Origin of the sequence: Citrobacter sp. wls706, from assembly GCF_005281305.1 — a bacterium.
Classification (GTDB): domain Bacteria; phylum Pseudomonadota; class Gammaproteobacteria; order Enterobacterales; family Enterobacteriaceae; genus Citrobacter; species Citrobacter werkmanii.
Genome location: NZ_SZXG01000032.1, coordinates 225906 through 283576, shown reverse-complemented (window position 1 = coordinate 283576; position 57671 = coordinate 225906). Strand labels below are relative to the sequence as shown.

General features: G+C 52.3%; 48 protein-coding genes and 2 pseudogenes (1 of these 50 only partly in view). 40 read left to right on the top strand and 10 right to left on the bottom strand.

Annotation, left to right across the window (positions count from 1 at the left end):
* Positions 1-1015, bottom strand: partial view of an L-fucose isomerase gene (gene fucI, locus FDW92_RS14610; protein WP_042310743.1) — the 5' portion only. The gene continues 761 nt to the left of window position 1, outside the view; 1015 of the gene's 1776 nt are visible here — the first part of the coding sequence; the start codon lies at positions 1013-1015; the stop codon falls past the left edge of the window.
* 465 nt (positions 1016-1480) lie between these two features.
* Between fucI and FDW92_RS14605 the strand changes: the two genes are divergently transcribed.
* From FDW92_RS14605 to fucO, 7 genes are all read left to right on the top strand, one after another.
* A complete protein-coding gene (locus FDW92_RS14605) occupies positions 1481-2980 on the top strand; it encodes a sugar ABC transporter ATP-binding protein (protein WP_042310742.1) in 1500 nt (499 codons plus the stop codon).
* A gap of 3 nt (positions 2981-2983) precedes the next feature.
* Positions 2984-3967 carry an ABC transporter permease gene (locus FDW92_RS14600; protein ID WP_042310741.1) on the top strand — a complete coding sequence of 328 codons (984 nt, stop codon included), beginning with the start codon at positions 2984-2986 and terminating at the stop codon, positions 3965-3967.
* Between the two features lie 73 nt (positions 3968-4040).
* Positions 4041-4991: a substrate-binding domain-containing protein gene (locus tag FDW92_RS14595; protein WP_003034057.1), complete on the top strand. Its 951-nt coding sequence runs from the start codon at positions 4041-4043 to the stop codon at positions 4989-4991.
* Between the two features lie 53 nt (positions 4992-5044).
* Positions 5045-6625: an FGGY-family carbohydrate kinase gene (locus FDW92_RS14590; RefSeq protein ID WP_042310740.1), complete on the top strand. Its 1581-nt coding sequence runs from the start codon at positions 5045-5047 to the stop codon at positions 6623-6625.
* A 66-nt stretch (positions 6626-6691) separates the two neighbouring features.
* A complete protein-coding gene (locus FDW92_RS14585) occupies positions 6692-7690 on the top strand; it encodes a LacI family DNA-binding transcriptional regulator (RefSeq protein ID WP_042310738.1) in 999 nt (332 codons plus the stop codon).
* Between the two features lie 142 nt (positions 7691-7832).
* Entirely contained in the window at positions 7833-8480 is a 648-nt protein-coding gene (gene fucA / locus FDW92_RS14580) for an L-fuculose-phosphate aldolase (RefSeq protein WP_003034062.1), read from the top strand.
* Between the two features lie 27 nt (positions 8481-8507).
* A complete protein-coding gene (fucO, locus tag FDW92_RS14575) occupies positions 8508-9656 on the top strand; it encodes a lactaldehyde reductase (protein WP_042310736.1) in 1149 nt (382 codons plus the stop codon).
* Positions 9657-9737: 81 nt separating this feature from the next.
* Here the strand turns inward: fucO and xni are convergent, their stop codons facing one another.
* The 5 genes from xni to queF all read right to left on the bottom strand — a co-directional run bounded on the left by xni (position 9738) and on the right by queF (position 16362).
* On the bottom strand, positions 9738-10493 hold the full coding sequence (gene xni / locus FDW92_RS14570) for a flap endonuclease Xni (protein ID WP_042310734.1): 756 nt from the start codon (positions 10491-10493) through the stop codon (positions 9738-9740).
* Positions 10494-10639: 146 nt separating this feature from the next.
* Positions 10640-12007 (bottom strand): L-serine ammonia-lyase, encoded by a 1368-nt coding sequence (locus FDW92_RS14565; protein ID WP_042310732.1) that lies wholly within the window; start codon positions 12005-12007, stop codon positions 10640-10642.
* Between the two features lie 53 nt (positions 12008-12060).
* The gene (locus FDW92_RS14560; protein WP_042310730.1) at positions 12061-13350 is read right to left on the bottom strand and encodes an HAAAP family serine/threonine permease; all 1290 of its coding nucleotides are present in this window, start codon (positions 13348-13350) and stop codon (positions 12061-12063) included.
* Between the two features lie 562 nt (positions 13351-13912).
* Entirely contained in the window at positions 13913-15277 is a 1365-nt protein-coding gene (gene ppnN, locus FDW92_RS14555) for a nucleotide 5'-monophosphate nucleosidase PpnN (protein WP_042310728.1), read from the bottom strand.
* 236 nt (positions 15278-15513) lie between these two features.
* Entirely contained in the window at positions 15514-16362 is an 849-nt protein-coding gene (gene queF / locus FDW92_RS14550; protein WP_042310726.1) for an NADPH-dependent 7-cyano-7-deazaguanine reductase QueF, read from the bottom strand.
* Between the two features lie 68 nt (positions 16363-16430).
* Here queF and syd point away from each other — a divergent pair, with 68 nt between their 5' ends.
* The 8 genes from syd to FDW92_RS14505 all read left to right on the top strand — a co-directional run bounded on the left by syd (position 16431) and on the right by FDW92_RS14505 (position 24819).
* Positions 16431-16976 (top strand): SecY-interacting protein, encoded by a 546-nt coding sequence (gene syd / locus FDW92_RS14545; protein WP_042310725.1) that lies wholly within the window; start codon positions 16431-16433, stop codon positions 16974-16976.
* 632 nt (positions 16977-17608) lie between these two features.
* A complete protein-coding gene (locus FDW92_RS14540) occupies positions 17609-17938 on the top strand; it encodes a YqcC family protein (protein WP_042310722.1) in 330 nt (109 codons plus the stop codon).
* Complete coding sequence (truC, locus tag FDW92_RS14535; protein ID WP_042310721.1) at positions 17938-18720, top strand: tRNA pseudouridine(65) synthase TruC; 783 nt, start codon at positions 17938-17940, stop codon at positions 18718-18720. Before FDW92_RS14540 ends, truC begins: the two co-directional genes overlap by 1 nt.
* 19 nt (positions 18721-18739) lie before the next feature.
* Complete coding sequence (locus FDW92_RS14530; protein ID WP_042310719.1) at positions 18740-19189, top strand: flavodoxin; 450 nt, start codon at positions 18740-18742, stop codon at positions 19187-19189.
* Between the two features lie 347 nt (positions 19190-19536).
* A complete protein-coding gene (gene gudP / locus FDW92_RS14520; RefSeq protein ID WP_137400652.1) occupies positions 19537-20895 on the top strand; it encodes a galactarate/glucarate/glycerate transporter GudP in 1359 nt (452 codons plus the stop codon).
* Entirely contained in the window at positions 20892-22232 is a 1341-nt protein-coding gene (locus FDW92_RS14515; RefSeq protein WP_042310715.1) for an enolase C-terminal domain-like protein, read from the top strand. Before gudP ends, FDW92_RS14515 begins: the two co-directional genes overlap by 4 nt.
* Positions 22233-22252: 20 nt before the next feature.
* Positions 22253-23593, top strand: a complete 1341-nt coding sequence (gene gudD / locus FDW92_RS14510; protein WP_042310713.1) for a glucarate dehydratase — start codon at positions 22253-22255, stop codon at positions 23591-23593.
* 83 nt (positions 23594-23676) lie between these two features.
* On the top strand, positions 23677-24819 hold the full coding sequence (locus FDW92_RS14505) for a glycerate kinase (RefSeq protein ID WP_042310711.1): 1143 nt from the start codon (positions 23677-23679) through the stop codon (positions 24817-24819).
* 43 nt (positions 24820-24862) lie between these two features.
* Here FDW92_RS14505 and barA read toward each other — a convergent pair.
* Positions 24863-27619 (bottom strand): annotated as a pseudogene (gene barA / locus FDW92_RS14500) (two-component sensor histidine kinase BarA).
* A 57-nt stretch (positions 27620-27676) separates the two neighbouring features.
* On the opposite strand from barA, the gene rlmD reads away from it, so the two are divergent.
* The 7 genes from rlmD to FDW92_RS14465 all read left to right on the top strand — a co-directional run bounded on the left by rlmD (position 27677) and on the right by FDW92_RS14465 (position 36788).
* Positions 27677-28975: a 23S rRNA (uracil(1939)-C(5))-methyltransferase RlmD gene (gene rlmD / locus FDW92_RS14495; protein ID WP_042310710.1), complete on the top strand. Its 1299-nt coding sequence runs from the start codon at positions 27677-27679 to the stop codon at positions 28973-28975.
* Positions 28976-29075: 100 nt separating this feature from the next.
* Positions 29076-31310, top strand: coding sequence for a GTP diphosphokinase (gene relA, locus FDW92_RS14490; protein WP_042310708.1), 2235 nt, complete (start codon positions 29076-29078; stop codon positions 31308-31310).
* 130 nt (positions 31311-31440) lie between these two features.
* A complete protein-coding gene (mazG, locus tag FDW92_RS14485; RefSeq protein ID WP_042311157.1) occupies positions 31441-32232 on the top strand; it encodes a nucleoside triphosphate pyrophosphohydrolase in 792 nt (263 codons plus the stop codon).
* Positions 32233-32456: 224 nt separating this feature from the next.
* A complete protein-coding gene (gene pyrG / locus FDW92_RS14480) occupies positions 32457-34094 on the top strand; it encodes a glutamine hydrolyzing CTP synthase (RefSeq protein WP_005130912.1) in 1638 nt (545 codons plus the stop codon).
* Positions 34095-34180: 86 nt separating this feature from the next.
* Entirely contained in the window at positions 34181-35479 is a 1299-nt protein-coding gene (gene eno / locus FDW92_RS14475; RefSeq protein WP_042310706.1) for a phosphopyruvate hydratase, read from the top strand.
* 196 nt (positions 35480-35675) lie between these two features.
* Positions 35676-35990 (top strand): hypothetical protein, encoded by a 315-nt coding sequence (locus FDW92_RS14470; RefSeq protein WP_042310704.1) that lies wholly within the window; start codon positions 35676-35678, stop codon positions 35988-35990.
* A gap of 12 nt (positions 35991-36002) precedes the next feature.
* Positions 36003-36788, top strand: a complete 786-nt coding sequence (locus FDW92_RS14465) for a DUF4225 domain-containing protein (protein WP_042310702.1) — start codon at positions 36003-36005, stop codon at positions 36786-36788.
* Positions 36789-37371: 583 nt separating this feature from the next.
* On the opposite strand, the gene FDW92_RS14455 is transcribed toward FDW92_RS14465, so the two are convergent.
* On the bottom strand, positions 37372-38196 hold the full coding sequence (locus FDW92_RS14455) for a MurR/RpiR family transcriptional regulator (protein ID WP_042310698.1): 825 nt from the start codon (positions 38194-38196) through the stop codon (positions 37372-37374).
* A gap of 165 nt (positions 38197-38361) precedes the next feature.
* Here FDW92_RS14455 and FDW92_RS14450 point away from each other — a divergent pair, with 165 nt between their 5' ends.
* From FDW92_RS14450 to queE, 3 genes are all read left to right on the top strand, one after another.
* A complete protein-coding gene (locus tag FDW92_RS14450; RefSeq protein ID WP_042311155.1) occupies positions 38362-39918 on the top strand; it encodes a maltose/glucose-specific PTS transporter subunit IIC in 1557 nt (518 codons plus the stop codon).
* Positions 39918-40607, top strand: a complete 690-nt coding sequence (locus FDW92_RS14445; protein WP_042310696.1) for an N-acetylmannosamine-6-phosphate 2-epimerase — start codon at positions 39918-39920, stop codon at positions 40605-40607. Before FDW92_RS14450 ends, FDW92_RS14445 begins: the two co-directional genes overlap by 1 nt.
* 71 nt (positions 40608-40678) lie before the next feature.
* Positions 40679-41350, top strand: a complete 672-nt coding sequence (queE, locus tag FDW92_RS14440; RefSeq protein WP_038633185.1) for a 7-carboxy-7-deazaguanine synthase QueE — start codon at positions 40679-40681, stop codon at positions 41348-41350.
* Between the two features lie 47 nt (positions 41351-41397).
* Here queE and queD read toward each other — a convergent pair whose 3' ends face one another.
* The gene (gene queD, locus FDW92_RS14435) at positions 41398-41760 is read right to left on the bottom strand and encodes a 6-carboxytetrahydropterin synthase QueD (RefSeq protein ID WP_006687049.1); all 363 of its coding nucleotides are present in this window, start codon (positions 41758-41760) and stop codon (positions 41398-41400) included.
* Between the two features lie 438 nt (positions 41761-42198).
* Between queD and cysJ the strand changes: the two genes are divergently transcribed.
* From cysJ to cysH, 3 genes are all read left to right on the top strand, one after another.
* The gene (gene cysJ, locus FDW92_RS14430) at positions 42199-43998 is read left to right on the top strand and encodes an NADPH-dependent assimilatory sulfite reductase flavoprotein subunit (protein WP_042310694.1); all 1800 of its coding nucleotides are present in this window, start codon (positions 42199-42201) and stop codon (positions 43996-43998) included.
* Positions 43998-45710, top strand: coding sequence for an assimilatory sulfite reductase (NADPH) hemoprotein subunit (gene cysI, locus FDW92_RS14425; protein WP_042310692.1), 1713 nt, complete (start codon positions 43998-44000; stop codon positions 45708-45710). Before cysJ ends, cysI begins: the two co-directional genes overlap by 1 nt.
* 76 nt (positions 45711-45786) lie before the next feature.
* A complete protein-coding gene (gene cysH / locus FDW92_RS14420; protein ID WP_042310691.1) occupies positions 45787-46521 on the top strand; it encodes a phosphoadenosine phosphosulfate reductase in 735 nt (244 codons plus the stop codon).
* 50 nt (positions 46522-46571) lie between these two features.
* Here cysH and FDW92_RS14415 read toward each other — a convergent pair whose 3' ends face one another.
* On the bottom strand, positions 46572-47609 hold the full coding sequence (locus tag FDW92_RS14415; RefSeq protein ID WP_042310689.1) for an aminopeptidase: 1038 nt from the start codon (positions 47607-47609) through the stop codon (positions 46572-46574).
* Between the two features lie 254 nt (positions 47610-47863).
* Here FDW92_RS14415 and cysD point away from each other — a divergent pair, with 254 nt between their 5' ends.
* The 12 genes and pseudogenes from cysD (at position 47864) to rpoS (ending at position 57630) form a co-directional block, all read left to right on the top strand.
* Positions 47864-48772, top strand: a complete 909-nt coding sequence (gene cysD / locus FDW92_RS14410; protein WP_003034152.1) for a sulfate adenylyltransferase subunit CysD — start codon at positions 47864-47866, stop codon at positions 48770-48772.
* Between the two features lie 9 nt (positions 48773-48781).
* Positions 48782-50209 (top strand): sulfate adenylyltransferase subunit CysN, encoded by a 1428-nt coding sequence (cysN, locus tag FDW92_RS14405; RefSeq protein WP_042310687.1) that lies wholly within the window; start codon positions 48782-48784, stop codon positions 50207-50209.
* On the top strand, positions 50209-50814 hold the full coding sequence (cysC, locus tag FDW92_RS14400; protein ID WP_042310685.1) for an adenylyl-sulfate kinase: 606 nt from the start codon (positions 50209-50211) through the stop codon (positions 50812-50814). The genes cysN and cysC overlap by 1 nt, the downstream gene beginning before the upstream one ends.
* Before the next feature lie 47 nt (positions 50815-50861).
* A complete protein-coding gene (locus FDW92_RS14395) occupies positions 50862-51185 on the top strand; it encodes a DUF3561 family protein (RefSeq protein WP_042310684.1) in 324 nt (107 codons plus the stop codon).
* Positions 51186-51399: 214 nt separating this feature from the next.
* Positions 51400-51711 carry a cell division protein FtsB gene (gene ftsB / locus FDW92_RS14390; protein ID WP_003034163.1) on the top strand — a complete coding sequence of 104 codons (312 nt, stop codon included), beginning with the start codon at positions 51400-51402 and terminating at the stop codon, positions 51709-51711.
* A gap of 18 nt (positions 51712-51729) precedes the next feature.
* Positions 51730-52440, top strand: a complete 711-nt coding sequence (gene ispD / locus FDW92_RS14385; protein ID WP_042310682.1) for a 2-C-methyl-D-erythritol 4-phosphate cytidylyltransferase — start codon at positions 51730-51732, stop codon at positions 52438-52440.
* Positions 52440-52919: a 2-C-methyl-D-erythritol 2,4-cyclodiphosphate synthase gene (gene ispF / locus FDW92_RS14380; RefSeq protein WP_042310680.1), complete on the top strand. Its 480-nt coding sequence runs from the start codon at positions 52440-52442 to the stop codon at positions 52917-52919. The genes ispD and ispF overlap by 1 nt, the downstream gene beginning before the upstream one ends.
* Positions 52916-53965, top strand: coding sequence for a tRNA pseudouridine(13) synthase TruD (gene truD, locus FDW92_RS14375; protein ID WP_042310679.1), 1050 nt, complete (start codon positions 52916-52918; stop codon positions 53963-53965). The genes ispF and truD overlap by 4 nt, the downstream gene beginning before the upstream one ends.
* Positions 53946-54707: a 5'/3'-nucleotidase SurE gene (gene surE, locus FDW92_RS14370; protein ID WP_042310677.1), complete on the top strand. Its 762-nt coding sequence runs from the start codon at positions 53946-53948 to the stop codon at positions 54705-54707. The genes truD and surE overlap by 20 nt, the downstream gene beginning before the upstream one ends.
* Positions 54701-55327 carry a protein-L-isoaspartate O-methyltransferase gene (locus tag FDW92_RS14365; RefSeq protein ID WP_042310675.1) on the top strand — a complete coding sequence of 209 codons (627 nt, stop codon included), beginning with the start codon at positions 54701-54703 and terminating at the stop codon, positions 55325-55327. Before surE ends, FDW92_RS14365 begins: the two co-directional genes overlap by 7 nt.
* Before the next feature lie 164 nt (positions 55328-55491).
* Complete coding sequence (gene nlpD / locus FDW92_RS14360; protein ID WP_227255159.1) at positions 55492-56574, top strand: murein hydrolase activator NlpD; 1083 nt, start codon at positions 55492-55494, stop codon at positions 56572-56574.
* A gap of 62 nt (positions 56575-56636) precedes the next feature.
* Positions 56637-57630: pseudogene (gene rpoS, locus FDW92_RS14355) on the top strand (RNA polymerase sigma factor RpoS).
* Positions 57631-57671: the final 41 nt, after the last annotated feature.

The following is a 57671-nucleotide window of genomic DNA, read 5'->3' as shown; positions in this document are numbered from 1 at the left end:
CGTTTTCAGTCGCGACAACGAACGGCTCACGCACGCCATTCCAGTCGAAGGAGCTATTCAGCAGTGCTTCGGCAGTGTCGCCGTTTGGATATTGATCCGTCCAGTGACGCTGGCCCTGGAATCCCGCGGCAATCGCGTTGTAACCCAGCGATTCTTCAACACGACCTTTGTCTGCTAGTTTCTGATTGCCTTGCATCATGTCGCGGATGCACATCGCCATCAGCAGGCTTTCTTTCAGTACTGCGCGGCTCTGTTCTTCGTTACGCTTATACTGTTGCGCGTTCTGATCTTCGCCGTAGCGGAAATGCTTGTCTGCCCACGCCAGTGCGATATCCAGTTCAGCTTCGTCATAAATTTTTTGATCAATGCGACGACGAAGTTCAGTCATATCAACAGGTTGAACCTTCATTCCCAGCCAGGATTCAAAGAAGTTATGATCGACAATAGAACCGGCGATGCCCATAGAAACGCCGCCTACGGATAAATAGCTTTTACCTTTCATACTGGCAACGGCTAAGCCCGCCCGGGTGAAGCGCAGCAGTTTTTCTTCGACATCGGCGGGGATGGTGGTGTCGCCGGCATCCTGTACGTCGTGACCGTAAATGGAGAACGCGGGCAGACCTTTTTGATTATGCGCAGCCAGCGCGGCAGCAAGATAAACGGCGCCAGGGCGTTCTGTGCCGTTAAAGCCCCAGATTGCTTTCGGACGCATCGGATCCATGTCGATGGTTTCGCTGCCGTAGCACCAGCAAGGGGTAACGGTAATCGTTACGCCAACATTTTGGCTGCTGAACTTTTCTTCACAGGCTGCGGATTCCGCCAGACCGGCAATACAGGTGTCGGCAATTACACATTCAATTTGTGCGCCACAGGCATGGCGAAGTTTTTCCGTAATAAGCGCGGCGGTGGCTTTCGCCATATTCATGGTTTGCTCTTCAAGCGACTCACGTACCCCCATACGACGACCATCAATAACCGGGCGGATACCAATCTTCGGTAAGCTATTTTTTCTCATTCGAGGTTCCTCATCTCACTTTGTGCCGTGCTGCAAAAGCGGATGTTGGACACCACTGTCGCAGTTGGCTGAATTACCCATTTTTGCTAACTCGAGTTAGCTTAGGTATTGGAGAGTTTTTTACACAACTTTTTTGTTATGGAACTGTGAGAGGCTTCACGAGAAGTGGTTAAAATTCGATCTGCGTCAAATAAACAAATACGCAGATTTTTAATAAAAACCTTTTAAATCATAAATATATAATAAATTGTCTGTTCAGCATCACAGTTTTAAACCAAATGATTTGGCTAATTTGAGTAGCTAAAATAGCTTTAAAAGGCACTTCGCTAACTCGAGTTAGCATGATTGATAAAACGCATATGAACTTGTAAGTAGTATTCGCATTAACGGTGACGATGGCTCTCTGGCAATCTTGTTTTCGCCTGATTCACTGACTGCAGTTTCTGTATATTGAGGAAAGCAGCAATGTCTGAAACATTTTTACAGATGAGTCATATTACGAAACGTTTTCCCGGCGTATTAGCGTTGAGTAATGTGGATTTTGCTTTACGCAAAGGTGAGGTTCATGCGCTGCTGGGTGAGAATGGCGCAGGAAAGTCTACGTTGATGAAGATCTTATCCGGTGTTTATCAGCCTGATGAAGGGGATATTATTTTTGAGGGGCAGCCGGTTACTTTCGCTAACCCGTTAAGTGCACAAAGTGCAGGTATCACGATTATTCATCAGGAATTTAACCTCTTCCCTGAACTCACCGTTGAAGAAAATATATTTATTGGCAGGGAGTTTTGCAAAAATAATCGCTGGCGTCTGGATGAAAAACAACAGCGACAGGCTGCTATCGATATTTTGCAAAAGTTAAACCTGAATATCGCGCCAGATACGCTGGTTGCCGATTTGACCGTTGCTCAACAACAAATGGTTGAGATAGCTAAAGCGATATCGGTCAATGCCAAGATTCTTATTATGGATGAACCTACGGCAGCACTTACGGAAACGGAAATCGACAGCTTATTTCAGGTAACCCGTTTATTGAAAGAACAGGGGACTGGCATTGTTTACATCTCGCACCGACTGGAGGAGCTGGCGCTGATAGCCGATCGCGCTACGGTAATGCGCGATGGGCAGTTTATTGCCACCGTGGATTATGATGCGGTCAAAATTAGCGACCTGATTGCCATGATGGTCGGGCGCGACCTCGGTAATATTTATCCTCGCCGTAAACCTTTGGCTCAACGTAAGCCCGTGTTGGAAGTGAGTAGGCTAACGCGCAATGGTGTATTGAACAATATCGATTTCACGCTTTACCAAGGAGAAATCCTGGGCTTCGCCGGCCTGATGGGCGCAGGGCGTACTGAGCTGGCACGGGCGATTTTTGGCGCGGATCCCATTGATGGTGGGACCCTCAAGCTGAACGGTAAAGTTACGGTGATTAAAGATATTCCTGATGCTATCCAACAGGGTATCAGCTATTTAACCGAGGACAGGAAAAAAGAGGGGCTGGCATTAGGACTGTCCGTTGAGCGCAATATTATGTTGGGCAATTACCCTGAGTATTCCGATCGTTTTGGCAATGTGGACAGCACACGTTGCCAGAAAACCAGCGAGGAACAGGTTAAAGCCCTACGCATTAAAACACCACATTTAGAGCAAGCTGCCTTGAATTTAAGTGGTGGTAATCAGCAGAAAATTATTATTGCCCGATGGGTGTGTAAAGACACCGATATTCTCATCTTTGATGAACCCACTCGCGGGATTGATGTGGGGGCCAAACTTGAAATTTATGAATTAATGAATCGGCTGGTGGCAAAAGGGAAATCAATTATCATGATCTCCTCTGAATTACCGGAAGTGCTGGGTATGTGCGATCGCATTTTAGTGATGCGTAATGGGCGTATTACCGGAGAGCTAGCTTCTGATGACGCCACACAAGAAAAAATCATGCAATATGCGACGTTAGAGGACTAACTTATGACTATCTCTGTAACCTCTTCAGACAGCAATAATAAGAAAATAAAAATTAACAAAGAACTTTTAATGCGCCTTGCGCCACTTTTAAGTCTGATTATTTTGGTGATATTTTTTAGTTTTGGTTCGCCATTTTTCTTTAACACTGAAAACATTATGACAATTGCCCTGCAAACCTCGGTGATTGGCATTATGGCGATTGGCGTTACCTTCGTCATTATCACTTCAGGGATCGACCTTTCTCTCGGTTCAGTCGTGGCATTTTCTGGTGTCGCGGTAGGTATCTGCGCCACGCTAGGTCTGCCTCTGCCTGTCTGTATTTTTGCGGGTGTACTGGCTGGAGGATTATGCGGCTATATCAATGGCCTGCTGGTCACCAAAATGACTATCCCGCCTTTTATCGCCACGCTGGGTCTGATGATGTCCGTCAGAGGTATCAATATGGTGATGACCGATGGCCGCGCGATTTACTTCGCTGATTACCCCACCTTCAAAATGCTGGCCCAGGGACGGTTGTTTGATGTGCTGCCCTATCCCGTTTTTTACCTGGTGGTGGTGGCGCTCATCGCCGCCTACATCCTGAAGAAAACGGTGATAGGCCGCTATGTTTACGCAGTGGGCAGTAATGAGGTGGCGGCACATCTTTCCGGGATTAAAGTGCAACGCGTCAAAATTTTTGTCTACGCCTTTTGTGGTCTGCTGACCGGGATTGCCGGGGTCATTCTGGCCTCTCGTTTGAACTCTGGTCAGCCGACGGTCGGCGTGGGTTATGAGCTGGAAGCCATCGCGGCGGTCGTTATTGGCGGTACCAGCCTGATGGGCGGGATTGGCACCATCGGCGGCACTATCATTGGCGCATTCATTATGAGCGTGTTGAAAAATGGTCTGAACCTGATGGGAGTTTCCCAGTTCTGGCAAATGGTGGCCATGGGTGTAGTGGTCATTGCAGCGGTTTATCTCGACACTTTACGCAAAAAAATTCGTTGATTTACGCTCCCGGAAGTCACGGGACATCATAACCCTGACGTTTAGGGTGACTCACTCAGAACGGAGTAAAACAATGAGAACCAGGAATTTTGTCTATGCGTTATCCCTGCTGGCCTGTATGACATCCAGCGTTTTGGCTAAAGATATGAATCTTCCCGTGGTCAGTAAAGGTTTCCAGCATGAATTCTGGCAAACCGTAAAAATGGGGACGGAAGCGGCAGCAAAAGAGTTGGGTGACAAAACCAGCTATGTGGGCCCGGCGGATGAAACTCAGATTGCCGAGCAGATTCAGTTAGTTGAAAACGCGATGGCGCAAAAACCCAATGGACTATTGCTGGCCGCGTTAGATGCCAATGCGCTGGCACCATTAGTTGAGACCGCAAATTCACGCGGCATTAAAGTTGTGACCTTTGACTCCGGTGTGAATTCTGATATTCCGGTCAGTTTTGTCGCCACGAATAACCGTAAAGCCGGGGCTGAAGCGGCAGACGCGTTGGCAGCAGAAGTGGGCAGCAAAGGAAAAGTGGGCATTATTGCGCACGTAGCAGGGACCTCCTCAGCGATTGAGCGTTCAGAAGGGTTTATTGCCCGCATGAAGGAAAAATATCCGGATATCCAGGTGCTACCGGTCCAGTACAGCGATGGCGATCCGCAAAAAGCGATGGATAAAACCATCGATATGATCCAGGCCAACCCGGATATTGCAGGGATTTATGGCACGAATGAAGGCTCAACACTCGGCGTAGCAAACGCAATTGATAGTCAAAACCTGAAAGGCAAAGTGAAGGTGATTGGTTTTGATAGCACCGAGGCCATTATTGCCTTCCTGAAGTCCGGGGTGATTCAGGGCTTTGTTGTGCAGGACGCCTACCAGATTGGCTATCAGGGTATCAAGACGCTGAATGCGGCGGTATCCGGTCAGTCTGTACCAAAAGAGATTGATATTCCGGTGAAATTCGTTAGTGCGAAGAACATTGATACCCCAGAAATTGACAAGCTGTTACACCCATTCGGTAAAAAATAAGAGCGTTGGGGCGAGGTACTCGCCCCACTATTAGCTAACGTCAGGGAGTTACTATGAGCAGTGGATATTTCCTCGGTGTGGATGTCGGCTCTGCCAGTGTCAGGGCGGGTGTGTTCGATGCCAGCGGCAAACGCCTGGCCTTTGCGACACGCCCTATCTCGCAGTTTCGACCCGGCCCCGCTCGGGTTGAGCAGTCATCTGCAGAAATCTGGCAGCAGGTTTGCGATGCGGTTAAGGGGGCGGTATCGTCATCCGGGATCTGCATTGAGGATATCCGTTCACTGGGATTCGATGCCACTTGTTCATTGGTGGCTCTCGACGAGCAAGGGCAGGGCCTGGCGGTTTCACCAGGCGAACCATCAGACCATAACATCATCATGTGGATGGACCATCGCGCGGTGCAGGAAGCTCAGCATATTAATGCTACGCAGGATCCGGCTCTGCGTTACGTTGGCGGTGAAGTCAGCGTCGAAATGGAGCTTCCCAAGGTGCTGTGGCTAAAAAAACACTTTCCTGCAACCTGGAACAGGGCGCATCGTTTTTACGATTTGGCTGACTACCTTGTCTGTAAAGCCACCGGGAGCGACGTGGCCGGTCTGTGTACGCTGACCTGTAAATGGAACTATCTGGCCCATGAACAACGCTTTAGCCACTCTCTGCTCGACGCCGTAGAGTTAACGGATTTAACGGGCAAAATTCCGTCGCATATTCTTCCGCCTGGTGCCGCCGTGGGAACGCTTAGCGCCGATGCGGCCCAGGCGTTGGGGCTGACGACTGCAGTTGTCGTCGCCAGTGGGATGATTGATGCCCATGCAGGCGGTTTGGCGCTTGCTGGCGTTGAGCCAGCGGGAACGTTAGCGTTGATTAGCGGAACGTCAAACTGCCATATGCTATGCAGCGAACAGGAAATTTATACGCCGGGCGTATGGGGACCGTATTGGTCTGCCATGCTGCCGGGCTACTGGTTGACGGAGGGAGGGCAAAGCGCCGCTGGGGCATTGGTCGACTGGACGCTCCAGGAATCAGGGGCGAGTGCGGAGCTGTTTCATAAGGCCGAGGCGCGGGGTTGCCATCCGATCGTTTTAGTCAACGAATGGGTTGCGGAACTTGAGAGGAAGGAGTCTGAACCTGGTCGTTATTTGCATGTGCTGGCCGATCACCATGGCAATCGCTCCCCCCGCGCGCGACCCGATGCCCGGGGCAGCGTCTGCGGCTTGACTCTTGAGCGAGGCGAGATGCAGGTGGCTCGCCTGTACCTGGCGACATTACAGGCGATTGCCTGCGGTACGCGGCATATTATGGAAGTGATGCGTGAAAACGGCCATACCATTTCCCGACTGGCGCTGTGCGGCGGCGCAACGCATAACCCGCTGTGGATGCGGGAGTATGCCGATGCTACCGGATGCGATATTCATCTTATGCAGGAGGAAGATGTAGTGACGTTAGGGGCAGCTATCACCGGCGCGGTAGCAAGCGGCGCGTGGGCAAATATTCCATCTGCATGCCAGGCGATGGTTCGCTCCGGCGAGGTTATTAAGGCTAATCCGGCACGGCGGGACTTCTATGAGCGCAAATACCAGGTCTATCTGATGATGTGGGATCAGCAGCAGGCGATTAACCAGCTTATGCAGTAAGACAAAAGTTTAAAATACTTTTATGATTGGAGATTGACGTTTTTGGATGTGGACTGGGGCATATAAATGGCTAAAACAGTAGAACAGATAGCCAGCGATCTGAATTTATCGGTTACGACCGTACGACTGGTGCTGAACGGGAAAGCAGAGCAATATCGAATCAGTGTCAAAACCCAAACGCGTATTAATGAATATGTTGAGCGTTATGGTTACGTCATAAACCATTCGGCCCGCAGCCTGAAATTGAATAAAACGGATACATTGGGACTGATTGTTCCAAATATTTCCAACGTTTTTTTTGCCACTCTCGCCGAGAAACTTGAGCAACGCTGTCGTCGCTCCGGTTATCAGTTAATGATTAGCTGTACCTATGATGATGTTGATTACGAAAATAAATTGACCAAAGCGTTAATCGCTCGCAATGTTGATGGCCTTTTTATTGTTCCCTCAACATTGGAGAATCAGCAACACCATTTACGCCAGGTCAGAAAACCGATGGTGTTACTGGACCGTGATTTTAAGTATACCGATAACGCACTGGTTGAAAGTCATAATATTTTAGGCGGCGAAAAGTTGACGCAAAGTTTGTTTGATGCCGGAAAGGCTCCGATCTGGTTTTTAGTCGGAGATACCGGATTACCCAGTATTGGCGATCGTTTGCAAGGTTACCTTAATTCTTTGAAGAATAATGGTATTCATCACCGTGATTGGGTGCGTGAAGGTCCTGACAACACCCCTGAAGGTGGTTTTCAACTGATGGATAGATTGATTGGTGAACAGGGGCAGCCGCAGGCGTTTATTGCCTCATCATTACCCGTGCTGGAAGGTGCTATTAACGCTATTCGCCATCGTTTCGGCACAATTTCACCTGATATTAATATTGGCACATTCGATGAACATCCGATGCTGGGATTTCTCGCCAATAATGTCTGGTCAATGCAGCAGGATGAAAATGTTTGGGCGGAAAAAGCATTCGATATGATGATGAGTGCCATTGACGACCAACCTATTAAAGAAACTGTAAAAGTACCGATGAAACTTATTAAGCGCGTAAGACAACAATAATACGTTGCTATAAATAAATCGGCCAACTGGATCTGAATAAACACATTCAGTGGCTGCCCATATCTGAAACCTGACCCGTCTTATTCTGCGGCTACATTTTTCGCAATTAAAGACGAGGAGAAACTGTACCCGGAGAATCATTATGGAAAGAATGCGTTTGTCACGAGAAATCATTGAAACCTGTCTTGAAATGACCAGCCTTGGATTAAATCAGGGGACGGCGGGAAATGTGAGTGCGCGATATGAGAATGGGATGTTGATCACGCCCAGCGGTATTCCTTATGAAAGACTTACTGAAAACATGATCGTGTATGTAGATAACGACGGAAAATATGATAAAGGTCAGTTACCCTCCAGCGAATGGCGTTTTCACCTGGCGGCTTACCAGACGCGTCCGGACGCCAATGCGGTTGTCCATAACCATGCTGTGCACTGTACGGCCGTTTCTATTCTCAACCGTCCAATTCCGGCAATCCATTACATGATTGCGGCGGCGGGGGGAAACTCTATTCCGTGTGCGCCTTATGCGACGTTTGGTACACGAGAGCTGTCAGAGCATGTGAGCGTCGCCCTGAAAAACCGTAAGGCAACGCTTTTACAGCACCATGGGCTGATTGCTTGTGAAGCGAATCTGGAAAAAGCACTGTGGTTGGCGCATGAAGTAGAAGTTCTGGCGCGCCTTTATCTGAGCACCCTGGCCATTGTTGATCCGGTTCCGGTGTTAGACGATGAGGAGATCGCGATTGTGCTGGAGAAATTCAAATCTTACGGATTACGAATTGAAGAGTAATTTCGCATAGCGAAAAGGAGAAATACGATGGCGAACAGAATGATTCTGAACGAAACGGCATGGTTTGGCCGGGGAGCTGTTGGTGCATTAACCGATGAAGTCATCCGTCGTGGTTATCGCAAGGCGCTGATTGTGACCGATGAGAATCTGGTGCGGTGCGGTGTTGTCGAGAAGGTGACGTCCCGGATGGACGCTGCAGGTCTGGCGTGGGAAATCTATTCAGGTGTTATTCCTAACCCAACCATTGCGGTGGTACAGGAAGGATTGGAGGTCTTTCAGCAAAGTGGCGCAGACTATTTGATAGCTATTGGCGGAGGCTCCCCGCAGGATACCTGTAAAGCGATTGGTATTATCAACAATAACCCTGAGTTTGCGGATGTACGCAGCCTCGAAGGGTTATCCCCGACGCGCTGCCCGAGCGTGCCGGTTATGGCTATCCCAACCACAGCAGGGACGGCGGCGGAAGTGACCATTAACTACGTGATCACGGATGAAGAAAACCGGCGTAAGTTTGTTTGTGTCGATCCACATGATATTCCGCAGGTGGCGTTTATCGATGCTGACATGATGGACGGCATGCCTGCGGCGTTAAAAGCGGCCACGGGTGTTGACGCCCTGACCCATGCCATTGAAGGATACATCACGCGAGCAGCGTGGGCGCTTACCGATGCGCTGCACATTAAAGCGATTGAAATTATTGCCGGGGCTTTACGCGGATCGGTCGCGGGCGACAGCCAGGCGGGCGAAGCGATGGCGCTGGGCCAGTACGTTGCCGGAATGGGTTTTTCCAACGTTGGCCTGGGATTAGTGCATGGCATGGCGCACCCGCTGGGCGCGTTTTATAACACCCCGCACGGCGTCGCGAATGCCATTTTGCTACCGCATGTGATGCACTATAACGCCGAATATACCGGGGAGAAATTTCGCGATATCGCCCGGGTGATGGGCGTGAAGGTTGAAGGACTGACGCTGGCAGAAGCACGGAAAGCGGCAGTGGATGCGGTATTTGCCCTTAACCGTGATGTTGGGATCCCGCTGCACCTGCGCGATGTAGGCGTACGCAAAGAGGATATTCCTGCACTGGCGCAGGCTGCATTTGATGATGTCTGTACCGGCGGAAATCCGCGTGAAGCGAGCCTGGGCGATATCGTTGAGCTGTACCATACCGCCTGGTAATCACCCGGGGTTTATCCGGCCTACAGGGTTGTACGGTAAGTAGGCCGGATAAGGGGTTTGCCCCACCATCCAGCAATAAGACTACCGCGCCAGCCGTAGCTGCTGTAAATTCCCGTCGATATGTAAGTCCGTTTGCAGTCGCGCGATATCCCGACACAGAAACGCCATTTCCCGATGTTCTTCGAGTTTCTTGCGCCACTTTTCCGGCACCTCATCAAGATGCGCGTAAATGCCTTCCAGCGTTAGAAACTGCGTCAGCAATTGCGTGGCGCTTTTGGGGCCAATACCTGCGACCCCCGGTACTTTAGAACTGCTGATCCCAGCCAGCCCCCAGTAATCGGGCAGTTGTTGTGGCAGCACGCCGAACTCTTTCTCAATGAACGGCGCGTCCAGCCAGCGCTTCTGAAAATAGTCGCGAATACGCAGCGTCGGGGAGAGCAACTGACAGTAGCCTTTATCGGTGGAGACGATGGTGGCTTGATGTCCTGCCTGGCAGACTTTAATCGCCAGAGTAGCGGCTAAATCGTCGGCTTCATTACCGCTGGAGACCCAGCAGCAGACGCCGCGCTGTTCAAAAGCGGCGCGTAAGGCGGGCATTTCCTGATACAAGTCTTGTGGCATTGGCGGCCGACCGGCTTTGTAGTCAGGCAGTCTTTGGTGACGCCAGCCGCTGTTGCGCGCTTCGTCATCAAAGACCGCCACGGCGTGCGTGGGCTGACTGTGCACAATTAATTGATCGAGCGCGTGCTGGCACGTCTCCACGCAGGGGGAGCCCTGTACGGCGTGAATACGGCGGATAAGATTCAGTGCATCGACAATGAGCAGGTGGACGGCCACGGTGTTCTCCCTAACAGATCAGTCCGTAGGGTAACATTCACGGCGGGGGGAGGCGAATATCTGAAATCAACATTTTGCCAGATGGCGGCTGACGCCTTATCCGGCCTACAAATGACAATGGAACTGTAGGCCGGATAAGTTGGGCTTTAATCGCAGGTGACAATCTTCATCGCCAGACCGCCGCGAGAGGTTTCGCGGTATTTGGCATTCATGTCTTTCCCGGTTTCGTACATGGTCTCGATGACTTTATCGAGGCACACGCGCGGTTCACTGGTACGGCGCAGCGCCATACGCGCGGCGTTTACTGCTTTAACCGAAGCAATGGCATTACGCTCAATGCACGGTACCTGAACCTGGCCGGCAACCGGATCGCAGGTCAGACCCAGGTTGTGTTCCATACCGATTTCCGCCGCGATGCATACCTGCGTTGGGCTACCGCCCAGCAGCTCGGCCAGACCGGCAGCTGCCATGGAGCAGGCTACGCCGACTTCACCCTGACAGCCGACTTCGGCGCCAGAGATAGAGGCGTTCATCTTGTACAGCGAGCCGATGGCGCTCGCGACCAGCATGTAGCGTGCCAGCGAGTTAGCGTTCACTTCACGGATAAACTTGTCGTAGTACGCCAGCACGGCAGGAACAATCCCGCATGCGCCGTTGGTTGGCGCAGTCACCACGCGTCCACCGGCGGCGTTTTCTTCGTTCACGGCCAGCGCGAACATGTTGATCCAGTCAACAACCGCCATCGGGTCAGTGGTGGTTTTGTCACTGCTGACCAACATACGACGTAGCGCCGCCGCACGACGCGGAACGCGCAGTTTACCCGGCAATACACCTTCGGTGGTGATACCGCGCTCAATCCCGCTACGCATCACTTCCCAGACGTTGGCAAAGTGCTGTTCCAGCTCTTCTTTGCTGTGCAGCGCCAGTTCGTTTTGCATCATCAGACCGGAAAGCGACAGGCCGGTTTCCTGGCAATGACGTTGCAAGTCCGCCGCAGATTTATACGGATACGGTACGTTTACCGGAGAGTTGTTCGGTAAACCAAAATGTTCTTCATCAACGATGAACCCACCGCCAATGGAATAGTAAGTCTGGCTGTAAATGGCTTTTTCGCCCGCCAGTGCGGTAATACGCATCCCGTTTTCGTGCAGGGACAGATTGTCCGTATGGAAATTCATGCACTTGTCGACCGGGAATTCGACCTCATGTTGACCGTCCGCCAGCAGCAAACGCCCATGAGTGTTCACATCCTGGATAAAGGCCGGGATGGCATCAATGTCTACGGTATCCGGCAGATTACCCGCCAGACCCATAATAATCGCGATGTCGGTATGGTGACCTTTGCCCGTCAGGGACAAAGAGCCATAAACATCAACCACTACGCGGGTTACGTCAGTGAGAATTCCGCGTGCAATCAGGTCATCCGTGAATTGTTTGCCTGCTTTCATCGGGCCAACAGTATGGGAGCTGGAAGGGCCAATGCCGATTTTGAAAATATCGAATACGCTAATCATGAGGCGTCCATTGTGTATCGAGGTGCGCCGCCCCGAGGAGCGGCGCAGGGGAATTAACTGAACAGAGAGTAGAAAATAGCGGAGATAGCGATCAGGCCCATAATCACAACGAAGACGTTGCTGATATGGCCGCTGTATTTACGCATTGCCGGTACTTTCTGAATGGCATACATCGGCATCAGGAACAGAATCATCGCGATGATTGGGCCACCCAGGGTCTCAATCATACCGAGGATGCTCGGGTTCAGCGTTGCCACAATCCAGGTGGTTACCAGCATGAACAGCGCAGTGATTTTGTTCAGTTTGTTGATTTCGATGGTTTTGCCTTTGCCGCGCAGAGACTTAATCACCATCCCGTTGAAGCCTTCACGTGCGCCCAGGTAGTGGCCGAGGAAGGATTTGGTGATAGCGATCATCGCGATGATCGGTGCCATCCAGGCAATAATCGGCGCGTTAAAGTGGTTCGCCAGGTAAGACAGGATAGAGATGTTCTGCTCTTTCGCTGCGGCCAGATCTGCCGGAGTCAGGCTGAATACACAGCTGAAGACGAAGAACATAACGGTCAGTACCATCATGATGTGAGCGAATGCCAGAATCTTGGAGCATTTCTTCTCAGCTTCATCACCGTACTCTTCACGCTTCGCCACGGCGAAGGAGGAGATGATCGGGGAGTGGTTGAAGGAGAACACCATTACCGGAATCGCCAGCCACAAGGTCAACAGCAGGCCGTTGCCGGTGGTTGCCGCAGAGTCAAAAGACATGGTTTCCAGAATCGCACCGCTCCACTGAGGGATCAGATACAGCGCCAGCAGCATCAGGGCGGCAACAAACGGGAATACCAGGATGCTCATCGCCTTAACGATCATCTGCTCACCGAAGCGCACGATGGTCATCATACCGACAATCAGGATCAGAGACAGGATGGCACGCGGCGGCGGAGTAATCGCCAGCTGGTGAGCCAGGAAGCTTTCAACGGTGTTGGTGATTGCTACGCTGTAAACCAACAGAATCGGGTAGATAGCGAAGAAGTAGAGCAGGGTAATCAGTTTACCCGCGCCAACGCCAAAGTGTTCTTCTACAACTTCAGTAATGTCTTCACCCGGATTTTTACCGGACAACACGAAGCGGGTCAGGCCACGGTGTGCAAAGAAGGTCATCGGGAAGGCAAGGATCGCCATGATGATCAGCGGGATCATACCGCCTACACCTGCGTTAATCGGCAGGAACAATACACCCGCGCCAATCGCCGTGCCGTAAAGGCCCAGCATCCACATGGTATCTGTCTTGCGCCATGCGCTGCGGGTCTGACCCGTAACGATAGTGCTGGTTTGAGTGTTTTCCATCTATTTCTCCTGGAGGAAGCTTAAAAAGTCGGGTTTGGGGTCAATCCGATGAGAAAGAACCCGACTGTAAATCGAAATTCGTTGAGCGATTTTTTATATAATTTTTCGCCGTAATAATTTGCGGGCGGAAAGATACATTTTAGTAATGAATGTATCAGTGATCGCGATCCCAAATGCAATAATCCACCTTTTATGTGGATAAATTTGGACCATTAATCTGTTAAAAAATAGTCAAAGCGAATTTACGGGCGCAGAGGCTAACATTAACGACATATCTCATGAAAGCGAAGGCGCGAAGATACGAGCGTTGCGCTGTAAAAACTGTTGTTTTTAGAGGATTTTGGCGACTAATAATAATTTCCTAAGATAAATGACGGTTGGTTTTTAAAGGTAATCGTTTGCGTGGCGCGTTATATTTAACGATATATCATTGGTATTTATATAATCGTCTGAGCTATGTGACTGGTATCACTAAAAAAAGCCGGGAGGCGTATGCGCCAAACCCGGCTTTGATATGGACAAAATTGTCACCGCGGTAGCGTCTGCTATCGGGTGTTGAAGGTCAGGCGCAGATCTCGTAGCAAGGGATGTACGCGGAGCCTGGCAACTTCATGCGATGCTGCGCAACGAAGCCCTGCAGGAGATCGTCCATGCGACGCATCATTTCGCGGTCACCGTGGATTTTGTACGGGCCAAACTCTTCGATGGCGCGAATGCCGACCTCCTTCACGTTACCGGCCACAATACCCGAGAATGCACGACGCAGGTCGGCCGCCAGAACTTCAACGGGTTGATCCGGATACAGTTTCAGGTTAGCCATGTTTTCATGGGACGGCTCGAACGGCATCTGCAAATCAGGTGCGATACGAATCGACCAGTTAAAACTGTAGGCATCTCCGGTGTCGCGACGGTTCTCTTTTACCAGCGGCATCGCTTTTTTCATCAAACGCGCAACTTCCGCCGCATCGTCAATGATAATGCGATAGTGTCGGCGGGCTTCTTCCCCCAGCGTGTGCACGATAAATTCGTCCAGCACGCGGAAGTAATCGGCACTCTCTTTTGGTCCGGTCAAAATCAGCGGTAGCACCTGATCTTTGTTTGCCGGGTTCATCAAGATCCCCAGCAGATACAACAGCTCTTCCGCAGTCCCGACACCACCCGGGAAGATGATAATACCGTGGGCGATACGCACGAACGCTTCCAGACGTTTTTCAATGTCCGGCATGATGATCAGTTCGTTAACCAGCGGGTTAGGCGGCTCAGCGGCGATGATTGACGGTTCGGTCATACCAATAAAGCGGCTGTCTTTGTAACGCTGCTGGGCGTGACCGACCGCAGCGCCTTTCATTGGCGCTTCCATCGCTCCCGGACCGCAGCCGGTACAGATGTTCAACTCACGCAGGCCCAACTGGGTGCCGACGCGACGCGCATACAGGTATTCATTTTCGTTGATTGAGTGACCGCCCCAGCAGACAACCATGTTCGGCGCTTCACCGACGTGTAGCGCCCGGGCGTTACGCAGGATCGAGAACACCAGGTTGGTAATATGCACCGAACTTTCGAGATCCAGATGCTGAAAACGACCCGCGTTATGGATCTGACCATTGACGAACAGAATGTCGCGCAGCACGGCAAAAAGGTTGGCTTGTAGCGCACGAATGATGCGCCCATCAACAAACGCATCTTCAGGCGGATTAATCAGTTCCAGCTTCACGCCTCGTTCGCGGCGCAGCACGTTAATGTCGAAACTTTCAAAGCGGGACAGCAGTTCTTTGCTGTTGTCGGTCAGACTGCCGGAGTTCAGAACGGCAAGTGAACAGTTACGAAACAGTTGATACAGGTCGCTGCTGGCCGTGCGTTTAAGTAATTCGACTTCCAGCTGCGACAACATGTCCATTGAGCCAAGTGGGCTAATATGTGTAATCAAGTAGACTCCTTATGGGACGCAAAACGCCATTCCCTGATGATACTCATCATACTTCAAGCTGCATACGCGTTGGCTTCCTCGCTCATCCCTGTCACTTACTTTAGTAAGCTCAGGGAATTCGCTGCGTCGCCGCCTTCATGCAACTCGAATTATTTAGAGTAAGTTACAATAGCCCTGGCTGATGGCCTTTCACAACCTTGCGCGCGGAATCCGACACGCAAAATTGAGAAAAAAGATTACTGACGTACCAGTCGGCCCGTAGCTGGCGTGAAATCGGTATTGGTGCGCCATGGGTTAATGTCCAGACCACCACGCCGCGTGTAGCGCGCGTAGACGCTCAGTTTCTCCGGCTGGCAGAAGCGCAGAATGTCATTGAAAATGCGCTCCACGCACTGCTCGTGAAATTCATTATGGTGGCGGAAGGAGACCAGATAACGCAGCAGCTTCTCCCGGTCGATTTTGCGTCCGCGATACTGAATTTGTATGGAGCCCCAGTCGGGCTGGTGGGTGATCAGACAGTTGGATTTCAGCAGGTGGCTGACCAGCGTCTCTTCCACCGCTTTTTCGCCGCTCACGGCATTTTCCAGATAGTCGGTGCTGAACTGGTAGTTATCAATGACGATATCCTGATTATCGATACAGGTGCCGTTAAAATGGGCAATCGGTTGTCCTTCCAGCTCGTCAAGGCGGTATAGCGCCACGCTGACATCGCCCTGAGCGCAGGCGCGCAGATCGTTTTCCAGCGTCTGGCGTACCGCCTCCCAGGAGTCAAAACGCGTCTGGTTAAAACTGTTCAGGTACAGCTTAAAGCTTTTCGATTCAATCAGATTTACGCTGGTGTAATCCAGCTCCACATGACCGACCGCAACCTGCGGTAAGCCGTTGGCATTCAGCCATGACAGTTCATACAGCGTCCAGATATCGGCACCGTGAAAAGGCAGATTATCGGCCTTTAGATCCAGCGGGTCGCGGTTGAGGCTGCGCGGAACACCCTGCAACAGACTGGCATCGTAATTGTCCCGATAATCCGTTGATTTACCGAGAGTCAGGCCGTCAAGCGCCCGATGATTTTCATAAGAAGACATGTTTCACCGTCATAAACCAGATACACTATGCGACAAGTGTATCCTGGCTTTTGTGAAGAGAGAAATCAGTGGACGAATTGACAGTGCAGGCGTTGACAGCCTTTACGACGCGTTATTGCGACGCGTGGCATGACAAAAACAACAGCTGGCCGCTCAGCGAAGAGCTGTATGGTGTACCGTCACCGTGCATCATTTCTTCCACTAACGATGCGGTTTATTGGCAACCTCAGCCTTTTGTCGGTGAAAAAAACGTCAATGCGGTTGAACGTGCCTTTGACATTGTGATACAACCTGCCGTTCACGCTTTTTACACCACCCAGTTTGCTGGGGATATGCACGCGCAGTTTGCGAATGAAAAGCTGACGTTGCTGCAAACCTGGAGTGAGGATGACTTCAGGCGCGTTCAGGAAAACCTGATTGGTCACCTGGTTACGCAAAAGCGACTCAAGCTCTCGCCTACGCTTTTCATTGCCACTCAGGACAACGAACTTGATGTCATCTCGGTGTGCAACCTGTCCGGTGAAGTTTGCAAAGAAACGCTGGGAACCCGTCAACGAACGGTGCTGGCAGCCTCGCTTGCGGAATTCCTCACTCAACTTAAGCCAGTTCTGTAATCCTGTTTGCCCTTAATCGTGTGAGAGATCTCTTACAAACCCTGTAGGACATTGCCAGGTAATAAGTGAAGACTTAATGAATTGAAAAACTATTAATTACTTACAATTCAACTTGTTAGTATTTTATTGTCAACTTTCATATGAAAATTACCTTAAGTGTTTGTCTGTAAGTATCTTGTAAGACAAAGCGAAACAGGCGATTCTATATCTGTCGACAAGGAGTCGCACAACGAAGTGAACATCAGGATGATGGCTCTTCGGCAGGACACACCAGGATGGTGTTACAAGGACAGGCTTCAGGATGAAGCAAAGCGGAAAGCGCGGGATGCGTTAAAGGACACCTCCAGGATGGAGAATGAGAGCCGGTCAGGATGTTCGGCGGGTCAGGATGGCCAGGACACTTCAGGATGAAGTTTTCACATCGGGGTGATGTGAGCAGGATGCAAAAGTTCAGGATGAACAAGGTCGCAAGACCACAGGAAAAGTTGTCACGGATGAGCAGGGAGCACCAAAAGTAGCTGGAATGCTGCGAAACGAACCGGGAGCACTGTTTTTACAGTGCTCCCTTTTTTTATTTCCTCTTCACTAGTGCTATTCTTCGCGCCAGATTTTTCATCATTGAGGTTAATTTCATGACGACTCATGACCGTGTGCGCCAGCAGTTACACGCGCTTGAAGCGCTACTGCGTGAACATCATCACTGGCGGATGGACGAGCCAGCGGAGCATCTGTTTACCAGCACGCAGCCTTTTTGTATGGATACCATGGAGCCGGTCGAATGGCTGCAGTGGGTGTTGATTCCCCGTATGCATACCCTGCTTGATAATGCGCAGCCGCTGCCGCAGGCTTTTGCCATCGCACCGTATTACGAAATGGCGCTGACGGCCGATCACCCACAACGCGACATTCTCCTGACGGCGTTGCAGGAACTGGATGCGCTATTTACAAGTGATAACGCCTGATGCTGGAGATCCTCTATCAGGACGAATGGCTGGTTGCGGTCAATAAACCTTCTGGTTGGCTGGTTCACCGCAGTTGGCTCGACCGCGATGAGAAAGTGGTGGTGATGCAAACGGTGCGCGACCAGATTGGTCAGCACGTGTTTACCGCCCACCGGCTCGACAGACCGACCTCCGGCGTGCTGCTGATGGGGCTGTCCAGCGAAGCCGGGCGTTTGCTGTCTCAGCAGTTTGAACATCATCAAATGCAGAAACGCTATCATGCGATTGTGCGTGGCTGGCTGATGGACGACGCCGTGCTGGATTACCCGCTGGTGGAAGAGCTGGATAAGATAGCCGATAAATTTGCCCGCGAGGATAAAGAGCCGCAGCCTGCGGTCACTCATTATCGCGGTCTGGCGACGGTTGAAATGCCGGTGGCGACCGGGCGCTATCCCACCACCCGTTACGGGCTGGTGGAGCTGGAGCCTCAGACCGGTCGTAAGCACCAGCTCAGACGCCATTTGGCTCACTTGCGCCATCCGATAATTGGCGACAGCAAGCATGGTGATTTACGGCAAAACCGCAGCGCCGCAGAGCATTTCGGCTGTCAGCGCTTGATGCTGCATGCCAGCCAGCTTGAGCTGACTCATCCCTTTACTGGCGAACCGCTGGTTATTCGCGCCGGGCTGGATGAGGTTTGGATGCAGGCGCTATCACAGTTTGGTTGGCGCGGACTTCTCCCTGAGAATGAAAGGGTTGAGTTCAGCGGGCTGTCAGGTCAGGATGAACAGATAGATTCTTAAGTCCCTGGAGATAAAAGTTATGGCGGAAATTGGAATTTTTGTCGGCACGATGTATGGAAACGCGCTGCTGGTTGCCGAAGAGGCCGAGGCGATTTTAACTGCGCAGGGCCATAAAGCCACGGTATTTGAAGACCCGGAGCTTACCGACTGGCAGGCTTATCAGGATAAATATGCATTGGTGGTGACCTCAACGACCGGGCAGGGCGATCTGCCGGATAGCATCGTGCCGCTGTTTCAGGGAATCAAAGATAATCTCGGTTTCCAGCCTAATCTGCGTTATGGCGTCATTGCGCTTGGCGACAGCAGCTACGTTAATTTTTGCAATGGCGGCAAGCAGTTCGATGCGCTGTTACAGGAACAAAGCGCGCAGCGCGTAGGCGAAATGCTGCTGATTGATGCCAGCGAGCATCCTGAACCGGAAAGCGAATCTAATCCCTGGGTAGAAAACTGGGGAACCTTGCTTAAATAATCCCTCGCCCGCACGGGCATGCAACCCCCCTCATTAGAAAACCGTAGGCCGGGTCAGGCGATGCTGCCACCCGGCAATAAAACCCCAATTACGTGAACTAACTTCCACTGCTTTGGGCTTATGCCCCAAACAACTTCTCACTGCCTCCCTAATGTTGTGTTCATGCACGGTGAGGGAAAGTGGCACTCCTTCATATACTTTTCCCGTCAGTTCCCGGAATGGCAGCGAGTCAGAATAAAACGGCCCTGAGCTGTACCAAAACTGCCACACACTAACCTCTCATTCTGATCACCCTACAGGTGCTGTACAGAATGAACTGGCGCAAGCCAGGATTCAGGAGTGCAACAATGAGTTCATTAAGTCAGGCGGCGAGCAGCGCGGAAAAACGCACTAACGCTCGCTACTGGATAGTGGTGATGCTGTTTATCGTCACATCCTTCAACTACGGCGATCGCGCCACCTTATCCATTGCCGGTTCGGAGATGGCCAAAGACATTGGCCTGGATGCGGTAGGCATGGGGTATGTATTCTCCGCTTTCTCATGGGCGTATGTCATCGGCCAGATCCCCGGCGGCTGGTTGCTCGATCGCTTCGGCTCCAAACGTGTTTATTTCTGGTCCATTTTTATCTGGTCCATGTTTACCCTGCTGCAGGGCTTCGTCGATATCTTTAGCGGCTTCGGAATTATCGTCGCGCTGTTTACCCTGCGCTTCCTCGTGGGGTTAGCCGAAGCCTCCTCCTTCCCCGGCAACAGTCGTATTGTGGCGGCGTGGTTCCCGGCGCAGGAAAGGGGCACGGCGGTCGCTATCTTTAACTCGGCGCAATACTTTGCCACCGTTATCTTCGCACCAATCATGGGTTGGCTGACCCATGAAGTGGGTTGGTCACATGTGTTCTTCTTTATGGGTGGTCTCGGGATTGTTATCAGCTTTATCTGGTTAAAGGTGATTCATGAACCAAACCAGCATCCGGGCGTAAACCAAAAAGAGCTGGAGTACATTGCCGAAGGCGGGGCGCTGATCAATATGGATCAGGCGGCCGCCAAAGCTAAAGTACCGTTCAGCGTGAAGTGGGGGCAGATCAAACAGCTGCTGGGTTCACGGATGATGATTGGTATTTATATCGGCCAATACTGCATTAACGCGCTGACCTACTTCTTTATCACCTGGTTCCCGGTTTATCTGGTGCAGGCGCGCGGTATGTCTATTCTGAAAGCCGGTTTTGTTGCCTCGGTCCCGGCCATTTGCGGATTTGCGGGCGGTGTGCTCGGCGGCATTATTTCCGACTGGTTGATGCGCCGTACCGGTTCACTGAATATCGCGCGTAAAACGCCAATCGTCATGGGGATGCTGCTATCGATGGTGATGGTGTTCTGTAACTACGTCAACGTCGAGTGGATGATCATTGGCTTTATGGCGCTGGCCTTCTTCGGCAAAGGCATCGGCGCGTTGGGATGGGCGGTGATGGCCGACACCGCGCCAAAAGAGATCAGCGGTCTGAGCGGCGGCCTGTTCAATATGTTTGGCAACATTTCCGGCATCGTCACGCCAATTGCCATTGGCTACATTGTGGGCACTACCGGCTCGTTTAACGGCGCGTTGATTTACGTAGGGGTACATGCGCTGATTGCGGTCGTCAGCTATCTGGTGCTGGTGGGTGATATTAAACGTATCGAACTGAAACCTGTCACAGGACAAGGACGATGACAACACAATCGAGTCCCGTTATTACCGATATGAAGGTCATCCCAGTGGCCGGGCATGACAGCATGCTGCTCAATATTGGCGGTGCGCATAACGCATACTTTACCCGCAATATCGTGGTACTCACCGATAACGCTGGCAATACCGGGGTTGGTGAAGCGCCGGGCGGTGAAGTGATTTATCAGACGCTGGTGGATGCAATCCCACAGGTGTTGGGACAGGAAGTCGCGCGTCTGAATAAAGTGGTTCAGCAGGTGCATAAAGGCAACCAGGCCGCTGATTTTGACACTTTCGGTAAAGGCGCCTGGACCTTTGAACTGCGGGTTAATGCGGTGGCCGCGCTTGAAGCCGCATTGCTCGATCTGCTGGGCAAGGCGCTCAACGTGCCGGTCTGTGAACTGTTAGGACCCGGCAAACAGCGCGATGCGGTCACTGTGCTCGGCTATCTGTTCTACGTAGGCGATCGCACGAAGACCGATCTGCCGTATCTGGAAAGCACGCCGGGCAACCATGAATGGTACCGCCTGCGTCACCAGCAAGCGATGACCCCGGATGCGGTGGTGCGTCTGGCGGAAGCCTCGCAGGATCGCTACGGTTTTAAAGATTTCAAACTCAAAGGCGGCGTACTGCCAGGCGAGCAGGAAATCGACACCGTACGCGCGCTGAAAAAAAGCTTCCCGGATGCGCGTATTACGGTTGATCCCAACGGGGCCTGGCTGCTGGATGAAGCCATCTCTCTGTGTAAAGGGCTGAACGATGTTCTGACTTATGCCGAAGATCCGTGCGGTGCCGAACAGGGTTTTTCCGGTCGCGAAGTGATGGCCGAGTTCCGCCGTGCGACCGGCCTGCCGGTGGCGACCAATATGATCGCCACCAACTGGCGTGAGATGGGCCATGCGGTAATGCTGAACGCTGTGGATATTCCGCTGGCCGATCCGCACTTCTGGACCCTTTCCGGCGCGGTGCGCGTGGCACAGTTATGCGATGACTGGGGCCTGACCTGGGGCTGCCATTCCAACAACCATTTTGATATTTCGTTGGCGATGTTTACCCACGTCGGCGCAGCGGCACCGGGCAACCCGACGGCTATCGACACCCACTGGATCTGGCAGGAGGGCGATTGCCGTCTGACCAAAAATCCGCTGGAGATTAAAAACGGAAAAATTGCGGTACCTGATGCGCCCGGTTTGGGCGTGGAGCTTGACTGGGATCAGATACAGATAGCCCATGAGGCCTATAAGGCGCTGCCCGGCGGCGCGCGTAATGACGCAGGCCCAATGCAGTATCTGATTCCCGGATGGACTTTTGACCGTAAACGTCCCGTTTTCGGCCGCCACTAATTTTGAATAAGGATTTAATTATGAGCGCACAATTTACTACCCCCGTCGTGACCTCTATGCAGGTGATCCCGGTTGCGGGCCATGACAGCATGCTGATGAACCTGAGCGGTGCCCATGCCCCGTTCTTTACACGTAATATTGTGATTATTAAAGATAACTCTGGTCATACCGGGGTAGGGGAAATTCCTGGCGGCGAAAAAATTCGTCAGACTCTGGAAGATGCTATTCCGCTGGTGGTGGGGAAAACGCTGGGTGAGTACAAAAACGTACTGAACGCGGTACGTAATACGTTTGCCGATCGTGATGCCGGTGGCCGTGGTTTGCAGACCTTCGATTTACGTACCACTATTCATGTGGTTACCGGGATCGAAGCGGCGATGTTGGATCTGTTAGGTCAGCATCTGGGCGTCAACGTCGCATCTCTGCTGGGCGATGGTCAGCAGCGTAGCGAAGTCGAAATGCTGGGTTATCTGTTCTTCGTTGGCAACCGTAAAGCGACGCCGCTGCCGTATCAAAGCCAGCCGGATGAGAAATGCGATTGGTATCGCCTGCGTCATGAAGAGGCGATGACCCCGGATGCGGTAGTACGTCTGGCGGAAGCCGCGTATGAGAAATATGGTTTCAACGACTTCAAACTGAAAGGCGGCGTACTGGCCGGGGAAGAAGAAGCGGAGTCTATTGTCGCGCTGGCGAAACGCTTTCCACAGGCGCGCGTCACGCTCGATCCCAACGGCGCATGGTCGCTGAATGAAGCGATTAAAATTGGTAAGTACCTGAAAGGATCGTTGGCCTATGCGGAAGATCCGTGCGGCGCCGAGCAGGGCTTCTCCGGTCGTGAAGTGATGGCGGAGTTCCGTCGAGCTACTGGCTTGCCGACCGCCACCAATATGATCGCCACCGACTGGCGACAAATGGGGCATACGCTGTCGTTACAGTCCGTGGATATCCCGCTGGCGGACCCGCACTTCTGGACGATGCAGGGTTCTGTTCGCGTGGCGCAGATGTGTCATGAGTTCGGGCTGACCTGGGGCTCTCACTCTAACAACCACTTTGATATTTCGCTGGCGATGTTTACTCATGTCGCGGCGGCAGCGCCTGGGAAAATTACCGCTATCGACACCCACTGGATCTGGCAGGAAGGTAACCAGCGCCTGACCAAAGAACCTTTTGCAATCAAGGGCGGTATGGTGCAGGTTCCGGCGAAACCGGGCCTGGGCGTGGAGCTGGATATGGATCAGGTGATGAAAGCGCATGAGCTGTATCAGCAACATGGATTAGGTGCACGTGATGATGCGATGGGAATGCAGTATCTGATCCCGAACTGGACGTTTGATAATAAGCGCCCGTGCATGGTACGCTAAGCGATCTGGGACCGCTCCCATAAAGTGGAGCGGTTTTCCTCCTGGTGTATGCTTAACACAGTCAACATGCGTAAGGATGCTTTATGAAAATAGTGATCGCACCGGATTCCTATAAGGAAAGTTTGAGTGCGCTTGAAGTGGCAACGGCTATTGAACTGGGATTCCGTGAGATTTGGCCTGAGGCGGAATACGTGAAGATCCCGGTTGCGGATGGCGGCGAGGGAACGGTCGAAGCGATGGTTGCCGCAATGCAAGGTCACCTTGTGCATGTTGATGTTACCGGCCCTTTGGGCAATACAATTCAGGCTTTTTATGGTTTATCCGGCGATGAGCGCTCGGCGTTTATTGAAATGGCAGCCGCCAGCGGGCTGGAGCAGGTTCCTGCGAATTTACGCGATCCGCTGAAAACCACCTCCTGGGGAACCGGGGAGCTAATTCGTCATGCGCTGGATGCGGGCGTGGAACATATCATCATCGGGATTGGCGGTAGCGCCACCAATGATGGCGGTGCCGGGATGGTGCAAGCGCTGGGAGCTAAATTGCTGGATGCGCAAGATGAAGATATTGCCCATGGCGCGATGGGCCTGGAATCGCTCGCCCGAATTGATATCTCGCAGTTAGATCCGCGTCTTGCCGGATGCCGTATCGAAGTGGCCTGCGACGTCACTAACCCGTTGACCGGTAAAGAAGGCGCCTCAGTGGTCTTTGGTCCACAAAAGGGGGCGACGGCGGAGATGATTCCGCGTCTTGATCGGGCGCTTACGCACTATGCGCAACTGATCGCGCGCGATCTGGACGTCAATGTGCTGGAGCTGGCCGGCGGTGGCGCTGCTGGCGGTATGGGGGCGGCGCTGTATGCGTTTTGCGGCGCACAGCTACGCCGCGGTATTGAGATCGTGACGGATGCGTTACGCCTGGATGCCTGCGTTGCGGATGCGGACTTAGTGGTGACGGGGGAAGGGCGTATCGATAGCCAGACTATTCACGGTAAGGTTCCGGTTGGCGTGGCGAAGATCGCAAAGCGTTACAACAAACCGGTGATCGGCATTGCCGGTAGCCTGACGGCGGATGTCGGTGTCGTACATGAGCATGGGCTGGATGCGGTTTTTAGCGTCATCTATACCATTTGTTCGCTGGATGAGGCGCTGAAGAATGCGAGTGAGAACGTACGAATGACCGCACGAAACGTGGCTGCGACGCTGAAAGCGGGGCAACAGTTACGCTGAGTTGTAGGCCGGATAGGGCGGTCACGCCGCCATCCGGCAAATATCAGCCCAACAACTTTTTCGCTTCGCGCGCAACGTTGTCCATTTCATCCAGCAGCTCTAAAAATTCAGGCTCCAGCTCTTCTTCTTTAGTCCCGCTACGTAATTGTTGCTCAATGAGCTGGCACAGGTTTTTCATGCGGGGGACGCCGCTATAGCCGCAACTACCGTGCAGCTTATGAATCATATCCACCAGACCTTCAGGGTTTTCGCCTACCAGCTGTTCTTCAATTTTGTTGCGCACTTCGGGTAGGAAATCGAGCAGCATTTGCAACATATCCCGCGCCAGATCGTTTTTCCCCGCGGCTTGTCTTAATGCCAGTTGCTAGTCGAGCGTGGTATTCAGATTGACGACCGGCTCCAGAGGCTCAACTGCGAGCGCCCTAAGCGATGTGGTCGCGCCGGGTTTGTAGCGTAACAGGAGATTGTGCAGCTTATCTTCTTCGATAGGCTTCGCCAGGTAATCGTTCATCCCGGCGCTGAGCAGCTTCTCTTTTTGCCCCGCCATGGCATGCGCGGTAACCGCAATAACCGGCGTTTGTTGTTGATGAGGCAGCTGGTGGATTAGCTCGCAGGCGCGAATACCGTCCATGTCGGGCATCTGAATATCCATCAGGATCAGATCAAACTGCATCTGTTTGGCACGATCCACCGCCTGGTGTCCACTGTCGCAGAGCACGACGTGCTGTACCTTATCTTCCAGCAGTGCGCCAATCAGCTTGAGGTTTGCCGGGTTGTCGTCCACCGCCATAACGGTCATGGCAATTTTGCTCTCATCTGGCAACGGCTGATCCGCGCTGTAGTTCAACTGGCAATACTCTGTCAGCGCAGGCAGCAGACGGGTTGAGGTGAGAGGCTTCAACAGACACGCCGCTGCGCCGCCTTGTTTCAATTTCTCGGCGTTAATCTGTGCGTGACAGGGCAGGGCTAATAACAGGAAATCGGTCATCGCCGCTGCGCTTGCCAACCGCTCATGTTGCATGGTGAGCGGTTCGCGTAAAGTGACCGGAATGCCAATCAGCAGAATATCGTAGTGATCCTTCGGCAGCCCGGAGAATGAAGGGCTGTAAATCACCTCCAGCGGCGTTTCACTTAATATATCTAACGTGCATTGCGCGGCAGTGGCGTTAGGTTCGACATAGGCCAGTCGTTTACCCGCAAGGCACCGGGTTGTTGAGCGATCGATGAGAACGTTAGGGTTGAGATCGAGACTGATATGGAACCAGAAGGTGGAGCCACGGTTCGGCTGGCTGTGGAAGGAGATATCCCCGCCCATTTCGTTGACCAGTTTTTGCGTAATGACCAGACCCAGTCCGGTACCGCCATGGCGGCGGGAAATACTGGCGTCCGCCTGACGGAAGGCCTGGAACAGGCGTGACTGATCGCGCTCAGGGATACCGATGCCGGTATCGCGGATTTGCACTTCAATTTGTACTTTCGTGTTACTGAGGGCGCGTTTCTCGACCAGAATGTCGATATTACCGCCCTCGGTAAATTTGATGGCATTGCCGACCAGATTGGTAATGACCTGCTGTAAGCGCAGCGGGTCGCCGATGACGTTGTCCGGCACATCATTCTTAATATTCAGCGTCAGCTCAAGCCCTTTATCATGGGATGAGTGCGCTAACAGCGTGACGACGTCATCCAGCGTGCTGCGAAGCGGGAATGGGATGCTTTCCAGAATGAGCTTGCCCGCTTCCAGTTTGGAGAAGTCGAGCACATCATTGATGATGGCCAGCAGATTGTTGGCCGATCGCTCAATCGTATTCAGGTGATCGCGCTGCGTGGTGTTAAGCTCGGTTTTCAGCGTCAGGCGCGTAAAGCCAATCACGCCATTCAGCGGGGTGCGTAGCTCGTGCGACATGTTAGCCAGAAACTCAGACTTAATTCGGGCCGCCTCCTGGGCGCGTTTTTTCGCCAGATCCAGTTCGACGTTCTGGATTTCCATCTGCTCCAGCGTTTCACGCAGGTCGGAAGTCGCCTGATCGATATTGTGCTGCATCTCTTCATGGTAGGCTGCAAGAGACATCGCCATCGAGTTGATACCGTTTTTGAGCATATCCAGCTCGCCCAGCATGAAACCTTCCACACGGCTGTCGAGCTGCCCTCTACGTATACGGTCAACGGTATTCACCATGTTGCGAATCGGGCCGGTTACGTCGCGCATCAGACGCCAGCCGAAAATTAACGCAATACCAATACAAAACAGCATCATTACGCTGGAGATAAAGATCTCTTTATATTGCTGCAGTCGAACCGACTTGAGGTCCAGCTCAAGCGCTACATACCCCAGCATGTTTTGCGTATTTTTGGCGTCGCTTATGGCAGATTCATCCGGCGAATAGCTTTCCGATATAATTGGAGTTCGTAGGATCATGATATCCCCGAGCCGGGTGACGCTCAGCTTACGGGGAAACGGTGAACCGGTCGCCAACTGCATTTCAGATGGATCGAGATGAAAATTGGAGGTGACAAACAGCCGGTTATTCTCGTCATAGACAGAAATTGCCCGCACGATATCGGAATGGCGGCGATGCAGTACGCTGATAAGCTGGCCGATGGATTCCCTGTTTTGCAGGTTCATGCCATATTCGCTGGAGACCGCCAGTGGCTCTATGATGCTGGCGCCGGCATCTTCCAGTTGACGCTGCAAGTCGTTATAGCGATGCACAACAAAAAAGATACTGAGCAGCAAACCAATCAGGACGGTCGGGGCCAGGATCAGAATCATCATGCGTGCGCGCAGGCTGTAGTTGGTCATGGAGTTCCGTTATGGGACAATTAGGGTCACACTGTTAAATAGAGAAATATCTCGTCGATGGCGCAATTCTACTCTGCAAAACGACGCGTGACGACGCGTCAGATCATAACCGTTACCGTCAATGACCTCGATCCTTTTGGTCAGGGTGTCGCTCGCCATAACGGAAAGGCGTTGTTTATACCGGAATTGCTACCCCAGGAAAGCGCAGAGGTGGTGATTACCGAAGATAAAAAACAGTTCGCCCGCGCGCAAGTAAAACGACGTTTAAACGACAGCCCGCAGCGTGAAGTGCCACGTTGCCCGCATTTTGGCGTCTGTGGCGGTTGCCAGCAGCAGCACGCCAGCATCCCGTTGCAGCAGCGTAGCAAAAGCGCGGCGTTAGCGCGTTTAATGAAATGTGAAGTGTCGGATATTATCGCTGATACTCCATGGGGCTATCGTCGTCGCGCACGTTTGAGCCTTAACTATCGGCCAAAAGAACAAAAATTGCAGATGGGGTTTCGCAAATCCGCATCCAGCGACATTATTGATGTCAAACAATGCCCTATTCTGGTGCCCCAACTTGAAGCGCTATTGCCCCATATCAGGGCGTGTCTGGAGAGTTTGCAAGGGTTACGTCATCTGGGGCATGTTGAACTGGTGCAGGCAGGGAGCGGCGCGTTGATGATTTTGCGCCACACGGCACCATTAAGTGCTGCGGATAAAGAAAAACTGGAATGCTTTTCGCATTCTCAGGGGCTGTCTTTGTTTCTGGCCCCGCAAAGCGAGATACTTGAATCAGTATCAGAAGAATCGCCCTGGTATGACTCAAATGGACTACGGTTAAGCTTCAGCCCGCGTGATTTTATTCAGGTCAATGCAGGGGTAAACCAAAAAATGGTCGCCTGTGCGCTGGAATGGCTGGATGTGCGACCTGAAGATCGCGTGCTCGATCTGTTCTGCGGTATGGGGAATTTCACCCTGCCGCTGGCAGTAAGGGCAGCAAGCGTGGTAGGGGTTGAAGGGGTTCCGGCGCTGGTCGAAAAAGCCCGGGAAAACGCGCTGAATAACGGATTACACAACGTGACATTCTTTCATGAAAACCTTGAGGAGGATGTTACCCGGCAGCCGTGGGCGAAAAACGGATTCGACAAAGTATTGCTCGATCCTGCGCGTGCGGGGGCTGCCGGTGTAATGCAACATATTATAAAATTAGAACCTATACGCGTTGTTTATGTATCCTGTAACCCTGCAACGCTGGCTCGTGACAGCGACGCTTTGCTCAACGCGGGATATGCCATACGGCGACTGGCGATGCTCGATATGTTCCCGCACACTGGACACCTGGAATCAATGGTCCTGTTTGAGCGTTTGTAATGAAATTTGTACCCATTGGATTTCGGGTTGTAATGCAGCATGAAAGACAATGGGTAAGGCTTGTCGACTTCGACAGGCCTGGCCCCTAAAGGAGAGGACAATGGTTGCGGTAAGAAGTGCACATATAAATAAAGCTGGTGAGTTTGATCCCAAGAAATGGATCGCGAGTCTGGGAATCTCCAGCCAGCAGTCGTGTGAACGCTTAGCCGAAACCTGGGCGTACTGCCAGCAGCAAACACAGGGACATCCTGATGCAGATCTGCTGTTATGGCGTGGCGTGGAGATGGTAGAAATACTCTCTATGTTGAGTATGGACATCGACACACTGCGTGCAGCAATGCTGTTTCCTCTGGCGGATGCCAACGTGGTCAGTGAGGATATCCTGCGTGAAAGCGTGGGTAAATCGATTGTGCATCTTATCCATGGTGTGCGCGATATGGCGGCGATACGCCAGCTGAAAGCCACGCATACCGACTCAGTCTCTTCCGAGCAGGTCGATAACGTCCGCCGTATGCTGCTGGCAATGGTGGATGATTTCCGCTGCGTGGTCATCAAGCTGGCAGAGCGGATCGCGCATCTGCGTGAAGTGAAAGACGCGCCGGAAGATGAACGCGTTCTGGCGGCAAAAGAGTGCACCAACATCTATGCGCCGCTGGCCAACCGTTTAGGCATCGGGCAATTAAAATGGGAGCTGGAAGATTACTGCTTCCGCTACCTGCACCCGGCCGAATACAAACGCATTGCCAAGCTGCTGCACGAGCGTCGTATCGATCGCGAACACTATATTGAAGAGTTCGTTGGACATCTGCGTTCAGAGATGAAAACGGAAGGCGTCAAAGCCGAAGTGTACGGGCGTCCGAAGCATATCTACAGCATCTGGCGAAAAATGCAGAAAAAGCAGTTAGCCTTCGATGAGCTGTTTGATGTGCGCGCGGTGCGTATCGTGGCGGAGCGCTTACAGGACTGCTATGCCGCGCTCGGGATAGTACATACTCACTATCGCCATCTGCCGGATGAGTTCGATGATTACGTCGCTAATCCGAAACCCAACGGCTATCAGTCAATCCATACGGTTGTACTGGGACCGGGTGGAAAAACCATTGAAATCCAGATCCGCACCAAACAGATGCACGAAGATGCCGAACTGGGCGTGGCGGCACACTGGAAGTACAAAGAAGGGACTGCATCAGGCGCGGCGCGTTCTGGGCATGAAGACCGCATTGCGTGGCTGCGTAAGCTGATCGCCTGGCAGGAAGAGATGGCGGATTCCGGCGAAATGCTGGATGAAGTCCGCAGCCAGGTCTTCGATGACCGGGTTTACGTCTTTACGCCAAAAGGTGACGTTGTGGACTTACCTGCAGGCTCCACGCCGCTGGACTTTGCGTACCACATTCACAGTGATGTAGGGCATCGTTGTATTGGCGCGAAAATTGGTGGGCGCATCGTGCCGTTTACCTACCAGTTACAGATGGGCGATCAAATTGAAATTATCACCCAGAAACAGCCAAACCCAAGCCGTGACTGGTTGAACCCTAACCTTGGCTATGTAACCACCAGTCGTGGTCGTTCGAAGATCCACGCCTGGTTCCGTAAACAGGATCGTGACAAAAACATCCTTGCGGGCCGCCAGATCCTCGACGATGAGCTTGCGCACCTGGGCATTAGCCTGAAAGAGGCGGAAAAACATCTGCTGCCGCGCTACAGCTTCAATGAACTGGATGAACTGCTGGCGGCGATTGGCGGAGGAGACATCCGTCTCAACCAGATGGTGAACTTCCTGCAGGCGCAGTTTAATAAGCCGAGCGCTGCTGAGCAGGATGCTGCCGCGCTGAAACAACTTCAGCAGAAAACCCAAGCGCCGCAGAGTCGCCGTAAAGACGATGGTCGCGTCGTGGTGGAAGGGGTTGGTAACCTGATGCACCACATTGCCCGCTGCTGCCAGCCGATTCCTGGCGATGAAATCGTTGGGTTTATCACTCAGGGGCGCGGTATTTCCGTGCACCGGGCCGATTGCGAACAGCTGGCAGAGCTGCGTTCGCACGCGCCGGAGCGGATTGTTGATGCGGTTTGGGGCGAAAGCTACTCGGCGGGATATTCGCTGGTGGTTCGCGTCCAGGCCAACGATCGCAGCGGTTTATTGCGTGATATCACCACCATTCTTGCCAACGAGAAAGTGAACGTGCTGGGGGTTGCCAGCCGGAGCGATACCAAACAACAGCTGGCCACCATCGATATGACCATCGAAATCTATAACCTGCAGGTGCTCGGGCGCGTGCTTGGTAAGCTGAACCAGGTGCCGGATGTGATCGACGCGCGGCGGTTGCACGGTAATTAATTATTTTGTAGGCCGGATAATCTTGTAGGCCTGATAAAACGCGTTAGCGTTGCCATCAGGCATTGCCATGTTGCCGGATGCCGGTTATCGCCTTATCCGGCCTACCGTATTGAAATTTCAGGATATTCCAATGAATCAAATCGATCGACTGCTCGGTATTATGCAGCGCCTGCGCGACCCGGAAAACGGCTGTCCGTGGGATAAAGAGCAGACATTCGCCACTATTGCCCCTTACACCCTCGAAGAAACCTATGAAGTACTGGATGCGATTGCGCGTGAAGACTTCGACGACCTGCGTGGAGAGCTCGGCGACCTGCTGTTCCAGGTGGTGTTTTACGCCCAGATGGCGCAGGAAGAAGGACGTTTTGATTTCAATGATATCTGCGCCGCCATCAGCGATAAGCTTGAACGCCGGCATCCGCATGTATTCGCTGATGTTTCTGCCAGCAACAGTACTGAAGTGCTCACCCGCTGGGAGCAAATTAAAAGCGAAGAACGCGCCGAGAAAGCACAGCATTCCGCGCTCGATGATATTCCCCGCAGTTTACCGGCGCTAATGCGCGCCCAGAAAATCCAGAAACGTTGCTCTAATGTTGGCTTCGATTGGAAAACAATAGGACCGGTTGTCGATAAAGTTTATGAAGAGATCGACGAAGTCATGTTTGAGGCAAAGCAGGCTGTTGTCGACCAGGCTAAACTGGAGGAAGAAATAGGCGATCTGCTGTTTGCCACAGTCAACATGGCTCGTCATCTGGGGACAAAAGCAGAGACCGCATTGCAAAAAGCGAACGAAAAATTTGAGCGACGTTTTCGTGAAGTTGAACGAATTGTGGCTGCACGCGGTCTGGAAATGACGGGTGTGGATCTGGAAACAATGGAAGAAGTCTGGCAACAGGTAAAACGGCAGGAAATTGATCTCTAAGGGATTTCGTCGGTCAAGGGCGTTTTGTGTGATTTTTTAAATAACAAGCGCTTGATTTACGTCAAAAACATTTACCCCAAAGGGGCTATTTTCTCACTCCCGATGTTAATGTGAGCCTGGTGAAGAGGAGGGATAATGAAAGTTTGTGGCGCTCGTCATGTTCGGGTATACTACTTTCCCGTCTTGGTAATTCCATCGTTTCACCCTAACTTCTCAGGTCCAGCATGACAACGAACTATATTTTTGTGACCGGCGGGGTCGTATCCTCTCTGGGAAAAGGCATTGCCGCAGCCTCCCTCGCAGCCATTCTTGAAGCCCGTGGCCTCAACGTGACCATGATGAAACTGGATCCGTACATCAACGTCGATCCGGGTACTATGAGCCCAATCCAACACGGGGAAGTGTTCGTTACCGAAGACGGCGCTGAAACCGACCTGGACCTGGGTCACTATGAGCGTTTCATCCGTACGAAAATGAGCCGCCGCAACAACTTCACCACGGGTCGTATCTACTCTGACGTTCTGCGTAAAGAACGCCGTGGCGACTATCTGGGCGCTACTGTTCAGGTTATCCCGCATATCACCAACGCAATTAAAGAGCGCGTTCTGGAAGGCGGTGAAGGTCATGATGTTGTTCTGGTCGAAATTGGCGGAACCGTTGGGGATATCGAATCTCTGCCGTTCCTTGAAGCGATTCGCCAGATGGCCGTAGAAATTGGCCGTGAGCACACGCTGTTTATGCATCTGACGCTGGTTCCGTACATGGCGGCGGCAGGTGAAGTCAAAACGAAACCGACTCAGCACTCTGTAAAAGAGCTGCTTTCTATCGGTATTCAGCCAGATATCCTGATCTGCCGCTCCGATCGCGCAGTTCCGGCTAATGAACGTGCGAAAATTGCATTGTTCTGTAACGTTCCGGAAAAAGCGGTGATTTCTCTGAAAGATGTCGATTCCATCTATAAAATTCCGGGCCTGTTGAAATCCCAGGGCCTTGACGATTATATTTGTAAACGATTCAGCTTGAACTGTCCGGAAGCTAATCTGTCAGAATGGGAACAGGTTATCTACGAAGAAGCGAATCCGGCAGGTGAAGTGACTATCGGTATGGTCGGCAAGTACATTGAACTGCCGGATGCCTATAAGTCAGTGATTGAAGCGCTGAAGCACGGTGGTCTGAAGAATCGTGTCACCGTCAACATCAAGCTGATCGATTCGCAGGATGTTGAAACGCGCGGCGTTGAGATCCTGAAAGGTCTGGATGCTATCCTGATCCCTGGCGGCTTCGGCTACCGTGGTGTTGAGGGTAAAATCGCGACGGCGCGCTTTGCGCGTGAGAACAATATTCCTTATCTGGGCATTTGCCTGGGTATGCAGGTTGCGTTGATTGAGTTTGCGCGTAACGTAGTGGGTATGGACAACGCCAACTCCACGGAATTTGTGCCAGACTGTAAGTACCCGGTGGTGGCCCTGATTACCGAATGGCGTGACGAAGACGGCAACGTCGAAGTCCGTACCGAGAAGAGCGATCTGGGTGGCACCATGCGTCTTGGCGCGCAGCAGTGTCAACTGAGCGATGAAAGTCTGGTCCGTCAACTGTACGGCACGCCGACAATCGTTGAACGCCATCGCCACCGCTACGAAGTCAACAATATGCTGTTGAAACAGATTGAAGCTGCTGGTCTGCGTGTTGCAGGCCGTTCCGGTGATGATCAGTTGGTCGAGATCATCGAGGTACCGAATCATCCGTGGTTCGTGGCCTGTCAGTTCCACCCGGAATTTACTTCCACGCCACGTGATGGGCACCCGCTGTTTGCCGGCTTTGTGAAAGCCGCCAGTGAACATCAGAAGCGTCAGGCGAAGTAAGAAGTAAAAAGTTAGAACGGCAATGCACCCATTCGGGTGCATTGTTTGTCTGGAGTTTTAGTTTAACTTGTACTGAGGAAAACCTAATGTCCAAAATCGTTAAAATCATCGGTCGTGAAATCATCGACTCCCGTGGTAACCCGACTGTTGAAGCCGAAGTACACCTGGAAGGTGGTTTCGTTGGTATGGCAGCAGCTCCGTCAGGTGCTTCTACTGGTTCCCGCGAAGCACTGGAACTGCGCGATGGCGACAAATCCCGTTTCATGGGTAAAGGCGTACTGAAAGCTGTTGCAGCTGTTAACGGCCCAATTGCTCAGGCTCTGCTGGGTAAAGATGCTAAAGATCAGGCTGGCATCGACAAGATCATGATCGATCTGGACGGTACTGAAAACAAATCCAACTTCGGTGCAAACGCCATCCTGGCTGTGTCCCTGGCGAACGCCAAAGCAGCAGCTGCTGCTAAAGGCCTGCCGCTGTATGCGCACATCGCTGAACTGAACGGTACTCCGGGCAAATACTCCATGCCGGTTCCGATGATGAACATCATCAACGGTGGTGAGCACGCTGACAACAACGTCGACATCCAGGAGTTCATGATTCAGCCGGTTGGCGCTAAGACTCTGAAAGAAGCCGTACGTATGGGTTCTGAAGTGTTCCACAACCTGGCTAAAGTTCTGAAAGCTAAAGGTATGAACACTGCAGTTGGTGACGAAGGCGGCTACGCGCCGAACCTGGGTTCCAACGCTGAAGCTCTGGCTGTAATCGCTGAAGCGGTTAAAGCAGCTGGCTACGAGCTGGGCAAAGACATCACTCTGGCGATGGACTGTGCAGCTTCTGAATTCTACAAAGACGGTAAATACGTTCTGGCTGGCGAAGGCAACAAAGCATTCACCTCCGAAGAATTCACTCACTTCCTGGAAGAACTGACCAAACAGTACCCGATCGTGTCCATCGAAGATGGTCTGGACGAGTCTGACTGGGACGGTTTCGCATACCAGACTAAAGTTCTGGGCGACAAAATCCAGCTGGTTGGTGACGATCTGTTCGTAACCAACACCAAGATCCTGAAAGAAGGCATCGAAAAAGGCATCGTTAACTCCATCCTGATCAAATTCAACCAGATCGGTTCTCTGACCGAAACTCTGGCTGCGATCAAAATGGCGAAAGACGCTGGCTACACCGCTGTCATCTCTCACCGTTCTGGCGAAACTGAAGACGCTACCATCGCTGACCTGGCTGTTGGTACCGCTGCAGGCCAGATCAAAACTGGTTCTATGAGCCGTTCTGACCGCGTTGCTAAGTACAACCAGCTGATTCGTATCGAAGAAGCGCTGGGTGCACAGGCTCCGTACAACGGTCGTAAAGAGATCAAAGGTCAGGCGTAATCCTGTTCTTTAACTCTTAACGTAAAAACCCGCTGCGGCGGGTTTTTTTACGTCTGTAATTTATTCGTAATTGAAAATTTTCATGAACGATTTGATCTTTATCACTTTGTTATTATTTTACTAAGAGTAATTTAATGATGTGATTATTTTTGTATGTATTTTTTATATTTATCATGAACAATAATAGAAATATTGAATGAATAACGAATTGGAAGACATACTGGCGAAAGCGGGCATGAAAAAAAAGGATGCTGCTATCCTGATAAAGTTGGCAAAACTGAAAAATATCAGCTTAAGTCGGGCATTTTTTCTCTATGCCTGGAGATATTATGCCTGGTGTACGGTTTTGCTATTAGCTGTAATTTTTTCATCACTTTCTGAGGGTATAGATTTCTTCATATTAAACATTCTCTTCTGTATTGGTGTAGGTCTCATTTCACTCTTCTTTACGCCCTTTGTCATAAATTTAATCTGGAGCATTAAGATTCAATGTAAATTGCTCGGGAAATAACAGGAGGTTATTTTGAGTAGTTATGGATTAATGAATTTGCAACGTGAAAAAGAAAAGATCGACCGGCTTGTCTATGATATTAGTTTTCAATATCTTCATGATCCGACTATACGTTCAAAATATATGAGCGAGGAACGCAGATTCACATCAGATTGCCTTGATGAATATCGGTATGGAAAATTAGACTTCGGCAGGTCTATGGATAGATTACGTGAATATCATATGTCTTTAACTAAATATCATATGCAATTAAGGATGGGGGCTATTAAATTATATGCAATAGCTGAGCGTGAAAGAGAACGGCATTCTACGCTTACAATAACATTAAAGCTAGTTGGATTCATTAGTGGAGCAATGCAAGTTATCGGTGGGTTTGGTTTATGTAAAGCAAGCCTTGGTGCTGCATGTAAAAATTATGGAGTTCCTTTAATGATGCAAGGAAGCAAGAATGTATGGGAAAATGGTTATTATTTACTATATCATGAAGACTCCAAAAAAATGCCTTTGAGGTATGCCTACTGCCAGGCAGCAAAGCTTTTGGGTGGGGATGACAAGGATGGTGATATTGCTTTTTCAACGGGAGATCTTATTCTGTCTTTCGGTTCAGCCTCAACGCTGACGTTGAGAATAGATTCATGGAAATTATTCCACTATATACAGGAAGATTATATTCGCAGCTGGAGAACCCTGGGCGCTGTTGGGGGGACTAATGAATTAATCGGCGATGCAGTTAGCGGATTTACTATTTATCAACTTCTTGGTGGAGAAAGTACTAACTGGGCCGAATTGAGGGAATAAGGAAATGCTCTTCAAAATATATGATCAGAATGATAAGGCTTTAATTGAAAGTATTAAACTTGCGGGTTTTAGTGACTATAAAGTACAGAAACTTATTCGCTTTGCTAATGAAAATAAAGTAAATATACAGAAAGCCTATTTATTGACAGATGCAAATATCATTAAATCTGATATTATCCTGTTTTTAGTTATATCTTTTTTTGTATTTTCGATTACACAAGAATACTCCAGGGAACTATGGGCTTTTTTTTTAATATTCGGGTTATTGTTTTTTGTTATTGAGTTAACCTGTCGGTTTCACAAAAATTATTTTAAAGTATGGAGAATTTATATCAAGTTACGAGGGATTTAAATGAGAACCGGGAATCGTACCTTAAACAGTTGCAGCGTATAACCCGTTCCCGGATTCTGTGAGAATTATTGCTTATCTTCATACTGAGAGCGCTAGCAGTATTCATTCACGAGATGTTCCAGGCTTAGCAAGAAGAGGGGGAACTTAGCCGGCGTCCCCATCATTATTATTTGTAATCCTGTTCTTTAACTCTTAACGTAAAAACCCGCTGCGGCGGTTTTTTTTACGTCTTTAAAGCAGTAGCGGTAGGGTCGCACTCGCCGTTTGCTGGCTCACATCGCTGTACTTTTCATCCAGCGCAATCAGCGACGTGGTGAGCAGTTCCACTAACAGCATGACACCCACCTTGGCGTTTAGCGCACCAGCACTCAATGGACCTTCCGGTTTGGCTGCGACCAGTTGAATATCACTCAGCGAAGCCAGCGGACTACGCGGTGTATTACTCAGCGCCAGTACGCGTACGCCTTGCTTACGCGCCAGCTTTACGACATGCAGCAGATCGCGCGTGGAGCCTGAGCTGGATATCGCCACTACCAGCGTATCTTTGCTTAGCGTTGTAGCGTTCATAGCTGCACGGTGCATGTCACTGAACAATTGCGCGGGTTTGCCGAGGCGCAGGAGTTTGTAATGTAAATACTCACCCAGAATAGCGCTGGCCGCTACGCCATAAATTTGTACCGACTGAGCCTGATGCAGCGCCAGAGCGGCTGCTTCCAGTAATGTTCTGTCGAGTAATTTTGCCGTGTCCTGCAGCGCTTGCACGGATTCATTGACGACATTGTCAATCTCATCACCGCTGTGTTCTACCGGCTCTCCTTGCCGGAGATCGAGTGCCAGCGCCATCTTAAATTCGTTATAGCCCTTACACCCCAGCGTACGGCACAGACGCGTGACGCTCGCCTCGCTGGTGTCGCTTTCACGCGCCAGTTCGGTAATCGTCAGATAGACCACTCTTGCCGGATCGCTAAGCACAAACTCTCCCAGCTTTTGTTGAGTTCGACTATATCCATCAACGCCCTGGCGCAATCTCAGCAGCAGGTTTTCATTTTCTGACATGCAAAATCCTTAATGCGTTTCTCTGCCGATAGTGTGGCGGAAAGCAGGGGAGAGATGCCAGTCATTTTAAAAAAGTATGATCGGCTTCCTGGTTTTTGATGGTAATTTTCATTTTTATAATTAATTATGGTAAAAATTTTCATCAATGATCGGGGAGATGAAAAAATGATGCAAATATTTAGCGGCGCTTCGTCAGGCGCATGGTTTGAAAAGGCGCAAAGGTTCGGCAAATCGTTCATGCTGCCGATTGCGGTATTGCCCGCAGCGGGGTTGTTGCTGGGGATTGGTGGGGCTTTGTCGAATCCCAATACGCTGACGGCCTACCCATTCTTGAATGTCGACTGGCTGCAGGCAATCTTCACGATCATGACCAGCGCGGGTTCTATCGTGTTTGCCAACCTGTCGGTGCTTTTTGCGGTTGGTGTCGCCGTGGGGCTGGCGAAAACGGATAAAGGCACGGCGGGCCTTGCGGCCTTGCTGGCATTTCTGGTGATGAATGCCACCATCAACGCTTTGTTAACGCTCAACGGAACGCTGGCGCACGAGAATCCAGGTGCTGTGGGCCAGGGGATGACGCTGGGCATTCAGACGCTGGAAACGGGCGTGTTTGGTGGGGTAGTGATTGGTCTGGTCACCTGCGCGCTGCATAGTCGTTTCAATAAAGTCTCACTCCCTCAGTTTCTTGGTTTTTTCAGTGGTTCGCGTTTTGTACCGATTATCAGCTCGCTTGCCGCGATTGTGGTGGGGGCGATCATGACGGTGGTGTGGCCGCATTTCCAGAAGCTCATTTTTGGACTGGGCGGTCTGGTGGATGCGACGGGCTATCTGGGGACGCTGCTGTACGGCTTCATCCTGCGTATGCTTGGTCCACTGGGTTTACACCATATTTTTTATTTGCCGTTCTGGACGACTGCGCTGGGCGGGAGCGAAATCGTCAACGGTCAACTGGTCGAAGGCACCCAGCGTATTTTCTTTGCCCAACTTGCCGATCCGAATACGCAGCAGTTTTATGCCGGTACCTCGCGCTTTATGTCCGGGCGCTTTATCACCATGATGTTTGGCCTGCTTGGCGCATGCCTGGCGATGTACCACACGGCAAAACCGGAGAACAGAAAGCTTGTCGCCGGACTGTTGCTGTCGGCTGCTCTGACCTCTTTCCTGACGGGCATCACTGAGCCTATTGAGTTCTCCTTCCTGTTTGTGGCTCCGGTGTTATATGTCATTCACGCCTTCTTCGATGGGCTGGCGTTTATGATGGCGCATATTTTACATATCACTATTGGGCAAACCTTTTCGGGTGGGCTGATCGATTTCCTCCTCTTCGGCGTGCTACAGGGGGAAGCGAAAACCAACTGGATGTACGTCCCTCTGGTTGGGGTTCCGTGGTTCTTTCTTTACTACTTCACCTTCCGTTATTTGATTAACCGCTTTAACTGGCTGACGCCGGGACGTGAGAACGCTGCCCAGGTGGAGTCCGGTCTGCCTCAGAGCGAACGCGCAGCGGCAATCATCGCCGGGCTGGGAGGCAAAGAGAATCTGGAAGAGGTGGACTGTTGCGCCACACGCTTACGCGTGACGGTGAAAGAGAGCAGCAAGGTAGATGAAGCGGGGCTGAAAGCGACCGGAGCGCGCGGCGTAATTATTCGCGGCAACGGTGTTCAGGTGATTTATGGCCCGCATGTCACCATCATTAAAAATGAAGTCGAAGAGATCTTATCGTGATGAAAACTGTACTGGATTCCCTGAAAGGTAAGTTAATTGTCTCCTGCCAGGCGCTGGAAAATGAGCCCCTGCACAGCCCGTTTATTATGTCTCGTATGGCGCTGGCGGCAGCGCAGGGCGGGGCGATAGGTATCCGTGCGAACAGTGTGGTAGATATTCGCGCGATCAAAGAGAGCGTGTCCCTGCCGATAATAGGAATTATCAAGCGCGATTATCCGGGCAGCGAGGTGTTTATTACGGCCACCCTGCAGGAAGTGGATGAGCTGATGACCGTTGAGCCGGAAATTATTGCTCTGGATGCGACAGCGCGACCGCGTCCTGGTGGGCAAACGCTGGAAGAACTGGTCACGCAAATCCGCGCCCGCTACCCGTCCGTACTGCTGATGGCGGATATCGCCACCGTTGATGAGGCGGTAACAGCAGAGCGGCTGGGGTTTGACTGCGTGGGCACCACGCTCTATGGCTATACTGCGGACACTGCCGGGCATGTGCTGGCGGAAAACGACTGCGGTTTTTTACGTGAGGTGTTGGCGGCGGTCACCATACCGGTCGTGGCGGAAGGTAACGTCGATACCCCGGAACGTGCCGCACGTTGTCTGGCATTAGGCGCACATACCGTGGTGGTTGGAGGCGCTATCACGCGTCCGCAGCAGATAACGGCACGCTTTGTCGCGGCAATCGCCTCGTAAAGCATCGATGGGGCATGATACTTTGGCGGGGATCTGCGATAATTAGCGTTTATCCCCATATTGAGAACGCTATGCAGTACCCGATTAACGAGATGTTCCAGACCCTGCAAGGTGAGGGTTACTTTACCGGCGTCCCCGCCATTTTTATTCGTTTACAGGGATGCCCGGTTGGCTGTGCCTGGTGCGATACCAAACACACCTGGGATAAGCTTGAGGATCGGGAAGTCTCCCTGTACAGCATCCTGGCCAAGACTAAAGAGAGCGATAAGTGGGGCGCGGCGAGCAGCGAAGATCTGCTGGCTGTTATTCAGCGTCAGAGCTATACCGCCCGTCATGTGGTGATCACCGGCGGCGAGCCCTGCATTCATGACCTGATGCCGCTGACTGACCTGCTGGAAAAGAACGGCTTTAGCTGCCAGATTGAAACCAGCGGTACCCACGAGGTACGCTGTACGCCGAATACCTGGGTGACCGTATCGCCAAAGGTAAATATGCGCGGCGGTTATGATGTGCTGTCACAGGCGCTGGAACGCGCGAATGAAATCAAACATCCGGTCGGCCGCGTTCGCGATATTGAAGCGCTGGATGAACTGCTGGCAACGTTGAGCGATGACAAGCCACGGATCATTGCCTTACAGCCAATCAGCCAGAAAGAAGATGCGACGCGTCTGTGCATTGATACCTGTATCGCGCGTAACTGGCGTCTGTCGATGCAGACCCATAAGTACCTGAATATTGCCTGATAAATTTTGCCGGGTGGGCTACGCATCGCCATCCGGCAAAGTCACTATCACTCGCCGCGATACACGCAACCCGCCGTGCAGGTCTCTTTCACCATTACTGCGCTCAGCAGAGGGACAACAGGTTTAACCTGATCCCAAATCCATTTTGCCAGCACTTCGCTGGTTGGGTTTTCTAAGCCCGGAATATCGTTCAGATAGTAGTGATCGAGTCTGTCGTAAGTCGGCTTAAACGCCGCCTTTAACTCTGCGAAATCCATAATCCAACCGGTATGCGGATCGACTTCACCGGTAATTTCAAGACGCACCATAAATGAGTGACCATGCAGGCGACCACACTTATGCCCTTCCGGTACATGCGGCAGGCGGTGAGCGGCTTCGAAGGTGAAATCTTTAAACAAGGTGGTGGACATTTTTTACTCTCAAGAATGCGAAAAACCGCCGTAGGGTACCGTAAAGAGCAAATTTTATCATTAGTTAAAAGGGCGCAGAGTATCAGAACAATCCATTCATAAAGATAATGCTTAATAAATTTTTATATATCATAGGCTTATTAAATCGATTTTGCTGTTAATAACTATAACTAAAACAGGTTAGTTCATTTGGTTATTTGTTATTTCTATCCCTTCTTTAGTTGTTACTATGCCCGCCGTTAACCTAATACTCGTCATACTTCGAGCTGCATGTGTGTTGGCTTCACTCTCTTATCCCAGTCACTTACTTCAGTAAGCTCCTGGGATTCGTTCACTTGCCGCCTTCATGCAACTCGAATTATTTAGAGTATTTTCATTTCTTTTTTTGGTGCCATTTGGGCGCGAAAAACAGCTTTGCTTACTGGAACATGACAACGCATGACGACACAGGCCCCACCTTCCGCTCTGCTACCGCTAAACCCGGAGCAACTGGCGCGCCTTCAGGCGGCCACTACCGATTTCACTCCCGCACAGTTGGCGTGGGTTTCTGGTTACTTTTGGGGTGTGCTGAATCAGCAGCCAGCCAGCAATGTGACAGCCCCTGCGCCTGCGGCAGAAATGCCAGGGATTACGCTTATCTCCGCCTCGCAAACCGGTAATGCGCGCCGTGTGGCGGAAGCCCTGCGCGATGATCTGATTGCCGCGAAGCTCAATGTCACTCTGATCAATGCCGGCGACTACAAATTCAAACAAATCGCCAATGAAAAGTTGCTGGTTGTGGTGGCATCGACTCAGGGAGAAGGCGAACCAGCGGAAGAAGCCGTCGCGCTGCATAAGTTCCTGTTCTCGAAAAAAGCGCCGAAGCTGACCGATACCGCCTTTGCGGTGCTGGGTCTTGGCGATACCTCTTACGAATTTTTCTGCCAGGCCGGGAAAGACTTCGACAGCAAGCTGGCCGAGCTGGGCGGTGAGCGCCTGCTCGACCGCGTCGACGCCGACGTGGAATACCAGGCTGCCGCCTCCGAATGGCGCGCGCGTCTGGTCGATGTGCTTAAAGCGCGTGCGCCTGCTGCCCCGTCTGTACAAGTTGCAGCGAGCGGTGCGGTAAATGAAGTACATACCAGCCCCTACACCAAAGAAGCACCGCTGACTGCGTCCTTGTCGGTGAACCAGAAAATTACCGGTCGTAACTCGGAAAAAGACGTCCGCCATATCGAAATCGACCTTGGCGATTCCGGTCTGCGTTATCAGCCGGGCGACGCGCTGGGCGTGTGGTATCAGAACGATCCGGCTCTGGTGAAAGAGCTGGTTGAACTGCTGTGGCTGAAAGGGGATGAACCGGTCACGGTCGAAGGAAAAATCCTGCCGCTGGCCGAAGCGCTGGAGTGGCATTTCGAGCTGACGGTCAATACCGCGAATATCGTGGAAAACTACGCCACGCTGACGCGCAGTGAATCGCTACTGCCGCTGGTGGGCGATAAAGCCCAGCTGCAGCAGTATGCGGCTACCACGCCAATCGTCGATATGGTGCGTTTCTCGCCGGCACAGCTTGATGCCGACGCGTTAATCGGCCTGCTGCGTCCACTGACGCCGCGCCTCTATTCTATCGCCTCCGCGCAGGCGGAAGTTGAAAGCGAAGTCCACGTCACCGTCGGCGTTGTGCGTTACGAGATTGAAGGCCGCGCCCGCGCTGGCGGAGCTTCCAGCTTCCTCGCTGACCGCGTGGAAGAGGAAGGGGAAGTGCGCGTGTTCATCGAGCACAACGACAACTTCCGCCTGCCGGCTAACCCACAGACGCCGGTGATTATGATTGGTCCTGGCACCGGTATCGCGCCGTTCCGCGCCTTTATGCAGCAGCGCGCCGCCGACGGTGCGGAAGGCAAGAACTGGCTGTTCTTCGGTAACCCGCATTTCACCGAAGACTTCCTGTACCAGGTCGAGTGGCAGCGCTACGTAAAAGAAGGCGTGCTGAGCCGGATCGATCTGGCCTGGTCACGTGACCAAAAAGAAAAAATCTACGTACAAGACAAACTGCGCGAACAGGGCGCAGAGCTGTGGCGCTGGATCAATGACGGTGCCCACATTTATGTCTGCGGCGACGCTAATCGCATGGCGAAAGACGTTGAGCAGGCGTTGCTGGAAGTGATTGCTGAATTCGGTGCAATGGACATCGAAGCGGCGGATGAATTTTTAAGTGAGCTGCGCGTCGAGCGCCGTTATCAGCGAGATGTCTACTAATGAGCGAAAAACACCCAGGGCCTTTAGTGGTCGAAGGCAAACTGACTGACGCCGAGCGCATGAAGCGTGAAAGTAATTTCCTGCGCGGCACCATCGCGGAAGACCTGAATGATGGCCTGACCGGCGGTTTTCACGGCGATAACTTCCTGCTGATCCGTTTCCACGGCATGTACCAGCAGGATGACCGTGACATTCGCGCCGAGCGCGCCGAGCAGAAGCTGGAGCCGCGTCACGCGATGCTGCTGCGCTGTCGTCTGCCGGGCGGAGTGATCACCACTACCCAGTGGAAGGCGATCGACAAATTCGCCGCTGACAACACAATTTACGGCAGCATCCGTCTGACTAACCGTCAGACCTTCCAGTTCCACGGTATTCTGAAGAAGAACGTCAAACCGGTGCATCAGATGCTGCATTCGGTGGGGCTGGATGCGCTGGCGACGGCCAACGACATGAACCGTAACGTGCTGTGTACCTCCAACCCGTATGAGTCGCAGCTGCACGCGGAAGCCTATGAGTGGGCGAAAAAGATCTCTGAACATCTGCTGCCGCGCACCCGCGCCTATGCGGAGATCTGGCTCGATCAGGAGAAGGTCGCGACCACCGACGAAGAACCGATCCTCGGCGCAACCTATCTGCCGCGTAAATTTAAAACCACGGTGGTGATCCCGCCGCAGAACGATATCGATCTGCACGCCAACGACATGAACTTCGTGGCGATTGCCGAAAACGGCAAGCTGGTGGGCTTTAACCTGCTGGTTGGCGGCGGTCTGTCTATTGAGCACGGTAATAAGAAAACCTACGCTCGTACAGCCAGCGAGTTTGGCTTCCTGCCGCTGGAGCATACCCTGGCGGTAGCCGAAGCGGTGGTGACGACCCAGCGTGACTGGGGTAACCGTACCGATCGTAAAAACGCGAAAACCAAATATACGCTTGAGCGCGTCGGTGTCGACACGTTCAAAGAAGAAGTTGAGCGTCGCGCGGGGATCAAATTTGAGCCGATCCGCCCGTATGAGTTTACCGGTCGCGGCGATCGCATTGGTTGGGTGAAAGGGATCGACAACAACTGGCACCTGACGCTGTTTATCGAAAACGGTCGTATCCTGGATTACCCGGGACGTCCGCTGAAAACGGGTTTACTGGAGATCGCGAAGATCCATAAAGGCGATTTCCGCATCACCGCCAACCAGAACCTGATCATCGCCAGCGTGCCGGAAAGCCAGAAAGCGAAGATTGAGAAGCTGGCGCGCGACCACGGGTTGATGAATGCGGTGAAACCGCAGCGTGAAAACTCGATGGCCTGCGTGTCGTTCCCGACCTGCCCGCTGGCGATGGCCGAAGCCGAGCGTTTCCTGCCGTCGTTCACGGATAAAGTCGAAGCGATTCTGGAAAAACACGGCATCCCGGACGAGCATATCGTGATGCGCGTGACCGGCTGTCCGAACGGCTGCGGCCGCGCGATGCTGGCGGAGCTGGGGCTGGTGGGTAAAGCGCCGGGCCGCTACAACGTGCATCTGGGCGGCAACCGCATGGGGACGCGTATTCCGCGTATGTACCGCGAAAATATTACGGAATCAGAAATTCTCGATTCTGTTGACGAACTGGTTGGGCGCTGGGCGAAAGAGCGTGAAGCGGGTGAAGGCTTCGGCGACTTTACGGTGCGTGCGGGCATCATTCGCCCGGTGCTCGATCCAGCGCGTGATTTCTGGGAATAAGTTCCCTTTGCCTGGTGACGCGACGGTTTTGTAGGCCTGATAAGCGTAGCGCCATCAGGCATAAGATGAGGTAATTATGTCCGTACTCGATCTACACGCATTGAACGATCTGTCGAAAGTTGAACGCGTTATGGCCCTGGCTGAAACTAACAGCCAACTGGAAAAGCTGGATGCCGAAGGCCGCGTGGCGTGGGCACTGGAGAATTTGCCGGGAGAATATGTGCTTTCTTCCAGCTTTGGTATTCAGGCCGCAGTAAGTCTGCATCTGGTCAATCAGATCCGCCCGGATATCCCGGTAATTCTGACCGATACTGGCTATCTGTTCCCGGAAACCTACCAGTTTATCGATGAGTTAACGGACAAGCTCAAGCTAAATCTCAAGGTTTACCGCGCCAAAGAGAGCGCAGCCTGGCAGGAAGCACGCTATGGCAAACTGTGGGAGCAGGGCGTTGAGGGTATTGAAAAATACAATGACATCAACAAAGTTGAGCCGATGAACCGGGCGCTAAAAGAGATTAACGCGCAAACCTGGTTCGCGGGTCTGCGCCGCGAGCAGTCAGGCAGTCGTGCGCATTTGCCGGTGCTGGCTATCCAGCGCGGCGTGTTTAAAGTGCTGCCGATCATCGACTGGGATAACCGCACGGTTTACCAGTATTTGCAGAAGCACGGTCTGAAATACCATCCGCTGTGGGATCAGGGCTATCTGTCGGTGGGTGATACGCACACCACCCGCAAATGGGAACCCGGTATGGCGGAAGAGGAGACACGCTTCTTTGGCCTGAAGCGTGAGTGTGGGTTGCACGAAGGGTAATATGAGCCTCGGTAAGCGTTATGCATTACCGAGGCTCTTTTTCTTCAGGATTACCCTGCCTTCGCCAGCTCTTTTACCAGCGGCAGCATAATGCGTACCACGTCGCGGCTGCGGTGCTCAATCCGGCCCGGTAACGCTTTATCGATATGCTGTTGGTTGTCCAGCCGTACATCGTGCCAACTGTTGCCGTCGGGGAACGAGGGGCTTTTGGCGCGTTGTTGATAGCCATCTTTCTTGCCCAGGCTCCAGTTGGTCGCTTCAACGGACAGGACGGCAATTCCCGCGTTATCGAACACCTCTGCGTCGTTACAGCAGCCGGTACCTTTTGGATAGTCTTTGTTCAGCCCGGGGTTGGTGCTGGCGACAATACCGCGGCTGCGCGCGATGGCCAGCGCCCGGTCGCGCGTCAGTTTTCGTACGGCTTCCGGGGTTCTTTTCCCGCTGTTGAAATAGAGCTTATCGCCAACGATCAGATTATCGAGGTTGATAACCAGCAGCGTATTTTTCTTCTCGGCGGCGCTCATTCGCTTCAGGATGTTCTCTGCGCCCAGTTTGCCTTCCTCTTCACCGCTGGTGGCGATAAAGCGAATACCGTACTGCGTCGGCACATTTTTGAGCCGTTCAGCCAGCTCCAGCATCACGCCCACCCCTGCGGCGTTGTCGTCGATACCCTGCAGGGTTAATCCACCCAGATTGGCATCGGAATCGGCGTCACTTTGTGCGGCGTAGGTGTCGAGGTGCGCCATGATAAGAATCTGCTGTGGCACCTTGCCTTCATGGGCTGCAATGACGGTGCTGCCCGTTACGTTATGCCAGTTTTTACGATTATCTTTGGCGGTATAAATATAGCGGCTGTTAAACGTCCGAATATCGCTGCTATAGCCCATCTGCTGAAATTGCTGACGTATATAATCAGCAGATAACATTTCTGCCGGAGAACCCGTCACCCGGCCTGGGAAGAATGTGGCGATGTAGCGTGCCTGGGTATTTGCGATATCTCCGGGCTTCGAAGATGTTGCCTGTGCGGGAAGGATAAAGCACGCGCCGAGCGCTAGGGCGGTAGTCAGGTGGCGCAATGCGGAAAACATAGTGAGTCCTTAAATACCAAGCAGAAATTTTTAGCCGCTAGTATGAAACCGTGATCGAGGTAAAACAATTTCATTTGCTCCTAAATGCCCGAAATCCGGTGGCTTAAGCACTTTTTGATATTTGCTTTTCCAGATCGTTATTCCTTTGAGGAACTACTCATTCCAATTCGTAATTTCATTCGCCTCCTTGCCCTCCCTATAGTCAGGTTATCTGAGCATCGCTAGCAAAATAACGGCATTACATAGGAACGGTTATGGATCAAAAACGACTTACCCACCTGCGGCAACTGGAAGCGGAAAGCATCCATATCATTCGTGAGGTGGCCGCCGAGTTTTCTAATCCGGTGATGATGTATTCCATCGGCAAAGATTCCAGCGTAATGCTGCATCTGGCGCGCAAAGCGTTTTATCCGGGTACGCTGCCGTTCCCCTTGCTGCACGTTGATACCGGTTGGAAATTTAGCGAGATGTATGAATTTCGTGACCGCACGGCGAAAGCCTACGGCTGCGAACTGCTGGTGCATAAAAACCCGGAAGGGGTGGCGATGGGCATCAACCCGTTTGTTCACGGCAGCGCCAAGCATACCGATATTATGAAAACCGAAGGGCTGAAGCAGGCGCTGAACAAATACGGTTTTGACGCCGCGTTCGGCGGCGCACGCCGTGATGAGGAGAAATCGCGCGCCAAAGAGCGCATTTACTCCTTCCGCGATCGCTTCCATCGTTGGGACCCGAAAAATCAGCGTCCGGAACTGTGGCACAACTACAACGGACAAATTAACAAAGGCGAAAGCATTCGCGTATTCCCGCTCTCTAACTGGACCGAACAGGATATCTGGCAGTACATCTGGTTGGAAAATATCGACATCGTACCGCTGTACCTGGCGGCTGAGCGTCCGGTGCTGGAGCGCGATGGTATGCTGATGATGATTGATGACGACAGAATCGATCTGCAACCCGGCGAAGTGATTAAAAAGCGCATGGTGCGTTTCCGCACGCTTGGCTGCTGGCCGCTGACCGGCGCGGTGGAGTCTAACGCGCAGACGCTGCCGGAGATTATTGAAGAGATGCTGGTCTCAACCACCAGTGAACGTCAGGGCCGCGTGATTGACCGCGACCAGGCGGGCTCCATGGAGCTGAAGAAACGTCAGGGGTATTTCTAAGGAGCCGCCATGAATACGACACTTGCACAACAAATTGCTAATGAAGGCGGCGTTGAAGCCTGGATGGTTGCCCAGCAACACAAAAGTCTGCTGCGTTTTTTAACCTGCGGTAGCGTGGATGACGGGAAAAGTACCCTGATTGGTCGCCTGCTGCATGATACCCGGCAGATCTATGAAGATCAGCTCTCATCGCTGCATAACGACAGTAAACGCCACGGCACCCAGGGCGAAAAGCTCGATCTGGCGCTATTGGTTGACGGCTTGCAGGCCGAGCGTGAGCAGGGCATCACCATCGACGTGGCTTATCGTTATTTCTCCACCGAGAAGCGCAAATTTATTATTGCGGATACCCCTGGACACGAACAGTACACCCGCAATATGGCGACCGGTGCGTCGACCTGCGACCTGGCGATCCTGTTGATCGATGCGCGTAAAGGCGTGCTGGATCAGACCCGTCGTCACAGCTTTATCTCCACGCTGCTTGGGATCAAGCACTTGGTGGTAGCGATCAACAAAATGGATCTGGTGAGCTTTAGCGAAGAGACATTTAACCGCATCCGCGAAGACTATCTCACGTTTGCTGAACAACTGCCGGGCAACCTGGATATCCGCTTTGTGCCGCTCTCTGCGCTGGAAGGCGATAATGTGGCTTCGCAAAGCGTCAGCATGCCATGGTACAGCGGCCCGACACTGCTCGAAGTGCTGGAAACCGTTGAGATCCAGCGCATTGTCGATACCCAGCCGATGCGTTTCCCGGTGCAGTATGTGAACCGACCAAATCTGGATTTTCGTGGTTATGCCGGAACGCTGGCCTCCGGTAGCGTGCAGGTAGGGCAACGCGTCAAGGTGTTACCGTCCGGCGTTGAGTCGAGCGTGGCGCGGATCGTTACCTTTGATGGTGATTTACAGCAAGCGCATGCAGGTGAAGCGATCACCCTGGTGCTGAAAGATGAGATCGACATCAGCCGGGGCGATCTGCTGCTGGATGCTGGTGAAGCGTTGCCAGCGGTACAAAGCGCTGCCGTTGATGTGGTGTGGATGGCGGAACAGCCGCTGTCGCCGGGGCAGAGCTACGACATCAAAGTTGCCGGCAAGAAGACCCGTGCACGCGTGGATACCGTGCAGTATCAGGTCGATATTAATAACCTGACCCAGCGTGAGGTCGACGCGTTACCGCTGAACGGCATTGGTCTGGTTAATCTGACGTTTGATGAACCGCTGGTGTTGGATACCTATCAGCAGAACCCGGTTACGGGTGGGTTGATTATCATTGACCGCCTGACTAACGTCACTGTCGGCGCGGGGCTGGTGCGCGAGCCTATCATTCAGGAGCAGGCCGCCGCTTCTCAGTTCAGCGCGTTTGAACTGGAGCTGAATGCGCTGGTGCGTCGCCACTTCCCACACTGGGGTGCGCGCGATCTGCTGGGAGGCAAATAATGGCGCTGCATGACGAAAACGTCGTCTGGCATGCCCATCCTGTTACACCGCAACAGCGGGAGCAACGCCACGGTCACCGTGGTGTTGTGCTGTGGTTTACCGGACTGTCTGGCTCCGGTAAATCTACGGTAGCGGGAGCGCTGGAAGAAGCGTTGCACAAGCTGGGCGTCAGCACTTATCTGCTGGATGGCGATAACGTGCGTCACGGCCTGTGTAGCGATTTGGGGTTTAGCGATGCTGACCGTAAGGAGAATATCCGGCGCGTTGGCGAGGTGGCGAACCTGATGGTGGATGCCGGTCTGGTGGTGTTGACCGCGTTTATCTCTCCGCATCGCGCCGAGCGAAAAATGGTCCGTGAGCGCCTTGGCGCAGGGCGTTTTATTGAGGTTTTTGTCGATACGCCATTAGCAACGTGCGAAGCGCGCGATCCAAAAGGGCTGTATAAAAAAGCCCGGTCGGGGGAGTTGCGCAATTTCACCGGAATTGATTCGGTATACGAAGCGCCTGAATCGCCAGAGATTCATCTTGATGGTGAACAATTGGTAACAAATTTGGTTCCCCAATTATTAGACCTGCTGAGGCAGGAAGATATTATCAGATCCTGAGACACCCGAGCTTGCATGCCCGGTCAGTCACGGTCACAGGATTAGATATGCGTAACAGCCATAACATTACTATCACAGAGTCAGAGACCTTCGCCGCCGCCGACGAAACCACCTGGTCCCTACCAGGGGCCGTGGTCGGTTTTGTAGCGTGGCTGCTGGCGCTGGGGTTCCCATGTCTGATGTATGGCCCTAACACACTGTTTTTCTTCCTTTATACCTGGCCTTTCTTCCTCGCGTTGCTGCCCGTGGCGATTGTGGCGGGTATTGCCCTGCACTCGCTATTAAAGGGAAAGCTGCTGCTGAGCATTACCAGCACCCTGCTGGTGGTGGGTGGAATGTTTAGCGCCCTATTCTTTTGGCTTTTGGGCTAGGCTAAGTCCGTTTTAAACGATCGCCGATGTCGTTCACTGTCTGGTCATAATTCAAACCGTAACCAACAATGAGATTATGTTCTCCTTACACAGGGTATACGTAACAACGGGCAAATGTGGTACATTTGCCCGCGTTGTCGCGGCATTCCCGTCCGTTGATGTAAAGTCGTCTACGGAAGTTATGGGATGTTAATGCCGTTTTTCAGGGGGCAGGATGGGTAAACTTACGCTGCTGTTGCTGGCTTTATTAGTCTGGCTACAGTATTCGCTGTGGTTCGGTAAGAACGGCATACATGACTATAGTCGCGTCAACGATGATGTTGCTGCGCAGCAGGCTACAAACGCGAAACTTAAAGCGCGTAACGATCAGCTCTTTGCCGAAATTGACGATCTCAATGGCGGACAAGAGGCTATTGAGGAGCGCGCGCGCAACGAACTCAGCATGACTAAGCCGGGCGAAACCTTTTATCGTCTGGTGCCTGACGCGTCTAAACGCGCCCAGACTGCAGGGCAAAATAATCGATAAACCGTCCAGGGATCTAACATGGCAGCCACTTTATTGGACGTTTGCGCCGTGGTGCCGGCTGCCGGATTTGGCCGCCGAATGCAAACAGAGTGTCCTAAGCAGTACCTCTCAATTGGCAATAAAACCATTCTTGAACACTCGGTTGATGCGCTACTGGCCCATCCCCGGGTGACGCGAGTCGTCATCGCTATCAGCCCAGGCGACAGCCGCTTTGCCCAACTTCCACTTGCCGCGCATCCGCAAATTACCGTAGTGGATGGCGGCAATGAACGTGCCGATTCTGTCCTTGCCGGTTTGCAAGCCGCAGGAGATGCCCGTTGGGTACTGGTGCATGACGCCGCGCGGCCGTGTCTGCATCAGGATGATTTGGCGCATTTGCTGGCAATCAGTGAAACCAGCCGCACTGGCGGGATCCTGGCCGCACCCGTACGCGATACGATGAAACGCGCTGAACCGGGCCGTACAGACATTGCCCATACGGTCGATCGTACCGACTTATGGCATGCGTTAACGCCGCAGTTTTTCCCTCGCGAACTGTTGCACGACTGCCTGACCCGTGCGCTCAACGAAGGCGCAACCATTACGGACGAAGCCTCGGCGCTGGAATATTGCGGCTTTCATCCGCAACTGGTCGAAGGACGCGCTGACAACATCAAAGTCACCCGCCCGGAAGACCTGGCGCTGGCGGAATTTTATCTGTCCCGAACAATTCATCAGGAGAATGCATAATGCGAATCGGACACGGTTTTGACGTACACGCTTTTGGCGGCGTTGGCCCAATTATCATTGGTGGCGTGCGCATCCCGTATGAAAAAGGACTGCTGGCGCATTCTGATGGTGATGTGGCGTTACATGCGCTAACCGATGCCTTGCTGGGCGCGGCGGCTCTGGGTGACATCGGTAAACTCTTCCCGGATACCGACCCGTCCTTTAAAGGTGCAGATAGCCGCGAATTATTGCGTGAAGCCTGGCGGCGTATTCAGGCTAAAGGCTATACGCTTGGTAATGTGGATGTGACGATTATTGCTCAGGCACCGAAGATGCTGCCGCACATTCCGCAAATGCGTGTATTTATTGCCGAAGATCTCGGCTGCCATATGGATGATGTTAACGTGAAAGCGACCACCACGGAAAAACTCGGTTTCACCGGGCGTGGGGAAGGGATTGCCTGTGAAGCGGTGGCGTTACTCATTAAGGCAACGAAATGACTGCGTTTGAAAATCTGACATATCTTCATGGTAAACCACTTGGCCATGGTGTCCTGAAAGCGAATCCGGAAGACTTTGTCGTCGTCGAAGATTTAGGTTTCGAACCGGATGGCGAAGGCGAGCACATTTTGGTGCGTATCCTGAAAAACGGCTGTAATACCCGTTTTGTCGCTGACGCGCTGGCGAAGTTCCTGAAAATTCACGCCCGTGAAGTGAGCTTTGCCGGGCAAAAAGATAAGCATGCGGTCACCGAACAGTGGCTGTGCGCACGCGTACCGGGCAATGTAATGCCTGATTTAAGCAAATTTGAGCTCGAAGGCTGTAAAGTGCTGGAGTACGCGCGCCACAAGCGTAAGCTGCGTTTAGGGGCGCTGAAAGGCAACGAATTTACGCTGGTGCTGCGTGAAGTGAGCGAGCGAAATGACGTTGAAGCGCGTTTACAGGCGATTAGCGAGCGCGGCGTACCGAACTATTTTGGCGCTCAACGTTTTGGGATCGGCGGCAGCAACCTGCAAGGGGCACTGCGCTGGGCGCAAAGTGATGCGCCGGTGCGCGATCGCAATAAACGCAGTTTTTGGTTGTCGGCGGCCCGTAGCGCGTTGTTTAATCAGATCGTCAGTGAACGCTTGAAAAAAACAGACTTTAATCAAGTTGTTGACGGCGATGCGCTACAATTGTCGGGACGCGGAAGCTGGTTTGTCGCCACGCAGGAAGAACAGACTGAATTACAGCGTCGCGTCGATGATAAAGAATTGATGATTACAGCGGCATTACCGGGTAGCGGTGAGTGGGGAACTCAGCGCGACGCGCTGGCGTTTGAAGAAGGCGCTGTTGCGGATGAAACCGTGCTGCAGTCCCTGTTATTGCGCGAGAAAGTCGAGGCATCGCGACGCGCTATGTTGCTGTATCCACAACAATTAAGCTGGAACTGGTGGGATGACGTAACCGTTGAGTTACGCTTCTGGCTACCGGCAGGTAGCTTCGCCACCAGTGTAGTAAGGGAACTTATTAACACAATGGGTGATTATGCGTATATTGCTGAGTAACGATGATGGGGTCCATGCACCCGGTATACAAACGCTGGCGAAAGCGCTGCGTGAGTTTGCTGATGTACAGGTGGTTGCCCCGGATCGTAACCGCAGTGGCGCGTCTAACTCGCTGACGCTGGAATCTTCACTTCGCACGTTTACCTATGATAACGGCGATATCGCCGTACAAATGGGTACGCCCACCGACTGCGTCTATCTGGGCGTGAACGCATTAATGCGTCCGCGTCCGGACATTGTCGTTTCTGGTATTAACGCAGGTCCTAATCTCGGGGATGATGTCATCTATTCCGGTACCGTTGCGGCGGCAATGGAAGGTCGTCACCTTGGGTTCCCTGCGCTGGCTGTCTCGCTTGATGGCCATAAGCACTACGATACTGCCGCGGCAGTAACCTGTCGTATATTACGGGCGCTGAGTCGTGAACCGCTGCGCACCGGGCGTATTTTGAATATCAACGTTCCGGATATACCGCTGGATCAGATTAAAGGTATTCGCGTCACCCGCTGCGGCAGTCGCCATCCGGCGGATCAGGTTATCCCACAGCAGGATCCACGCGGGAATACGTTGTACTGGATTGGGCCGCCGGGGGAAAAATGCGACGCCGGGCCAGATACAGATTTTGCCGCCGTCGATGAAGGCTATGTTTCCATCACGCCGCTGCATGTCGATTTAACCGCCTACGGTGCGCATGAGGTGGTTTCGAGTTGGTTGGACAGCGTGGGAGTCGGCACGCAATGGTAAGCAGACGCGTACATACTCTTCTTGAACAATTACGTGCTCAGGGCATCAGAGATGAGCAAGTCCTCGATGCTCTCGCTGCCGTGCCGCGTGAGAAATTCATTGATGAGGCGTTTGAACATAAGGCCTGGGACAATATTGCCTTGCCGATTGGTCAGGGGCAGACGATTTCGCAGCCTTATATGGTTGCACGTATGACTGAGCTGCTTGAGTTAACGCCGCAATCGCGGGTGCTGGAAATTGGCACGGGCTCAGGCTACCAGACGGCGATTCTGGCGCATCTGGTGCATCATGTATGCTCCGTTGAGCGCATTAAAGGCCTGCAATGGCAGGCGCGTCGTCGCCTGAAACAGCTTGATTTACACAATGTTTCTACCCGTCACGGTGATGGATGGCTGGGCTGGCAAGCGCGGGCCCCGTTTGACGCTATCATTGTAACGGCAGCGCCGCCTGAGATCCCAACTGCACTGATGATGCAGTTGGATGAAGGCGGCATTCTCGTCTTACCCGTGGGCGATGAGCACCAGTTCCTGAAGCGGGTGCGTCGTCGGGGAGGCGAATTTATTATTGATACCGTGGAGGCCGTACGTTTTGTTCCCTTAGTTAAAGGGGAGCTTGCGTAGACACTGGCTCTGAATACCTGGAGTTTTCCTGGATATTCTGGAATTAGTCAGCGTATCGTGTCGATGCTTTTACACGGTGATTACGTTACGGGTTTTAACCAAATTTTCCTGGGGGATAAATGAGCGCGGGAAGCCACAAATTTACCATTCGCCGTATTGCGGCATTGTCACTGGTTTCATTATGGCTGGCAGGTTGTTCAAACACCTCGAATCCACCAGCGCCGGTCAGCTCGGTTGACGGCGGTGCATCCACGAACACCAGTTCCGGCATGCTGATTACGCCTCCGCCAAAAATGGGCTCGACGTCGACAGTACAACAGACGCCACAGATCCAACCGGTGCAGAGTCCGACTACGCAACCAACGCAAATTCAACCTGTTGCAGAACAGCCTGTACAGATGGAAAACGGTCGTATCGTGTACAACCGTAAGTATGGGAATATTCCGAAAGGTAGCTACACGGGCGGCAGCACCTATACTGTCAAGAAAGGCGACACGCTTTTCTATATCGCCTGGATTACCGGGAACGATTTCCGTGACCTCGCACAGCGCAATAACGTTCCGGCCCCGTATAGCCTGAATGTCGGCCAAACTCTGCAAGTGGGCAACGCCTCGGGTACACCGATTACCGGTGGGAATGCCATCACCCAGGCGGATGCAGCACAGCAAGGAGTTGTGACCAACCCTGCACAAAATTCCACCGTTGCTGTTGCTTCGAAACCAACAATTACGTATTCTGAGGATTCAGGTGAACAAAGTGCTAACAAAATGTTGCCGAACAACAAGCCTGCTGGGACAGTTGTCACAGCGCCAGTAACGGCTCCAGCAGTTAGCACAACCGAAACAACTGCAAGCTCAACGTCGACCAGCGCGCCAATCTCTACCTGGCGCTGGCCAACTGACGGCAAAGTGATCGAAAACTTTGCGGCTACCGAAGGTGGCAATAAAGGGATCGACATTGCAGGCAGCAAAGGACAGGCTATTGTCGCGACCGCAGATGGACGCGTCGTTTATGCCGGTAACGCGCTGCGTGGTTACGGTAATCTTATTATCATCAAACATAACGATGATTACCTGAGCGCCTACGCCCATAACGATACAATGCTGGTCCGGGAACAACAAGAAATCAAGGCGGGGCAGAAAATAGCTACCATGGGTAGTACCGGAACCAGTTCAACACGCTTGCATTTTGAAATTCGTTACAAGGGGAAATCCGTAAACCCGCTGCGTTACTTGCCGCAGCGATAATTCGGCGGAACCAGGCTTTCACTTGCTAGTTCCGTTAGGGATCACGGGTAGGAGCCACCTTTATGAGTCAGAATACGCTGAAAGTTCATGATTTAAATGAAGATGCGGAATTTGATGAGAACGGAGTAGAGGCTTTTGATGAGAAAGCCTTGAGTGAAGAGGAACCCAGTGATAACGACCTGGCTGAAGAAGAGCTGTTATCGCAGGGGGCCACACAGCGTGTGTTGGACGCGACTCAGCTTTACCTTGGTGAGATTGGTTATTCACCACTGTTAACAGCCGAAGAAGAAGTTTATTTTGCGCGTCGCGCACTGCGTGGAGATGTCGCCTCTCGCCGCCGCATGATTGAAAGTAACCTGCGTCTGGTGGTGAAAATTGCTCGCCGTTATGGCAATCGTGGTCTGGCATTGCTGGATCTGATTGAAGAGGGCAATCTGGGACTTATCCGTGCAGTCGAGAAGTTTGACCCGGAACGCGGGTTCCGCTTCTCAACATACGCAACGTGGTGGATACGATCAGACGATCGAACGGGCGATTATGAACCAAACCCGTACGATCCGACTGCCGATTCACATTGTAAAAGAGCTGAACGTCTATCTGCGTACCGCGCGTGAGTTGTCGCATAAACTGGACCACGAACCGAGCGCAGAAGAGATTGCTGAACAACTGGATAAACCGGTTGATGACGTCAGCCGTATGCTCCGACTCAATGAGCGCATTACCTCGGTAGACACCCCGCTGGGTGGCGATTCCGAAAAAGCGTTGCTGGACATCCTGGCCGATGAAAAAGAAAACGGTCCGGAAGACACCACGCAAGACGATGATATGAAACAGAGTATCGTCAAATGGCTGTTCGAACTGAACGCCAAACAGCGTGAAGTGCTGGCACGTCGTTTCGGTCTGCTGGGGTATGAAGCTGCAACACTGGAAGATGTGGGCCGCGAAATTGGTCTCACGCGTGAACGTGTTCGTCAGATTCAGGTTGAAGGCCTGCGTCGTCTGCGTGAAATTCTGCAGACTCAGGGGCTGAATATCGAAGCGCTGTTCCGCGAGTAAGCACAAGTTCCATCAAGAAAGGCCAGTCTCATCGAGACTGG

Bases quoted from the DNA above. Each gene is read 5' to 3' on its own strand.
- FDW92_RS14505 (WP_042310711.1), top strand. From the start codon at position 23,677: ATGAAAATAGTGATCGCACCGGATTCCTATAAGGAAAGTTTGAGTGCG.
- eno (WP_042310706.1), top strand. From the start codon at position 34,181: ATGTCCAAAATCGTTAAAATCATCGGTCGTGAAATCATCGACTCCCGT.
- pyrG (WP_005130912.1), top strand. From the start codon at position 32,457: ATGACAACGAACTATATTTTTGTGACCGGCGGGGTCGTATCCTCTCTG.
- ispF (WP_042310680.1), top strand. From the start codon at position 52,440: ATGCGAATCGGACACGGTTTTGACGTACACGCTTTTGGCGGCGTTGGC.
- FDW92_RS14450 (WP_042311155.1), top strand. From the start codon at position 38,362: ATGATGCAAATATTTAGCGGCGCTTCGTCAGGCGCATGGTTTGAAAAG.
- queD (WP_006687049.1), bottom strand. From the start codon at position 41,760: ATGTCCACCACCTTGTTTAAAGATTTCACCTTCGAAGCCGCTCACCGC.
- cysI (WP_042310692.1), top strand. From the start codon at position 43,998: ATGAGCGAAAAACACCCAGGGCCTTTAGTGGTCGAAGGCAAACTGACT.
- FDW92_RS14445 (WP_042310696.1), top strand. From the start codon at position 39,918: ATGAAAACTGTACTGGATTCCCTGAAAGGTAAGTTAATTGTCTCCTGC.
- cysC (WP_042310685.1), top strand. From the start codon at position 50,209: ATGGCGCTGCATGACGAAAACGTCGTCTGGCATGCCCATCCTGTTACA.
- FDW92_RS14540 (WP_042310722.1), top strand. From the start codon at position 17,609: ATGACGACTCATGACCGTGTGCGCCAGCAGTTACACGCGCTTGAAGCG.
- FDW92_RS14590 (WP_042310740.1), top strand. From the start codon at position 5,045: ATGAGCAGTGGATATTTCCTCGGTGTGGATGTCGGCTCTGCCAGTGTC.
- truC (WP_042310721.1), top strand. From the start codon at position 17,938: ATGCTGGAGATCCTCTATCAGGACGAATGGCTGGTTGCGGTCAATAAA.
- ispD (WP_042310682.1), top strand. From the start codon at position 51,730: ATGGCAGCCACTTTATTGGACGTTTGCGCCGTGGTGCCGGCTGCCGGA.
- gudP (WP_137400652.1), top strand. From the start codon at position 19,537: ATGAGTTCATTAAGTCAGGCGGCGAGCAGCGCGGAAAAACGCACTAAC.
- fucA (WP_003034062.1), top strand. From the start codon at position 7,833: ATGGAAAGAATGCGTTTGTCACGAGAAATCATTGAAACCTGTCTTGAA.
- FDW92_RS14415 (WP_042310689.1), bottom strand. From the start codon at position 47,609: ATGTTTTCCGCATTGCGCCACCTGACTACCGCCCTAGCGCTCGGCGCG.
- fucO (WP_042310736.1), top strand. From the start codon at position 8,508: ATGGCGAACAGAATGATTCTGAACGAAACGGCATGGTTTGGCCGGGGA.
- FDW92_RS14470 (WP_042310704.1), top strand. From the start codon at position 35,676: ATGAATAACGAATTGGAAGACATACTGGCGAAAGCGGGCATGAAAAAA.
- relA (WP_042310708.1), top strand. From the start codon at position 29,076: ATGGTTGCGGTAAGAAGTGCACATATAAATAAAGCTGGTGAGTTTGAT.
- FDW92_RS14565 (WP_042310732.1), bottom strand. From the start codon at position 12,007: ATGATTAGCGTATTCGATATTTTCAAAATCGGCATTGGCCCTTCCAGC.
- FDW92_RS14365 (WP_042310675.1), top strand. From the start codon at position 54,701: ATGGTAAGCAGACGCGTACATACTCTTCTTGAACAATTACGTGCTCAG.
- FDW92_RS14530 (WP_042310719.1), top strand. From the start codon at position 18,740: ATGGCGGAAATTGGAATTTTTGTCGGCACGATGTATGGAAACGCGCTG.
- FDW92_RS14595 (WP_003034057.1), top strand. From the start codon at position 4,041: ATGAGAACCAGGAATTTTGTCTATGCGTTATCCCTGCTGGCCTGTATG.
- rlmD (WP_042310710.1), top strand. From the start codon at position 27,677: ATGGCGCAATTCTACTCTGCAAAACGACGCGTGACGACGCGTCAGATC.
- cysN (WP_042310687.1), top strand. From the start codon at position 48,782: ATGAATACGACACTTGCACAACAAATTGCTAATGAAGGCGGCGTTGAA.
- FDW92_RS14395 (WP_042310684.1), top strand. From the start codon at position 50,862: ATGCGTAACAGCCATAACATTACTATCACAGAGTCAGAGACCTTCGCC.
- FDW92_RS14455 (WP_042310698.1), bottom strand. From the start codon at position 38,196: ATGTCAGAAAATGAAAACCTGCTGCTGAGATTGCGCCAGGGCGTTGAT.
- FDW92_RS14560 (WP_042310730.1), bottom strand. From the start codon at position 13,350: ATGGAAAACACTCAAACCAGCACTATCGTTACGGGTCAGACCCGCAGC.
- mazG (WP_042311157.1), top strand. From the start codon at position 31,441: ATGAATCAAATCGATCGACTGCTCGGTATTATGCAGCGCCTGCGCGAC.
- FDW92_RS14605 (WP_042310742.1), top strand. From the start codon at position 1,481: ATGTCTGAAACATTTTTACAGATGAGTCATATTACGAAACGTTTTCCC.
- truD (WP_042310679.1), top strand. From the start codon at position 52,916: ATGACTGCGTTTGAAAATCTGACATATCTTCATGGTAAACCACTTGGC.
- queF (WP_042310726.1), bottom strand. From the start codon at position 16,362: ATGTCTTCTTATGAAAATCATCGGGCGCTTGACGGCCTGACTCTCGGT.
- queE (WP_038633185.1), top strand. From the start codon at position 40,679: ATGCAGTACCCGATTAACGAGATGTTCCAGACCCTGCAAGGTGAGGGT.
- FDW92_RS14585 (WP_042310738.1), top strand. From the start codon at position 6,692: ATGGCTAAAACAGTAGAACAGATAGCCAGCGATCTGAATTTATCGGTT.
- surE (WP_042310677.1), top strand. From the start codon at position 53,946: ATGCGTATATTGCTGAGTAACGATGATGGGGTCCATGCACCCGGTATA.
- FDW92_RS14600 (WP_042310741.1), top strand. From the start codon at position 2,984: ATGACTATCTCTGTAACCTCTTCAGACAGCAATAATAAGAAAATAAAA.
- gudD (WP_042310713.1), top strand. From the start codon at position 22,253: ATGAGCGCACAATTTACTACCCCCGTCGTGACCTCTATGCAGGTGATC.
- ftsB (WP_003034163.1), top strand. From the start codon at position 51,400: ATGGGTAAACTTACGCTGCTGTTGCTGGCTTTATTAGTCTGGCTACAG.
- cysH (WP_042310691.1), top strand. From the start codon at position 45,787: ATGTCCGTACTCGATCTACACGCATTGAACGATCTGTCGAAAGTTGAA.
- cysD (WP_003034152.1), top strand. From the start codon at position 47,864: ATGGATCAAAAACGACTTACCCACCTGCGGCAACTGGAAGCGGAAAGC.
- cysJ (WP_042310694.1), top strand. From the start codon at position 42,199: ATGACGACACAGGCCCCACCTTCCGCTCTGCTACCGCTAAACCCGGAG.
- FDW92_RS14515 (WP_042310715.1), top strand. From the start codon at position 20,892: ATGACAACACAATCGAGTCCCGTTATTACCGATATGAAGGTCATCCCA.